Annotated in this window: 53 protein-coding genes and 2 rRNA genes; 39 read left to right on the forward strand and 16 right to left on the reverse strand. The window is 58.4% G+C overall.

The genetic code is table 11. The annotated features are described in order from the left end of the window. The 5 genes from WMO17_RS03385 to WMO17_RS03405 all read left to right on the forward strand — a co-directional run. A 23S ribosomal RNA gene (locus tag WMO17_RS03385) occupies positions 1–123 on the forward strand; the annotation flags it as partial. Between the two features lie 127 nt (positions 124–250). Further along, a 5S ribosomal RNA gene (gene rrf, locus WMO17_RS03390) occupies positions 251–367 on the forward strand. Between the two features lie 140 nt (positions 368–507). Further along, positions 508–1,371, forward strand: a complete 864-nt coding sequence (locus tag WMO17_RS03395) for a TraX family protein (protein ID WP_154260788.1) — start codon at positions 508–510, stop codon at positions 1,369–1,371. Positions 1,372–1,375: 4 nt separating this feature from the next. Then, positions 1,376–2,056: a response regulator transcription factor gene (locus WMO17_RS03400; RefSeq protein ID WP_298637844.1), complete on the forward strand. Its 681-nt coding sequence runs from the start codon at positions 1,376–1,378 to the stop codon at positions 2,054–2,056. Continuing rightward, positions 2,038–2,979 (forward strand): histidine kinase dimerization/phospho-acceptor domain-containing protein, encoded by a 942-nt coding sequence (locus WMO17_RS03405; RefSeq protein WP_154260786.1) that lies wholly within the window; start codon positions 2,038–2,040, stop codon positions 2,977–2,979. Before WMO17_RS03400 ends, WMO17_RS03405 begins: the two co-directional genes overlap by 19 nt. Positions 2,980–3,035: 56 nt before the next feature. On the opposite strand, the gene murC is transcribed toward WMO17_RS03405, so the two are convergent. Further along, on the reverse strand, positions 3,036–4,418 hold the full coding sequence (gene murC, locus WMO17_RS03410; protein WP_349137480.1) for a UDP-N-acetylmuramate--L-alanine ligase: 1,383 nt from the start codon (positions 4,416–4,418) through the stop codon (positions 3,036–3,038). Between the two features lie 329 nt (positions 4,419–4,747). Between murC and WMO17_RS03415 the strand changes: the two genes are divergently transcribed. Next, the gene (locus WMO17_RS03415; protein ID WP_120080509.1) at positions 4,748–5,596 is read left to right on the forward strand and encodes a DegV family protein; all 849 of its coding nucleotides are present in this window, start codon (positions 4,748–4,750) and stop codon (positions 5,594–5,596) included. Between the two features lie 36 nt (positions 5,597–5,632). Here WMO17_RS03415 and coaBC read toward each other — a convergent pair whose 3' ends face one another. After that, entirely contained in the window at positions 5,633–6,829 is a 1,197-nt protein-coding gene (gene coaBC / locus WMO17_RS03420; RefSeq protein WP_349137481.1) for a bifunctional phosphopantothenoylcysteine decarboxylase/phosphopantothenate--cysteine ligase CoaBC, read from the reverse strand. 228 nt (positions 6,830–7,057) lie between these two features. On the opposite strand from coaBC, the gene WMO17_RS03425 reads away from it, so the two are divergent. The 11 genes from WMO17_RS03425 to WMO17_RS03475 all read left to right on the forward strand — a co-directional run bounded on the left by WMO17_RS03425 (position 7,058) and on the right by WMO17_RS03475 (position 17,287). Further along, complete coding sequence (locus WMO17_RS03425) at positions 7,058–7,954, forward strand: type III pantothenate kinase (RefSeq protein WP_349137482.1); 897 nt, start codon at positions 7,058–7,060, stop codon at positions 7,952–7,954. Between the two features lie 28 nt (positions 7,955–7,982). Continuing rightward, the gene (locus tag WMO17_RS03430; RefSeq protein WP_005943855.1) at positions 7,983–8,963 is read left to right on the forward strand and encodes a Gfo/Idh/MocA family protein; all 981 of its coding nucleotides are present in this window, start codon (positions 7,983–7,985) and stop codon (positions 8,961–8,963) included. 142 nt (positions 8,964–9,105) lie between these two features. After that, positions 9,106–9,699: an ECF transporter S component gene (locus WMO17_RS03435; RefSeq protein ID WP_005943857.1), complete on the forward strand. Its 594-nt coding sequence runs from the start codon at positions 9,106–9,108 to the stop codon at positions 9,697–9,699. Between the two features lie 137 nt (positions 9,700–9,836). Beyond that, positions 9,837–10,631, forward strand: a complete 795-nt coding sequence (locus WMO17_RS03440; RefSeq protein WP_349137483.1) for an NAD(P)-dependent oxidoreductase — start codon at positions 9,837–9,839, stop codon at positions 10,629–10,631. Then, positions 10,628–11,218, forward strand: coding sequence for a dipicolinate synthase subunit B (locus WMO17_RS03445; RefSeq protein WP_349137484.1), 591 nt, complete (start codon positions 10,628–10,630; stop codon positions 11,216–11,218). Before WMO17_RS03440 ends, WMO17_RS03445 begins: the two co-directional genes overlap by 4 nt. Before the next feature lie 97 nt (positions 11,219–11,315). Continuing rightward, the gene (locus WMO17_RS03450; protein WP_349137485.1) at positions 11,316–12,656 is read left to right on the forward strand and encodes a D-alanyl-D-alanine carboxypeptidase family protein; all 1,341 of its coding nucleotides are present in this window, start codon (positions 11,316–11,318) and stop codon (positions 12,654–12,656) included. Between the two features lie 72 nt (positions 12,657–12,728). Continuing rightward, positions 12,729–13,295, forward strand: a complete 567-nt coding sequence (rfbC, locus tag WMO17_RS03455) for a dTDP-4-dehydrorhamnose 3,5-epimerase (protein WP_044953950.1) — start codon at positions 12,729–12,731, stop codon at positions 13,293–13,295. 6 nt (positions 13,296–13,301) lie between these two features. Beyond that, entirely contained in the window at positions 13,302–14,111 is an 810-nt protein-coding gene (locus tag WMO17_RS03460) for an ABC transporter permease (RefSeq protein WP_223388262.1), read from the forward strand. 12 nt (positions 14,112–14,123) lie between these two features. Beyond that, positions 14,124–14,867 (forward strand): ABC transporter ATP-binding protein, encoded by a 744-nt coding sequence (locus WMO17_RS03465; protein WP_349137486.1) that lies wholly within the window; start codon positions 14,124–14,126, stop codon positions 14,865–14,867. A 1-nt stretch (position 14,868) separates the two neighbouring features. Continuing rightward, positions 14,869–16,746 (forward strand): glycosyltransferase family 2 protein, encoded by a 1,878-nt coding sequence (locus WMO17_RS03470; protein ID WP_349137487.1) that lies wholly within the window; start codon positions 14,869–14,871, stop codon positions 16,744–16,746. Positions 16,747–16,750: 4 nt separating this feature from the next. Further along, a complete protein-coding gene (locus WMO17_RS03475) occupies positions 16,751–17,287 on the forward strand; it encodes a DUF5662 family protein (protein ID WP_349137488.1) in 537 nt (178 codons plus the stop codon). Between the two features lie 133 nt (positions 17,288–17,420). Here WMO17_RS03475 and WMO17_RS03480 read toward each other — a convergent pair whose 3' ends face one another. Continuing rightward, complete coding sequence (locus WMO17_RS03480; protein ID WP_005943878.1) at positions 17,421–17,546, reverse strand: hypothetical protein; 126 nt, start codon at positions 17,544–17,546, stop codon at positions 17,421–17,423. A gap of 311 nt (positions 17,547–17,857) precedes the next feature. On the opposite strand from WMO17_RS03480, the gene rsxC reads away from it, so the two are divergent. From rsxC to WMO17_RS03515, 7 genes are all read left to right on the forward strand, one after another. Then, a complete protein-coding gene (rsxC, locus tag WMO17_RS03485) occupies positions 17,858–19,174 on the forward strand; it encodes an electron transport complex subunit RsxC (protein WP_242959231.1) in 1,317 nt (438 codons plus the stop codon). Continuing rightward, positions 19,174–20,133, forward strand: a complete 960-nt coding sequence (locus tag WMO17_RS03490; protein ID WP_005943882.1) for an RnfABCDGE type electron transport complex subunit D — start codon at positions 19,174–19,176, stop codon at positions 20,131–20,133. Before rsxC ends, WMO17_RS03490 begins: the two co-directional genes overlap by 1 nt. Beyond that, positions 20,130–20,678 (forward strand): RnfABCDGE type electron transport complex subunit G, encoded by a 549-nt coding sequence (locus WMO17_RS03495; protein ID WP_097777392.1) that lies wholly within the window; start codon positions 20,130–20,132, stop codon positions 20,676–20,678. Before WMO17_RS03490 ends, WMO17_RS03495 begins: the two co-directional genes overlap by 4 nt. Before the next feature lie 16 nt (positions 20,679–20,694). Next, on the forward strand, positions 20,695–21,360 hold the full coding sequence (rsxE, locus tag WMO17_RS03500) for an electron transport complex subunit RsxE (protein WP_005943886.1): 666 nt from the start codon (positions 20,695–20,697) through the stop codon (positions 21,358–21,360). Position 21,361: 1 nt separating this feature from the next. Then, complete coding sequence (locus tag WMO17_RS03505) at positions 21,362–21,994, forward strand: electron transport complex protein RnfA (RefSeq protein ID WP_005943888.1); 633 nt, start codon at positions 21,362–21,364, stop codon at positions 21,992–21,994. Between the two features lie 15 nt (positions 21,995–22,009). Further along, entirely contained in the window at positions 22,010–22,909 is a 900-nt protein-coding gene (locus WMO17_RS03510) for an RnfABCDGE type electron transport complex subunit B (protein ID WP_005943891.1), read from the forward strand. A 132-nt stretch (positions 22,910–23,041) separates the two neighbouring features. Continuing rightward, positions 23,042–24,181: an MFS transporter gene (locus tag WMO17_RS03515; RefSeq protein WP_349137489.1), complete on the forward strand. Its 1,140-nt coding sequence runs from the start codon at positions 23,042–23,044 to the stop codon at positions 24,179–24,181. A 28-nt stretch (positions 24,182–24,209) separates the two neighbouring features. Here the strand turns inward: WMO17_RS03515 and WMO17_RS03520 are convergent, their stop codons facing one another. Next, the gene (locus WMO17_RS03520) at positions 24,210–24,839 is read right to left on the reverse strand and encodes an epoxyqueuosine reductase QueH (RefSeq protein WP_349137490.1); all 630 of its coding nucleotides are present in this window, start codon (positions 24,837–24,839) and stop codon (positions 24,210–24,212) included. Between the two features lie 131 nt (positions 24,840–24,970). Between WMO17_RS03520 and WMO17_RS03525 the strand changes: the two genes are divergently transcribed. From WMO17_RS03525 to WMO17_RS03545, 5 genes are all read left to right on the forward strand, one after another. After that, positions 24,971–25,195 (forward strand): DUF896 domain-containing protein, encoded by a 225-nt coding sequence (locus WMO17_RS03525; protein ID WP_005943900.1) that lies wholly within the window; start codon positions 24,971–24,973, stop codon positions 25,193–25,195. Positions 25,196–25,405: 210 nt separating this feature from the next. After that, complete coding sequence (locus WMO17_RS03530) at positions 25,406–26,698, forward strand: adenylosuccinate synthase (protein ID WP_044953951.1); 1,293 nt, start codon at positions 25,406–25,408, stop codon at positions 26,696–26,698. Between the two features lie 45 nt (positions 26,699–26,743). Beyond that, positions 26,744–27,646: a DegV family protein gene (locus WMO17_RS03535; protein ID WP_005943906.1), complete on the forward strand. Its 903-nt coding sequence runs from the start codon at positions 26,744–26,746 to the stop codon at positions 27,644–27,646. Between the two features lie 322 nt (positions 27,647–27,968). Beyond that, positions 27,969–30,581 carry an ATP-dependent chaperone ClpB gene (gene clpB, locus WMO17_RS03540; protein ID WP_097777395.1) on the forward strand — a complete coding sequence of 871 codons (2,613 nt, stop codon included), beginning with the start codon at positions 27,969–27,971 and terminating at the stop codon, positions 30,579–30,581. Positions 30,582–30,914: 333 nt separating this feature from the next. Continuing rightward, positions 30,915–32,219 carry an HlyC/CorC family transporter gene (locus WMO17_RS03545; RefSeq protein WP_291017590.1) on the forward strand — a complete coding sequence of 435 codons (1,305 nt, stop codon included), beginning with the start codon at positions 30,915–30,917 and terminating at the stop codon, positions 32,217–32,219. 135 nt (positions 32,220–32,354) lie between these two features. Here the strand turns inward: WMO17_RS03545 and WMO17_RS03550 are convergent, their stop codons facing one another. The 10 genes from WMO17_RS03550 to WMO17_RS03595 all read right to left on the reverse strand — a co-directional run bounded on the left by WMO17_RS03550 (position 32,355) and on the right by WMO17_RS03595 (position 44,008). Beyond that, positions 32,355–33,275 (reverse strand): ROK family protein, encoded by a 921-nt coding sequence (locus WMO17_RS03550; protein ID WP_349137491.1) that lies wholly within the window; start codon positions 33,273–33,275, stop codon positions 32,355–32,357. Between the two features lie 100 nt (positions 33,276–33,375). After that, positions 33,376–34,773 carry a cysteine--tRNA ligase gene (gene cysS / locus WMO17_RS03555; protein ID WP_097774303.1) on the reverse strand — a complete coding sequence of 466 codons (1,398 nt, stop codon included), beginning with the start codon at positions 34,771–34,773 and terminating at the stop codon, positions 33,376–33,378. Between the two features lie 119 nt (positions 34,774–34,892). Beyond that, positions 34,893–35,648: a pyruvate formate-lyase-activating protein gene (pflA, locus tag WMO17_RS03560; protein WP_291019470.1), complete on the reverse strand. Its 756-nt coding sequence runs from the start codon at positions 35,646–35,648 to the stop codon at positions 34,893–34,895. Next, positions 35,635–37,887, reverse strand: coding sequence for a formate C-acetyltransferase (gene pflB / locus WMO17_RS03565; protein ID WP_349137492.1), 2,253 nt, complete (start codon positions 37,885–37,887; stop codon positions 35,635–35,637). Before pflB ends, pflA begins: the two co-directional genes overlap by 14 nt. A 546-nt stretch (positions 37,888–38,433) precedes the next feature. Further along, a complete protein-coding gene (locus WMO17_RS03570; RefSeq protein WP_294648485.1) occupies positions 38,434–38,628 on the reverse strand; it encodes a hypothetical protein in 195 nt (64 codons plus the stop codon). A gap of 125 nt (positions 38,629–38,753) precedes the next feature. After that, positions 38,754–39,212, reverse strand: a complete 459-nt coding sequence (locus WMO17_RS03575; protein ID WP_154255533.1) for a hypothetical protein — start codon at positions 39,210–39,212, stop codon at positions 38,754–38,756. 5 nt (positions 39,213–39,217) lie between these two features. Then, positions 39,218–40,261: a lysylphosphatidylglycerol synthase transmembrane domain-containing protein gene (locus WMO17_RS03580; RefSeq protein WP_349137493.1), complete on the reverse strand. Its 1,044-nt coding sequence runs from the start codon at positions 40,259–40,261 to the stop codon at positions 39,218–39,220. A gap of 160 nt (positions 40,262–40,421) precedes the next feature. Then, positions 40,422–42,017, reverse strand: coding sequence for a glycosyltransferase family 4 protein (locus tag WMO17_RS03585; RefSeq protein ID WP_154255531.1), 1,596 nt, complete (start codon positions 42,015–42,017; stop codon positions 40,422–40,424). A gap of 26 nt (positions 42,018–42,043) precedes the next feature. Next, on the reverse strand, positions 42,044–42,835 hold the full coding sequence (locus WMO17_RS03590; protein ID WP_223388243.1) for a hypothetical protein: 792 nt from the start codon (positions 42,833–42,835) through the stop codon (positions 42,044–42,046). Between the two features lie 57 nt (positions 42,836–42,892). Continuing rightward, complete coding sequence (locus tag WMO17_RS03595; RefSeq protein ID WP_298637443.1) at positions 42,893–44,008, reverse strand: acyltransferase family protein; 1,116 nt, start codon at positions 44,006–44,008, stop codon at positions 42,893–42,895. Between the two features lie 400 nt (positions 44,009–44,408). Between WMO17_RS03595 and WMO17_RS03600 the strand changes: the two genes are divergently transcribed. From WMO17_RS03600 to WMO17_RS03615, 4 genes are all read left to right on the forward strand, one after another. Next, positions 44,409–45,857 (forward strand): class I adenylate-forming enzyme family protein, encoded by a 1,449-nt coding sequence (locus tag WMO17_RS03600; RefSeq protein WP_294648488.1) that lies wholly within the window; start codon positions 44,409–44,411, stop codon positions 45,855–45,857. Positions 45,858–45,877: 20 nt separating this feature from the next. Further along, entirely contained in the window at positions 45,878–47,350 is a 1,473-nt protein-coding gene (locus tag WMO17_RS03605) for a class I adenylate-forming enzyme family protein (protein ID WP_349137494.1), read from the forward strand. A 187-nt stretch (positions 47,351–47,537) separates the two neighbouring features. Next, complete coding sequence (locus tag WMO17_RS03610; protein ID WP_044953961.1) at positions 47,538–47,780, forward strand: acyl carrier protein; 243 nt, start codon at positions 47,538–47,540, stop codon at positions 47,778–47,780. Between the two features lie 6 nt (positions 47,781–47,786). Further along, the gene (locus tag WMO17_RS03615; protein ID WP_349137495.1) at positions 47,787–48,998 is read left to right on the forward strand and encodes a hypothetical protein; all 1,212 of its coding nucleotides are present in this window, start codon (positions 47,787–47,789) and stop codon (positions 48,996–48,998) included. A gap of 54 nt (positions 48,999–49,052) precedes the next feature. Here the strand turns inward: WMO17_RS03615 and WMO17_RS03620 are convergent, their stop codons facing one another. Continuing rightward, positions 49,053–50,015, reverse strand: a complete 963-nt coding sequence (locus tag WMO17_RS03620; protein ID WP_349137496.1) for a biotin--[acetyl-CoA-carboxylase] ligase — start codon at positions 50,013–50,015, stop codon at positions 49,053–49,055. A 161-nt stretch (positions 50,016–50,176) separates the two neighbouring features. On the opposite strand from WMO17_RS03620, the gene WMO17_RS03625 reads away from it, so the two are divergent. The 4 genes from WMO17_RS03625 to WMO17_RS03640 are packed head-to-tail and all read left to right on the forward strand — an operon-like array spanning position 50,177 to position 52,799. Then, positions 50,177–50,716: an RNA polymerase sigma factor gene (locus tag WMO17_RS03625; RefSeq protein ID WP_349137497.1), complete on the forward strand. Its 540-nt coding sequence runs from the start codon at positions 50,177–50,179 to the stop codon at positions 50,714–50,716. Then, entirely contained in the window at positions 50,703–51,269 is a 567-nt protein-coding gene (locus tag WMO17_RS03630) for a hypothetical protein (protein ID WP_097781335.1), read from the forward strand. Before WMO17_RS03625 ends, WMO17_RS03630 begins: the two co-directional genes overlap by 14 nt. An 11-nt stretch (positions 51,270–51,280) precedes the next feature. Next, positions 51,281–51,970, forward strand: coding sequence for a hypothetical protein (locus WMO17_RS03635; RefSeq protein WP_207698946.1), 690 nt, complete (start codon positions 51,281–51,283; stop codon positions 51,968–51,970). Further along, positions 51,951–52,799: a hypothetical protein gene (locus WMO17_RS03640; RefSeq protein ID WP_349137498.1), complete on the forward strand. Its 849-nt coding sequence runs from the start codon at positions 51,951–51,953 to the stop codon at positions 52,797–52,799. Before WMO17_RS03635 ends, WMO17_RS03640 begins: the two co-directional genes overlap by 20 nt. Before the next feature lie 60 nt (positions 52,800–52,859). On the opposite strand, the gene WMO17_RS03645 is transcribed toward WMO17_RS03640, so the two are convergent. After that, the gene (locus tag WMO17_RS03645; RefSeq protein ID WP_154260734.1) at positions 52,860–53,729 is read right to left on the reverse strand and encodes a phosphoribosylaminoimidazolesuccinocarboxamide synthase; all 870 of its coding nucleotides are present in this window, start codon (positions 53,727–53,729) and stop codon (positions 52,860–52,862) included. Between the two features lie 288 nt (positions 53,730–54,017). Between WMO17_RS03645 and WMO17_RS03650 the strand changes: the two genes are divergently transcribed. Together WMO17_RS03650 and WMO17_RS03655 are read left to right on the forward strand one after the other, a co-directional pair. Then, positions 54,018–55,457, forward strand: a complete 1,440-nt coding sequence (locus tag WMO17_RS03650) for a 6-phospho-beta-glucosidase (protein WP_097777410.1) — start codon at positions 54,018–54,020, stop codon at positions 55,455–55,457. A 41-nt stretch (positions 55,458–55,498) separates the two neighbouring features. Continuing rightward, positions 55,499–56,473: a glycerophosphodiester phosphodiesterase gene (locus WMO17_RS03655; RefSeq protein ID WP_005943990.1), complete on the forward strand. Its 975-nt coding sequence runs from the start codon at positions 55,499–55,501 to the stop codon at positions 56,471–56,473. Positions 56,474–56,507: the final 34 nt, after the last annotated feature.

Genomic DNA, 56,507 nt, shown 5'->3' on the forward strand with positions numbered 1-56,507 from the left:
ATAAGATATCCCATTGTTTCAAACAAGTAAGACCCCTTGAAGACTACAAGGTTGATAGGCACGATGTGTAAGTGGAGCGATCCATTCAGCAAGCGTGTACTAATAGGTCGAGGGCTTGACCACAATTCGCTTGAGACTCTAAGAGTCAACGAAAAAATGTAAGCAGTGATTATTCAGTTTTGAAGGCACGTCCTTCTAAGAAATACTGGACAAAGTACAACAAACATGTTATACTGGTTCAGTCAGATCGGTCGGTGTCGATGACGGTGAGGTTCCACCTGTTCCCATTCCGAACACAGAAGTTAAGCTCACTTGTGCCGAAGATAGTTCGCTGGAAACGGCGCGTGAAAATAGGTAGTCGCCGACTTGAACAGAAAGCTCTGAGATGAAAGTCTTAGGGCTTTTTTGTTTGCGTTTTGGGGCAAAAAATAGTATCATAAAGGCAGAAACTTATACTTTCTACAGATTTTCCTGTTACACTGAATGCACAAGGAAAGGAGAGCCTGTATGGAAAAATTGACGAAAAAAGGGCTGGACGGTACCCAGCTCAAGACCATTGCACTGGTGCTGATGGTACTGGATCACATTCATTATTTCTTCGAGTTCACCGGCTGCATCCCGACGGTGTTCAGTATGCTGGGGCGGCTCAGTGCGCCGCTGTTTCTGTTCTGCACGGTAGAGGGCTTTGCCCATACCCATGACCGCAGGCGGTATTTTATCCGCATCTGGGCTATCGGCGCAGCCATGGCGGCGCTGGAATTTTTTATGATTTACGCCAAGGCCTTCCGGCGCGGGGATGGCTTCTACCCGCAGAATGCTATTTTTCAGGATCTTGTGCTGCTGTGCATCGTCTGGCAGGGCATTGACTGGCTGCGGGAGAAAAAATTCGCAAAGGGCATTGGCGCCATTGCCGCCGTTTTGTGCTGGCCGTATGTGGTGGTAGTATTTCTGCTGCTCTTCCCCGGGGTACAGGAGATGCCCATTGCTTCAACGATCGTGGCCTTTGTCATTACAAGCCCGCTGCCCATGTGGACAACCATCACGGACGGCGGCTGGAGCTTTTTGCTGGGCGGTGTGCTGCTGTATGCCCTGCGGGGGCATCGCCGCGTACAGCTGACGGCATGGGCCGTGCTCATTTTCCTATGTGATTTTGTGCCGACCTTTGGGATGCTTTGCAGACAGGCGGATTTTGTGTGGACGCAGATGTTCACCGACTACTACGAGTGGTTCGGCGTAGCGGCGGTACTGCTGATGCTGCTGTACAATGGGCAGCGTGGCAGCGGACATAAGCGGCTGTTTTACTGGTTCTACCCCGCCCATGTGTACCTGCTGTATGGAGCATCCTGCCTTGTTTATAACGTGTTGAGGTGATCTTGTGGCAAACATTCTGGCAGTGGATGACAATCTGGAGGTCTGCAAGCTGATCTGCACCGCTCTGGAGCGGGACGGTCACCGGGTAGAAACGCGGCAGGCGGGCGGGGCGTTGACCGAACCGCTATGCCGCTGGGCAGACTGCATCCTGCTGGACGTGATGATGCCCAGAGAGGACGGCTTTGCGGTCTGTCGGCGCATCCGCAGCCTGACCGAAGCACCCATTCTGTTTCTGAGCGCCCGCACCGACGAGGCTGCTGTGCTGGAGGGGCTGGGTATCGGGGCAGATGACTTTTTATTGAAGCCCTTCCGGGTGGCAGAGCTGCGGGCGCGGGTGGCGGCACATCTGCGGCGGCAGAGCCGCACCCCGGCGCACCGGATGGTGCGCAGCGGCGTAGCCTTTGACCTGACCGCCCGGAGCGCGGCGGTGGAGGGGAAGGCGCTGCCCTTGACCCGCTCGGAGTATGCCATCTGCGAGTATCTGGCGCTGCACGCCGGGCAGACCTTTACCAAGGAACAAATTTACGAAGCAGTTTTTGGCATTGACGGCACTGCGAACGACACCGCCGTGACCCAGCACATCAAGAATATCCGGGCAAAGCTGCGGGCGGCGGGCGTGCCGGAGCCGGAAAAGCTGCTTAATACCGTATGGGGCGTGGGGTACCGATGGAAAAGCGAAGACTGATTTCTCTGCGCAGCGTGCTGCTGCAATATCTGGTGCGCACGGCGCTGGCCTGCCTGCTGGTCGCGGTGGGGTGGCTGCTGGTGCTGCTGTTGTGGATCCAGAACAGCGGGCTGTTCCTGCCCGCGAATCAGGCCGCGCAGGCCTGCCAGAAGGCCGCACAGGACGTTTTGCCAGGCATGACCGCCGAAACCTTTGACGAAACGCAGCTGGACTCCTTGTGCCGGTACGCCCTGTTTGCCGCGCCGGACAGCAGCGAGGTGCTGGCCACCAACATGGATGCCGGGCACTTGCAGCGGGCAATGGAGAACCAGCAGGGGAAAACCCGCTGGCATTTTGGCTACACACAGTATTATATGACGTCGAAATTGCAGGACGGAACGGTTTGCCTGCTGCAATTTGACTATGCCGTGCCCTACGCCGACCCTGCGCTGCGGGGCGTGCTGCCGGATATGCAGACCGTGCACTGCATTCTGGGCATTCTGCTGCTGATAGGGGCAGTGGTGTGGAGCACCCACAGGACAGGGCGCTTCCTGACCCGGGAGACCGAAAAGCTGACCGCCGCCGCGCAGGCGGTGGCGCGGAAGGATCTGGACAGCGCCGTGTTTTCCGGTGCGAAGGTGCGGGAGTACGAGAGCGCTTTGCAGGCATTGCAGACCATGGGCGATGAATTGACCGGCAGCCTGCAGAAGCAGTGGGACATGGAGCAGCGGCAGCGGGAGCAGATCATTCAGCTGTCCCACAAGCTGAAAACGCCGCTGACCATCATCGAGGGCAACGCGGAGCTGCTGGCGGAGGATGACCTGACTGAGGAACAGCGGGCGCAGGTGGAAGCGATTCTGCAGGGTGCAGAGCAGACCCGCACCTATCTGGGAAAGATCCGTGCCGAGGTGCAGACCCCTTTGAAGTATCGACAGAGAAAATGAAAACAGCCCGGTGCGAAACCCTTTCGCACCGGGCTGTCTGCTGTGATAAGCGAAAATTACGGCTGCTCAGCCACCATCATCTTGCTGGCCTTGTAGATGTCGCCGCAGCCGAGGGTGATGACCAGATCGCCCTCCCGGGCGTTCTGCTTGACCCACTCGGCGGCCTCCTCCAGACTGTTCACCAGAACAGAGCCGGGGATCTGAGCGGCCAGTTTTGCACTGGTAATGGTGGGATCGTTGGGCTCACGGCTGCCCATGATGGGAGTGAGCACCGTGATGTCGGGGATCTTGAGCACATCCACAAAGTCGTTGAACAGCATCTTGGTGCGGCTGTATGTAAACGGCTGGTGGACGGCGATCAGACGCTTGTAGCCCATCTCCTTGGCAGTGTTCAGGGTAGCGCGCAGCTCGGTGGGATGATGTGCATAATCGTCCACGACCAAAGCGCCGTTACACTCGCCGTAGACCTCAAAGCGGCGGCCGGCACCCTTGAAATTCAGGGCTGCATCGGCGCACTGCTCCACGGTCAGACCGACGAAGCGGCAGACGGCGCACATGGCAAGCGCATTGTAAATGTTATGGTAGCCGGGCACAGCCAGACGGATATGGCCGGTGACCTTGTTCCACTCCTTCAGGTCGAACTCAAAGAAGCCGGGCTTGTATTCGTTCACGTTCAATGCCTGATAATCGCCGTCGTTCTGGATGCCAAAGGTGCGCACGCGGCGGTCCAGCGTGTACATGACATCCATGGTGTTCTTGTCGTCCGCATTGGCAAAGATCATGAACTTGGTCATCAGGGCAAAGCGCTTGAAGGCAAACTTCAGTTCGCCCATGCTGCCGTAGTAATCCAGATGGTCGTTGTCGATGTTCAGCACAACGGACAGGTACGGGGTCAGTTTCAGGAAGGTCTCGGCAAATTCACAGGACTCAATTACGATGTCGTCGCCCTTGCCGGCCTTGCCGTAGCCATTGATCAGCGGAAGCTTGCCGCCGATGACGGCAGACGGGTCGCGGCCTGCCAACTCCAGCGCAGTGGTGATCATGGAAGTGGTGGTGGTTTTTCCGTGAGTGCCGGAGACGCAGATGCTCTGTTTGTACAGGCGGCTCACGTAACCCAGCAGAACGCTGCGCTCGATGGTGGGGATGCCGTAGGAGGCAGCGGCATTCAGCTCCACGTTATCTTTGGAAATGGCGGCAGAGTAGACCACCATGTCGGTGCCGATCACATTATCGGCGCTGTGACCCAGGCTGACCTTGACACCCATCTCACGCTCGTAGCGGATGATACTGCCATCCAGCACATCGCTGCCGGAGATCTCGTAGCCTTTTGCAGCAAGGATCTGGATGAGCGGATACATGCCGCTGCCGCCGCAGCCGATGAAGTGGATCTTTTTTACATTGTCCAGCAGGTGCTGGTTGTAATCGGTGTACATGAACATATAAGGCAACCTCCAAATAAATAACGGCCGCAGAGCAGACCGATTCAATCCATTCTATTAGGATACATCTTATTATATAATTTTTGGCGGACAAAATAAACAGGTAAACCCGAATTTTCGGAAAGAACCATAAATCCAATTCGGAATTTGTGATAAGTGTACAAGAAAACCGAAACCGGGAACTTCTTCATAAAAGATTTACATTTGCCTTTACAAAATACTTAACAACTTTGAATCATCTGTGGTAAAATAGAAAAGGACAATTTTTTAAGGGATCGTCGGTGCAGCCGACAGAGGATGCAGAACGGTTTTATAAAAGGAGAAATAATGTGAGAATCAAGATCACAGCGGACAGCACCTGCGACCTGTCCGAAGAGCTTTTGGCACAGTGGGACATTGCCCTGATGCCCATGCACATTCTGATGGGCGAGGATAGCTATCTGGACGGCGTAACGATCCACCCGGCAGATGTGTTTGCCTATGTGAATGCGGGCGGCAAAATGCCCAAATCCGCCGCCGCAAATCTGGTGGAATATACCGAATTTTTTGAGCCGTTTGCCAAAGAGTGCGATGCGGTGATCCATATTTCGGTCAGCAGCAAGCTTTCGTCCTGCTTCCAGAATGCGAAGCTGGCGGCAGGCGAATTCGAGAATGTCTATGTGGTGGACAGCCAGAATATCTGTACCGGGCAGGGCTATCTGGTGCTGAAAGCGGCCAAGTGGGCTGCAGATGGCCTGCCCCCTCGCAACATTACGATGCGGCTGCAGAGCCTTGCCAAACGGGTAGAGCTGAGCTTTGTACTGGACCGGCTGGACTTTATGGCCAAGAGCGGCCGCTGCTCCGGTGTGCTGGCCTTCGGGGCAAACCTGCTGGGCATCAAGCCCGCACTGGAAGTGATCGACGGCGAGCTGAAGGTAGTCAAAAAATACCGCGGCAGTCTGCCCATCTGCGTGGGCAAGTACATCACCGACCGTCTGGTGGAACGCGACGACATCGAGGACAGCCTTGTGTTCATCTCCTCCTGCCAGCCGAAGCCCGGCTGCATGGACGCAGTGAAGGCGGGGCTGAAGAAATACGGCAGCTTCAAGGAATGCCACGAGACAGACATCGGCACCACCATCGGCGGCTATTCCGGCCCGGGTACCATTGGCATCGTGTTTGCACGGAAGGAAAAATAAAAAAGTGGCTGTTGCACATGCGACAGCCACTTTTTCTCACTGGGAGCGGCGTTTTAAAATTTCATTCAGAATGGCATCGGCCACATCGGCCTTGCTCATCAGCGGCAGCTCACGGGTGCCGTCCGGGGTAATGAGGGTGACTACATTGGTGTCCACACCAAAACCGGCACCGGCCACTTTCAGGTTGTTGGCAACCACCATGTCCAGATTCTTTTTGGTCAGCTTTGCAGAGGAGTTTTCCACAAGATCGCGGGTCTCCATGGAAAAACCGCACAGGAACTGGTGGGTCTTTTTGGGGCCGATGGTGCCCAGAATATCCGGCGTGCGTTCCAGAGGGATGGACATGTCGCCGTCCTTTTTTTTGATCTTGTCGTTTGCCACGGCAGCGGGGCGGTAGTCGGCCACGGCAGCGGCCATAATGAGCACATCCGTAGCATCAAAGCGGCTGGTGACGGCTTCGTACATCTGCTGAGCAGTGGTCACGGGCACATCGGTGGTAAACTTGACCGGCTGCAGGGCAGTCTCGCCGTGGATGAGGGTGACATCCGCGCCGCGCATGGCGGCGGCACGGGCAAGGGCATAGCCCATCTTGCCGGTGGAATGGTTGGTGAGGTAGCGCACCGGGTCCAGCGGCTCCTGCGTGGGGCCGGCGGTGACGGCAATGCGCAGACCGGCAAGATCTTTGGGCCGGGCAATGGCATGCAGGATATACTCGATCAGCACATCTTCCTTAGGCAGACGGCCGCTGCCAACATCCTTGCAGGCCAGCACGCCGCTCTCGGAGGGGATCACCGTGAAGCCGTAGCGTTCCAGCGTGGCGATATTATCCTGCGTGATGGGGTTTTCCAGCATTCCGGTATTCATGGCCGGAGAAACGAGCTTGGGGCACTTTGCAGCCAGCACTGTGGTGGTGAGCATATCATCGGCGATGCCGTGGGCCATCTTGGCGATGACGTTGGCAGTGGCCGGGGCGACAAGGATCACATCGGCTTTTTTTGCCAGCGAGATGTGGGTGACTTCAAACTTGAAATCCCGGTCAAAGGTATCCACCATGCACTTGTGGCCGGTAAGCGTTTCAAATGTAACAGGGGTGATGAACTGGGTCGCATTTTTGGTCATGATGACCTCCACATCGGCTCCCAGCTTGCGCAGTGCGCTGGCCACGTTGGCCATTTTATAGGCGGCAATGCCGCCGCTTACGCCCAGAAGGACGCATTTTCCGTTCAGATCCATTGGTAAAACCTCCTGCAAAAACGTACTGTTTCCACATATCTTCCTTTAGTATAATGCAAAAGTTCCGCCAGCACAACAAAATCTTTGTACAGGCTTGTAACTGGGAACAAAATGCGGTAAAATACAGCTTGACAAAGAATAGACAGACTGCGGTGAGGGGCAGGCCATCGGGGAGCTTTCTCCGCCGTCCTGCCGGATACTGCCGCGTTATAAAGGGAAAACAGAATTATGATCTTAGCCATTGATATAGGCAACACCACCGTCGCCCTTGGGGGCATTCGGGACGGACGTGTATGCTTTGTGGCGCGCATGGACACGGTGCGCACCCGCACGGCTGCAGAATATCGTGTCGAAATGGATAAAATTTTTGCGCACCGCCGCCATCCTGAGCGCCCCATGCGCTTTGAGGGCGCTGTGCTCACCAGCGTGGTGCCCCAGATCACCGGGGCACTGGCTGAGTGCGCCCGCCATTATACGGGCAGGAAGCCGGTCATCGTCTCGCCGGAGATCCGAACCGGACTGACCATGGGCGTGGATGAACCCCACGCCGTGGGCAAGGATCGCCTTGTGGATGCGGCTTATGCGGCGGCAAATTTTCCGCTGCCGGTGGTCACGGTGGACCTTGGCACTGCCACGACCTTTAATGTGGTGGACGAGAACCGCATGTTCCGGGGCGGCGTCATCTGCCCGGGGCTTTCCACCGGGCTGCGGGCACTGGGCGACCGCTGTGCCCAGCTGCCGCAGGTGCATCTTGGCTCGCCCAAAAGCGCCATTGGCACCAACACCGAAAAATGCATGCTGTCCGGCTCCGTGATGGGCACGGCTGTGCTCATTGACGGCATGGTGCAGCGCATTGAGGAAGAGCTTGGCCGTCCGGTCACTCTGGTGGTAACAGGAGGGCTGGCAAAGTATGTGACACCGCTGTGCCGCCACCCGCTGACCTACGACCCGGAGCTGCTGATGAAGGGACTTGCCCTTTTGTACCAGCTCAATGCGTCCCAGCCGCAGCACCACAGTGCGGGCGGCGGCAGGCACTATGGCCGGCAGAACCAGCACGGCCATGCAAAACAGCGCACCTACCCCAAAAAGCGCACCCGCCGCGAGCCGGAAGCGCTGGTAGGCTGACCAACGACAGGATGGGGAGAAAAATCAGATGAAATTAGGCATTCTTGGCACGGGCAAGATCGTGCGGGAATTTTTGCCATGGCTTGCAGAGCACACGCCTTTTACGGTGCAGGCCATCTGCAGCACCGAGCGCAGCGCCGAGCTGGCTCAGAGCCTTTGCGGCCAGTACGGCGTGCCGCAGCACACCACCAATTTTCTGGAACTGCTGCAGTGGGTGGATGTGGTGTACATTGCAGTGCCGAACCTGCAGCATGTGCGCTATGCCCGCGTGGCGCTGGAAGCAGGCAAACATGTTATTGTGGAAAAGCCGCTGGCACCCACGGCGGCCCAGACTGAAGAACTGGTAAATCTGGCACGGCACAAAAAGGTGTTCCTGTTTGAAGCCATCACCACCCAGTACCTTGAAAACTACGCAAAGATCCGGGAGCTGTTGCCCCGCATTGGCACCGTGAAGCTGGTACAGTGCAATTTCAGCCAGTATTCCAGCCGGTACGATGCCTTCTGTGCAGGCGATGTACAGCCTGCCTTTGACCCGGCCTGTGCCGGCGGTGCCCTGATGGATCTTGGCGTATATAATGTAAGCTACATCGTGGGCCTGTTCGGGGAGCCGAATCAGGCCAAATATACCGCCAACATGGAGCGCGGCATCGACACCAGCGGCATCCTGACCATGGATTACAGCGGCTTCAAGGCCGTGAGCATCGCCGCCAAGGACTGCGCGGCCCCGGCCCGGTACATCATTCAGGGCACGAAGGGCTATATCCTGCAGAAGTCCACCGCCAACTGCTGCGGCGGCATCACCTTCCACCCTAACGAGGGCAAGGAAGAGCACTATAACCTGAATGGCGGCAGGCCCCGGCAGGCGGCAGAGTTTGAAGCCTTTGCCCGTGCGCTGGAGAGCGGAGATCAGGAGCTGTGCGGCCGGATGCAGGATACCACCATCGCGGTGAGCCGTGTGCTCACGGTGGCCCGCCGCAATGCGGGCATCCGCTTCCCGTGCGACCACTGAAAAAGCTTTTCCCATTGGAACACGCCCTGACAAAAACGCGCTCCAAATTGTTTGAATATTTACTTTAAAACCCGCATAGAGCGGGCAGGTTTGCGCCGTATCCGACGTATAGGGCGGAACGGCAGCAGGAGGAAAACTGAATATGAAAAATACGAAAACTCTTACCCGTGTGGCGCTGCTGGTTGCCATTGAGCTGGTCATGAAGATGGTGGGTCTGGGCAGTGTGCCTGTGGGCCCGCTGTACATGAGCTTCCTGACCCTTCCCATTGCAGTGGGTGCCATCACCATGGGCCCGGCGGTGGGCGCACTGCTGGGCGGTGTGTTCGGCGCAGTGAGCTTCTATGACGCTATCACTGGTGCTTCCGCCATGACCGGCGCACTGTTTCAGGTGAGCCCCGTCAACACCTTTATCCTGTGTGTGGGCATGCGTGTGCTGATGGGCCTGTGCTGCGGCCTGATCTTCAGCGGCCTGAAGCGCTTTGATAAGCCCGGCACTTGGAGCTACATCCTCAGTGCCATGAGCGCCCCGTTCCTGAACACGGTGTTCTTCATGGGCTGGATCGTGCTGGCCTTCTACGGCTGTGACTACGTGCAGAACCTCGTGTCCGTCAAGGGTGCTGCGAACCCCTTCATGTTCGTGGTGCTGCTGGTCGGCGTGCAGGGCGTGGCCGAGTTCCTTGTCTCCGGCATTCTGGGCGGCATCGTAGCCCGTGCTGTGGCAAAGTTCGTAAAATAAAAGATGTGCCGGATGTCAGGGCGGCGCATTCTATAATCGTGATAAAAAACTCCTCCGGCGAAAGCTGGAGGAGTTTTTTCACAACAAATATTTCTCCTGCATAGGATGGCCCACGAGCAGGCAAAGGGGGATGCGGCATGGAAGCGAAAAAGCTGTTTGCGGTGGTGGGCACCGATGCCCGGCAGGCGGCGGCAGGCCGGGTGCTGGAACGGGCAGGTTATGCGGTGGGCGGAGCCGAACAGGTTGCACTGGCAGATTATATCCTGCTGCCTCTGCCGCTGGATGCGGCCCGCACCCCGCTGGCAGAGCTGCTGCGGGCCGCAAAACCCGGCGCGGTGGCACTGGGCGGCAGGCTCTCAGTTCAGGCAAAGACCATTGCACAGGAAGCTGGCGTGGAGCTGGTGGATTACTTTGCCCGACCGGAGCTGACGGTGTACAATGCCATCCCTACGGCGGAGGGCTGCATTGGCATCCTGCTGGCCGAGCGCACCCGCACCCTGTGGGGCACAAACCTTCTGCTGCTGGGCTTTGGCCCGGTGGGGCAGGCGCTGGGGGCGCGGCTGGCGGCACTGGGGGCAAATGTGACTGTCTGTGCCCGGCGCGCCGAACAGCGTGCGCTGGCCGAGAGCCTTGGTCTGCGGGGTGCAGAGCTTGCCCGGCTGGCCGCGCTGGCTCCGGCCTTTGATACGGTGGTGAACACCATCCCGGCCCCGGTGCTGACCGAGCCGGTGCTGGCGGCTCTGCGGCCCGGCAGCCTGATCGTAGATCTGGCATCAAAGCCCGGCGGCACCGACTTTGCTGCGGCGCAGCGGCTGGGCTGCAAGGCCATCCATGCGCTCAGCCTGCCCGCCGCCTGTGCGCCGGACACGGCTGGGGAAGCGGTGGCACGCACCGTGCTGACCATTTTGCGGGAGCGGGAGGAACACACATGAGCACGCAGAAAAAAGGACGCATTGCATTTGCGGTGTGCGGCAGCTTCTGCACACTGGAAGCGGCGCTTGCGGCAGCGCAGCAGCTGACAGAACAGGGCTGGGAGCTGCTGCCCATCATGAGCTTTGCCGCAAAGCAGGATACCCGCTTTGGCACCGGGCAGTTCTGGCAGGAACGGCTGGAAGCCCTTACCAGCCATGCAGTGTTGGACACGTTGCAGGCCGTGGAGCCGCTTGGCCCTAAAAAGCTGGCCAGTGCACTGGCGATCGCGCCCTGCACCGGGGCCACGCTGGCAAGGCTGGCGGCGGGGCTTTCCGATACGCCGGTAACGCTGGCGGCAAAAAGCCTTTTGCGGGTGGGATGCCCGGTGGTGGTGGGCGTTTCCACAAACGACGGGCTGGGCGCATCGTGGGAGAACATGGCCCGGCTCTACCAGCGCAAGCACTACTATTTTGTGCCCTACGGGCAGGATGACCCCACCCACAAGCCCAACAGCCTGAAGGCGGACTTTGCCCGTCTGCCCGCTGCACTGGACGCTGCGCTGGCCGGGCGGCAGCTGCAGCCCGTTCTGCTGCAAAACAACGTCTGAATGGCTTTTCAGCCGGGGTAAAGTGTGGTATACTATTATCTGATGCTTTGCCGGTGCAGTACGACGGGCAGAAAAACGCTCAATGGAGAAAAACCAGATGAAAAAACTGACAGCGGCGCTGTGCGTTGTGCTGCTTATGATCTGCGTGTTCGTGCCGGGGGCAGCGGCGGCTGGCCCTGCCCTTGGTGCCACCCGCGCTTACTGCATCATCGATGCAGACACCGGCCTTGTGCTGGCACAGCAGAATATGAACGAAGAGCTGCACCCGGCATCCATCACCAAGGTGATGACGCTGGGCCTTGCCTGCGAAAAGGCGCAGGGAAACTGGGATGATATAAAGCTCACCGTGACCCACGAGGATGTTTACTCGCTGGCGGGCACCGATTCCAGTCACATTGCCCTGCGCGAGGGCGAAGAAGTCCCCCTGACGGATGCGCTGTATGCCACCCAGATGGCCAGTGCCAACGACGGCGCGAACCTGTTGGCCGAATACGTGGGAGAAGGCACCATCGCGGACGGCGTGGCAAAGATGAATGCACGGGTAGAAGAGCTGGGCCTTGCGCACACCCACTTTGCAAACCCTCACGGCATCAGTGACGACGACCACTACACCAGCTGCTACGATATGGCGCAGATCCTGCGCTGGGCACTGGAGCAGCCGGGCTTTGAGCAGGTGTTCACCCGCAATGAGATGTACACCATGGACCCCACCAACATCCAGCCCGTGACCCGCTACTTTTCCCAGCAGGACAAGATGCGCATTGGCTCCAGCCGGTACTACATCTCGTCCATTCTGGGTTCCAAGCTCGGTTATACCAACACGGCCCGCTACAGCTACGCCTGTCTGGCGGAGCAGAACGGCGTCCGGCTCATCTGCGTGACCATGCAGAGCGAGCTGAGCACTGATAAATACAACGATATGCGCACCCTGCTGGATTATGCGTTCAGCACCTTTACCGGCTACACCGACCTGCCCGCGCAGGGCATCACAGCACCGCTGAGCGTGGTGGGCGGCGGCGGGAGCCTTGGCACCGTGACCGTCTCCGACCCCGGCGTGCGGCTGCTGCTGGCCAACGGCCTGACTGCCGACGATGTGGAGGTGACGCTGGAACTGCCGGAAAGCTATGTCCTTGGCTCCGACCCGGAGGTGTACGCTGTGTACACCGTCCACGGCGGCGAAAAGCAGGAGAGCACCAGCGTGCGTGTGGATGCGGAAATTTCCGGCCTGCCTGAACTGCTGGAGAACAGCACCGGTCAGGAGCTGGAAGCGGCCAAGGCGGTAAAGCCCCAAAGCCATGCATTCTGGCTGTTGGGCATCTCGCTGGGGTCCACCGCAGCGGCAGCGCTGGTGACTTTTCTGGTGGTGCGGTTCATCACTTGGCGGAAGAAACGCCGCAGAACGCGCACGGAACAGGGACAGACCCGCCGCGGCAAATAAGCGCAAAAGCCTGCGTCGAACAGACTTTTCCAGATAAAACAAACATGCTTCACAAAAAGAGAGGTACAAAATATGGGCAAGTTTACGTTTACTCAGACCGAGATCCCCGGTGTTGTGGTCATTGAGCCGCAGGTGTTCGGCGACGACCGCGGTTATTTTATGGAGACCTATCAGAAGGATCAGTTTGCCGAAGCCGGCATCGATAAGGAATTCGTGCAGGACAACCAGAGCCGCTCCACCCGCGGCGTGCTGCGCGGCCTGCACTTCCAGAAGAACCACACGCAGGGCAAGCTGGTGCGCGTGACCAAGGGCGAGGTGTTTGATGTGGCCGTGGACTGCCGCCCGCATAGCGCCACCTTCGGTAAGTGGGTGGGCGTGACCCTTTCCGAGGAGAACAAGAAGATGTTCTACATCCCGGAGGGCTTTGCACACGGTTTTCTGGTGCTGAGCGATGTGGCAGAGTTCTGCTACAAGTGCACCGATGTGTACGATCCCACCAGCGAGGGCGGCATCCCTTACGATGACCCCACCGTGAACGTGCAGTGGCCGGACTGCGGCTGCGAGCACAAGACCAGCGCAAAGGACAAGCTGCACGAGCCCTTTGCCGCACAGAAGTTTGAATATTTTGAAAAGTGGTGATCGCCTGTGGCAAAATTCAAAGCAATGTGGAACGGCTTCTGGTGCTACCGCTACCTGCTGTGGAATCTGGTCAGCCGTGACTTCAAGCTCAAATACCGCCGCAGCGTGCTGGGCGTGGTGTGGAGCGTTCTGAACCCGCTGCTCATGTGCCTTGTGTACTGGGCCGTGTTCAGCAGTCTGATGGACATGCGCGGCAGCGGCATCGACAACTTTGCCGTGTTCCTGATGTGCGGCCAGCTGCTGTTCAACTTCTTCAACGAGGCCACCTCCACCGGCATGAGCAGTGTGCTGGGCGCTGCGCCCCTGCTCAAAAAGGTGTATATCCCCAAGTATATCTTCCCGCTGGAAAAGTGCTGCTTTGCCATGGTGAACTGCGTGTTCAGCTTTGTGGCGCTGCTGCTGGTCATGATCTTTACCGGTGCACCCTTCCACCTGACCCTCATCGAGGCGGTCTACCCGCTGGTGACGCTGTTCTTCTTCAGTCTGGGCGTGGGCCTGCTTCTGGCAGCGGCTACCGTGTTCTTCCGGGATATCATGCACATCTGGAGCGTGTTCATCACCGCATTGCTGTATTTTTCCGCCATCTTCTACGACCCCACCCAGATGACCTTTTCCATTGGCGGGTTCAACATGCAGCAGATCATCAAGCTGAACCCCATGTACTGGTACATCACAGGCTTCCGCCGTACCGTGATGTGGGGCATCCCGCTGGATTTCAACATGTTCGCGGTGTGCGGCTGCTGCGCCGTGCTCTCCATGCTGGTGGGCGTGTGGGTGTTCCGCAAAACGCAGGACCGCTTTGTGCTGCATATTTAAGGAGGAAGAACAATGGAACCGATCATCAAAGTGGACAATGTTTCCATGTGCTTCAACCTCTCCAAGGAAAAGCATGAGAGCCTGAAAGAGTATTTTCTGGCCATGGTGCAGGGCCGCCTGCAGTACGATGAATTCTACGCCCTGAAGGACGTGAGTCTGGACATCATGCCCGGCGATTTCTACGGCCTTGTGGGCCTGAACGGCTCGGGCAAGTCCACCCTGCTCAAGACCATTGCGGGCGTGTACAAGCCCAGCAAGGGCAAGGTGACGGTCCGCGGCTCCATCGCCCCGCTCATCGAGCTGGGCGCGGGCTTTGATATGGACCTGACTGCCCGCGAGAACATCTATCTGAACGGCACGGTGCTGGGCTTCTCGCCCAAGTATCTGGACGAAAAGTTTGATGAGATCGTGGAGTTCAGCGAGCTGCAGAACTTTCTGGATGTGCCGCTCAAGAACTACTCCTCCGGCATGGTGGCCCGCATCGGCTTTGCCATTGCCACCATCACCAAGCCCGATATCCTCATTGCGGACGAGGTGCTTTCGGTGGGCGATTTCCTGTTCCAGCAGAAGTGCGAAAAGCGGATGCAGGAGCTGATGGCGGGCGGCACCACGGTCATTCTGGTGTCTCACTCCATTGAGCAGATCGAGCGCATGTGCAGCAAGGTGGCATGGCTGAGCCACGGCCACCTGAAAATGAACGGCGATACGGCAACGGTTTGCGCGGCCTACAAGGCAACGCAGCGCGACGAGGCCTGATATGAATGTACGACTGAAACGTGCCAGAGAACTGGCAGGCTATGCGGTGCAGCTGACGAAGGACGAGGGCCTGCCCACCATGCTCAAACGGGGCGCGGGCTTTGTCAAGCGCCGCTGCTTTGGCAAGCGTGCCCGCTATCTGCCCGCCAAAAAGGTGCTGGAAGCCCAGCGGGCTGAAATGGCCGACAAAACGGCGGCAGACTGCGGCCTGCCCACCATCAGCATCCTGACCCCGCTGTATAATACACCGGAAAAATACCTGCGGGAATTTCTGGATTCCTTTGTGAACCAGACGGCCCCCAACGGTCAGCTCTGCCTTGCGGATGCTTCCGATGCAGAACATGCCGATGTGAAGCGCATCGTGGAGGAATATCAGACAAAGAATCAACGCATCGTATACAAAAAGATCGAAAACAAAGGCATTGCGGCCAACACCAATGCTGCGGCAGAGCTTGCCACAGGGGAATATCTGGCCCTTGCCGACCACGATGATATCCTTGCGCCCCACGCCATGTACACCATGGGCAAAGCCATTCTGCAGCTGCGGGCGCAGGGCGAGCCGGACGGCTTCCTCTACAGCGATGAAGCACTCTTTTCCAAGAGCATCCGGCGGCCCATGGTGGCCCACTTCAAGCCGGATTACGCCCCGGACTACCTGCTGTGCTGCAACTACATCTGCCACTTGGCGGTGTTCCAAAAGGCGCTGTGGGATGAGATCGGCGGGGAGCGGCCGGAGTGCGACGGCAGTCAGGACCACGACCTGTTCCTGCGCCTTGTGGAAAAGACCGGCGGCGCGGCCCATGTGCCGCAGGTGCTGTACTACTGGCGGGTGCACGCAGGCTCCACCTCCGGCGGCACCGATGCCAAGCCCTATGTGGCGGCAGCAGCCAAAAAGGCGCTGGCCGACCATCTGGCCCGCACCGGACGCACCGGCACCGTGGAGGATGGCCTGTTCCCCAGTACCTACCGGGTGAAGTGGGATATCGTGGGCGACCCGAAGGTAAGCATCCTCATCCCGAACAAGGACCACACCGACGATCTGGAAAAGTGCCTGCACAGCATCTGGACCAAAACCAGCTGGGAGAACTTTGAGGTTATCGTCATCGAGAACAACTCCACCGACCCGGCCACCTTTACCTATTATAAGGAAGCCCGGCAGCGCTACGACGGCCTGCAGGTGGTCAGCTACCCGCAGAAGGGCTTCAACTTTTCCGGCATCAACAACTTTGGCCGGCAGTACGCCAGCGGGGATTACCTGCTGCTGCTGAACAACGACGTGGAGGTGCGCAATGCGGATTGGCTCACGGAGCTTTTGCGGCAGTGCGCCCACCCCGGCGGCACGGCCATCTGCGGCGCAGAGCTGCTCTACCCGGACGAGACGTTGCAGCATGCGGGCGTCGTGACCGGCCTTGGCGGCTACGCGGGTCACAGCCACAAATACCGCAAGGCGGGCGGCAGCGGCTACATGTTCCGCGCTGCAACGGTGCAGGACTTTTCCGCCGTCACCGGTGCCTGCCTGCTGGTAAAGACCAGCGTGTGGGACGAAGTGGGCGGTCTGGACGAAGCCTTTGCGGTGGCCTTCAACGATGTGGATTTCTGCCTGCGGGTGCGGGATGCAGGGTACCGCATTGCGTGGACACCCTATGCTCAGCTGACCCATTACGAGAGCAAGAGCCGCGGCGGCGACGAAAAAGACCCGGTGAAAGCCCGGCGCTTTGCCGCCGAGCAGCAGCGGCTGTATGCTGTGCACGGCAAGGCGAACATCCTGCACGACCCCTACTACAACCCCAACCTGACCATGGACCGGGAGGATTTTTCCGAAGGCAATGATCTGCGCGGGCTGAAAGAGGGACGTATCACGGTGCAGTGGAGGAAATAACAGCATGAACATCAAGGGCCATTTTGAGACCATCACCCGGCACAAGCTGCTGGTGATGAAATACTGCTTTGCATGCGGGCTCTATGAGCAGGGCCTTGCCCACGACCTGAGCAAGTACAGCCCTACCGAGTTCATTCCGGGCTGCATCTATTATCAGGGTGACCACAGCCCCAACGAAGCGGAACGTCTGGCGCGGGGCTATTCCTCCGCGTGGCTGCACCACAAGGGCCGCAACAAGCACCATCTGGAATACTGGATCGATTACAGCACCCGGAAGGTGGGCCTTGCCGGCATGAAGATGCCCCTGCGCTATGTGTGCGAAATGGTGTGCGACCGCGTGGCCGCAAGCCAGATCTATCTGGGCGACAAGTACACCGATGCTTCCCCGTGGGAATACTACGAGCGCAGCAAGACCCACTACCTGCTCCACCCGGACACCCGCGCTTTGCTGGAAGAGCTGCTGAAAATGGTGCGCGACCTCGGGCAGGAGCGCACCTTTGAGCACATGAAATACCTGCTGGGCTGCGAAAAAGATTACTAAAAGGAATATTTTGCTTAAAAACACCGCTGAGGGAGACACGGCGGTGTTTTTTGTATGCCATAAAACAACACATCCCCCAGCCCGTGCGGCGCTGCCGTTCAGGCTGGGGGATGCTTTTTGTGCAAGACGGGTGTTACTGCTCGTTCTCGTAGATCTGGATATAACGGGGTGCGTTCTTATCCTGAATGAACAGCAGCGCGGCGGTCAGGGCCACCGCCAGAGCAGTGAGGACGGCGAGCAGTGCTTTGAGAACCTTCATCGTTTCAAGCCTCCTTGGTAAGTCTGGCGCGGAGCGGGGGACGTTCCGCAGTTTTGCTTGCCCTTAGTATAGCATAATCCGCATGCAAAGGCAAACACCGGATGCAGGAAGAAAAATACGGTGGTTAGTTGTATATAACCACGAAAAAATGAAAAGAAAGTTCAGGAAAACACATCATTTTTGTGCCATTGTCGTTGACTTCCCACGCCAAAATGATACAATAAACATGTTAAGCAGCTGCTGTCCCTGTACCAGTGCGCCTGCATGGGCGTGGGGGCGGCAATTCAAGCAGAATGGGGGATTTGAATTCCATGTTGAACAAGCTGAAACGTGCGGCGCTTGGCGCGCATACGCCGCATGACAAGGCAACTGCTGCAAGTAAACCGATCCCGATGCCTCTGCCCGCGCAGGTACGCATCCTCATGAGCCAGCATATCGGCGCTCCCGCCAAAGCTCTGGTCAAAAAGGGCGACGAGGTGTTCGTTGGCACAAAGATCGGCGAGGCTGGCGGCTTCGTCTCTGCAAACATCCACTCCAGTGTCTCCGGCACGGTTGCCGCAGTGGAGCCCTTCCGTCTGTCCAATGGCCGCATGTGCGACTCTGTCGTCATCAAGACCGATGGCAAACAGACCGTGGACCCGGCTGTCAAGGCACCGGAAGTGACCGATAAGGCCAGCTTTCTCAAGGCTGTGCGTGAGTGCGGTCTGGTCGGTCTGGGCGGCGCAGGCTTCCCGACCGACGTAAAGCTGCAGCCCAAGCAGCAGGTGGATACCCTGCTGATCAACGCTTCCGAGTGCGAAGTGTGGCTGACCAGCGATACGCAGGAGATGCTGAACTGCAGCGATGATATCATCCGCGGCATCAAGGCCGTGCTGCAGTACACCGGCATCCCGAAGTGCGTCATTGGCATTGAGAACAACAAGCCTGAGTGCATCGACCTGCTGTGCAAAAAGACCAATGGCGACAGCACCATCGAGGTCAAGCCCCTGCCCAGTGTCTACGGCACCGGCGCAGAGCTGATCCTTATTGAAAAGTGTCTGGGCCGCGAAGTGCCCCACGGCGGTCTGCCCGCAGATGCCGGCGCGATCGTCATGAACGTGACCAGCGTTTCCACCCTTGGCAAGTATCTGGCTACCGGTATGCCGGTGGTCGAGCGCACCATCACCGTGGACGGTGATGCCTGTGCAAAGCCCCAGAACATCGTTGTCCCCGTGGGCACTGCCTATCAGGACATCATTGATTTTGCGGGTGTCAAGGGCGAGCTGGGCAAAGTGGTTGCCGGCGGTGCCATGATGGGCCCCGCTGTGGAGAACCTGAGCTACCCCACCACCAAGACCACCTCCGGCCTGATCTTCCTGAGCAAGGCCGCTGCAGAGCCTGCACCGGTGAATCCCTGCATCCGCTGCGGCCGCTGCGTGGAGTACTGCCCCATGGGTCTGGAGCCTGTGGAGGTCAATCAGGCATACGCTGCACGCGATGTGCAGGAGCTGGGCAAGCTGCATGCAGACTACTGCTTCAACTGCGGCAGCTGCTCTTTCGTCTGCCCGGCAAAGCGCCCTGTTACCCAGATGATGAGTCTGGCAAAGGCGTTCTACCTTGGTGAAATCAAAAAAGGAGGCAATAAGTAATGGATACGAAGCTTATTGTTTCGGCTTCCCCGCATGTGCGCAGCGAAGAGACCACCCAGAGCCTGATGGCCAACGTGATCGTCGCCCTGTGCCCCTGCGTGGTGGCCTCTGCCATCATTTTTGGTATGCGCGCACTGCTGGTAACAGCCGTGTCCGTGGTGGCCTGCGTGGCCTTTGAGTGGCTGTACTGCAAGCTGCTCAAGAAGACCAACCCCATCAGCGACCTGTCCGCCGTCGTCACCGGCATCATTCTGGCCATGAACGTGCCCGTGGGCATGCCCATCGGCCAGCTCATCATCGGTGATCTGGTGGCCATCGTCATCGTCAAGCAGCTGTTCGGCGGCATCGGCATGAACTTTGCAAACCCCGCTCTGGTGGGCCGTATCGTGCTGTTCATCAGCTTTGCCGGTTCCATGAACAAGTGGGTGTTCCCGGATGCAGCGGTGGACCAGCTGTCCAGCGCTACCCCGCTGGCTGTGGCCGATAAGTCCAAGCTGAGCCTGCTGGATCTGTTCATGGGCATCCACGGCGGTGTGCTGGGCGAGACCTGCGCACTGGCCATCGTGCTGGGCCTGATTTATCTGGTGGCCACCAAGACCATCAGCATCGCCATCCCGGCTTCTTACGTCGGCAGCATGTTCGTGTTCTACCTCATTGCTACCCACAGTGTGCACGAGGCTCTGGTTGCCGTGCTGAGCGGCGGCCTGCTGTTCGGTGCCGTGTTCATGGCTACCGACTACGTTACCAGCCCCTTCACCCTGAAGGGCAAGCTGGTGTACGGCGTGGCACTGGGCATCGTCACCTTTGCCATCCGTTACTGGGGCAGCTACACCGAGGGCGTGTCCTTCGCACTGCTGTTCATGAACCTGTGGGTCCCCTACATCAATGATCTGACCCGTCAGACCCCGTATGGCTACATCAAGCCTGCAAAGAAAGCAAAGGAGGGTGCTGGCAAATGAGTAAGTCTTCCAACTGGGAGAGCACCATCAAGCCCATTGTTGTGCTGAGCGTTATCTCCCTGATCGCCAGCCTGCTGCTGGCACTGGTGAACGGTATGACCGCCCCGGTCATTGCCGAGAACACCAAGCGCACCACTCTGGCCGCTTATGTCGGCGTGCTGCCCTCCGTTTCGGATGCCAGCGAGCTGGAAGAAGTGACCGATTACACCACCGCCGGCATCACCGGCGTGGTCAAGGCTCCGGACGGCAGCACTGCCATCAAGGCCGAGGAAAAGGGCTTTGACGGCGGCATCCTGACCGTCATCATGGGCTTTGATGCCAATGGCGCCGAGACCGGCATCTGGGTGGACGCTTCCACCCAGACCAAGGGCATCGGCTCCAACGTGAGCAGTGACGACTTCCTGGCGCAGTTCGACGGCATGGACGGCACCCAGAACATTGTGATGAATCAGGATTACGATGCCTACAGCGGCGCAACCATTTCGTCCACCGCTCTGTTTGCTGCCATCAATGACTGTGTCAACTGCTACAACGAGCTGGCGTAAAGGAGGTTGGTAAGAAATGGCACAAGAAAATAAGTCCAAGGTAAGCATCCTTACCAACGGCATTATCAAAGAAAACCCCGTTCTGCGTCTGGTTCTGGGTACCTGCTCCATTCTGGCAGTTACCACTGCAGTTTCCAGCGCTCTGGGCATGGGTGCCGCCTTCACCTTCGTGCTGGTGTGCTCCAATATCATGATCTCCCTGCTGCGCAAGGTGATCCCCGGCAAGGTGCATCTGCCCTGCTACATCGTCATTATCGCAAGCTTCGTGACCATCGTTCAGATGTTCATGCAGGCTTACATGGAAAGCCTGTACAACGCTCTGGGCGTGTTCCTGCCCCTGATCGTTGTCAACTGTATCATTCTGGGCCGTGCCGAGATGTTCGCCTGCAAGAACAGCATCGTGGACTCCGCACTGGACGGCGTGGGCATGGGCGTTGGCTACACCCTCACCGCTACCCTGATGGCATCCATCCGTGAGATCCTGGGCAGCGGCACATGGCTGGGCTTCCAGGTGATCCCGGAAAGCGTTGCCAAGGTCTCCATCATGACGCAGGCTCCCGGCGCATTCTTCTGCTTTGGCCTGTTGATGGCCGGCTGTGTGTGGCTGGAAGGCAAGCTGGATGCCCGCATCGAGCGCAAGAGCTGCTGCGACCTTGATAACCTGAAGAAGGAGGCAGAATAAGATGTTAGTAAAACTCGCTGCGATCTTCTTCAGCATGATCCTGGTCAACAACTACGTGCTGGTGAAGTTCTACGGTATCTGCCCGTTCCTGGGCGTTTCCAAAAAGCTGGATTCTGCGGTTGGTATGTCCGGCGCCGTCATCTTCGTCATGTTCATGGCAACGGCCGTTACCTTCCCCATCCAGATCTTCATTCTGGACCCGGCTGGTCTGAGCTACCTGCAGACCATCGTGTTCATTCTGGTCATTGCTGTTCTGGTGCAGTTCATCGAGATCTTCCTCAAGAAGTACGTGGTTGCACTGTATAACTCTCTGGGCGTTTATCTGCCCCTGATCACCACCAACTGCTGTGTTCTGGCTGTCACCATTCTGGTCGTGGGCGACTACGGCGCAGATGTGGCTGCTATGGGCTTCGGTGTTGCTTACATTGAGGCTCTGGTCTGTGCCATCGGCGCAGGCTGCGGCTTCATGCTGGCCATGGTCATGTTCAGCGGCGTGCGCAAGCGCGTGGAAGCCTGCGATCCCCCGGCACCCTTCAAGGGCCTGCCCATCACCCTGATCGCAGCAGCAATCACCAGCCTGTCCTTCATGGGCTTCGGCGGCATCGTCGAAAACCTGTTCAATGTCACGCTGTAAGGGAGGAACAGGATTATGAATATTGTATCTGCTGTTATCCTGTGTACCATCGTGGGCGCAGTCGGCGCGATCGTTCTGGTCGCAGCGTCCAAGTTCATGGCGGTGGAGGAAGACCCCCGCATTGAAGAAGTTACCAACTGCCTTGCCGGTGCAAACTGCGGCGGCTGCGGCTACGCAGGCTGTGCGGACTACGCAAAGGCTGTGGTCATGGACGGCGTGCCCTGCGACAAGTGCGCACCCGGCGGCCCCAAGGCTGCCGCTGCCATTGCCAAGATCATGGGCGGCACGGCCAGCGCTGTGGAAAAGAAGGCGGTTGTCCAGTGTCAGGGCAATTCCGAGCACTGCAAGCCTGCTTATGATTACAAGGGCATCCAGACCTGTGCAGCCGCTGCTGCACTGTACGGCGGCCCCAAGACCTGCTCCTTTGCCTGTGTTGGTCTGGGCGACTGCACCAAGGTGTGTAAGTTCGATGCCATCCACATTGTGGACGGTGTTGCCAAGGTGGACAAGGACAAGTGCACCGGCTGCGGTGCCTGCGCAAACATCTGCCCCAAGCAGGTCATCATGATCGACGTGGGCGGCCCGCGCAAGCCGGTGGTCATGTGCTCCAACAAGGACAAGGGTCCTGTGGCCATGAAGGCCTGCACCACCTCCTGCATTGCCTGCGGTATGTGCGAGCGCACCTGTAAGTTCGATGCTATCCACGTGGTGGACGGCGTGGCCCGCATCGACTATGACAAGTGCAAGGGCTGCGGCATGTGTGCCCAGAAGTGCCCCAAGCACATCATCCTCTTCCCGCTGAAGGATGACCCCAATCCCCCGAAGCCCGTGGTGAAGCCCGCCGCTCCCGCTGCTGCCCCCGCAGCAAAGCCGGAAGCCAAGGCTGAGGCAAAGCCCGAGACCAAGGCAGAGTAAACTGTAAACCAAAGCCCGCCGTGCAGCGATGCCCGGCGGGCTTTTTGCAACTTTTTGTAAGAAAATCCGGTTGCAATGATGCGGAATTATGGTTAAATAGAGGGAGGATATTTTCACAGAAAGAGGACGATTATGGAACAACAGTCTGCACGCCTGCGGAATACAGGCTTTCTTACTTTCTTCTTCAGTGGCATCTGTGCCATCAGTGCGGGCGTGGTGGTCAGCCTGCTGCAGGAGCGCTACGGTTTTGCCTACGGCATGACCGGCACCCTGCTCTCACTTATGAGTGTGGGCAATCTGCTGGCAGGCCTGCTCATTGGTATGCTGCCCAGTGTACTGGGCATGAAGCCCAGTGTGCTGCTGCTCACCATCGGCTATGCGGTGGGCTACGGCATCATGGGCCTGACCGGTGTAGAGATCCTGCTGGCAGTGGCTTTCTTTGTGGTGGGCATTGCCAAGGGCAGTGTTATCAACACCTGCACCATTCTGGTCAGCGATCACTCTGCCGACCGCACCCGCGGCATGAACCTGATGCACAGCTGCTACGCCTGCGGTGCGCTGCTGTGCCCCTTCCTCATTGCGGCAGCGGCGAAGGTGAGCACTGAGCTGGCGGTGTTCCTGCTGGCGGCACTGGGACTTGTGCTGTGGCTGGTATATGCCTTTACCCCGCTGGGCGGCGGCAGGGCCAAGAATGCCAAGGAAAAGCAGGCCATTGACTGGAGCTTTCTGCGTTCGGCACGGTTCTGGATGCTGACAGGCCTTTTGTTCTTCCAGAACGCTGCAGAGCAGAGCGTTAACGGCTGGATGGTCACTTACTTCAAGGGCAGCGGCATCATTGTGGGCACACTGGCGGCTTACACCGTCACGGTCATGTGGGGTGCCACGCTGGTGGCCCGTCTGCTGATCGCATTCGTGTTCCCGTTCAAGAACCCGCGCAAGGCCATGGTGGGCATGAGCGTGCTGTGTACGATCTTTTATGTGCTGCTGGTCATGGCCCACACGCAGGGCATGGCCATCGTGCTGCTGTTTGCGTTTGCGTTCTCCATGGCGGGCCTGAACCCCACCGCTGTGGCCAGCGCGGGCCGCATGACCAGCGTGACCAGCATGGGCATCATGCTGCCGGTGGCATCCAGCGGTGCCATCCTCATGCCGTGGATCATTGGCATCGTAGCCGAAAAGGCTGGCCTTGCCGCCGGTATGGCCTCCAACATCGTGCCCTGCGTGGGGCTGATTATTTTCACCCTGCTGGTGGCAAAGCTGCCGGAAGAGTAAGCAAAAAAGCGGCCTGCCCGATAACGGCTTACTTTTCGATCCCTCTTGCTTTTGCGCTGAACTCGCACCCGCAGTAATCCTGCCGGTACAGGCCGTATTCCTCCGAAAGCTGCAGGCTGCGCAGATAGCCGTTGTGCTTTTTGAAGTCCGAAGGCAGATGCTTTACGCCGAACTCGGCTTCCAGCTCCTGCCCGATGGCATTGATGCGCTTGGCATCTTTATGCGGGCTGATGGACAGTGTGGTGGTGAACCAGTCGAAGCCGTTCTCACTGGCGTATTGCGCCGCCCGGCGCATCCGCAGCCGGTAGCAGATCGTACACCGGCTGCCCCGCTCCGGCTCGTTTTCAAGGCCGGTGACAGCAGAGTAGAACTCCTGCGGGTCGTAGTGGCCCTCCACCACGGTCACGCCCAGAGGATGGGCTGCTGCCACGAACTTCTTCAGTTCCTCGCCGCGGCGGTAGTATTCCTCTGCAGGCCATGTGTTGGGGTTATAGTAAAGCACTGTGATCTCAAAATACTGGCACAGCTGTTCCAGCACTGCACTGGAGCAGGGGCCGCAGCAGGCGTGGAGCAAAAGGCGCGGCCGGGTGCCGTCCAGCGTTTTGAGCACGGCATCCATCTGCTGTGCAAAATTCAATTGAGTTGCCATTTTTATCATCCTTTGCTATACTGATTGAGAAAATTCCTTAAAAAGCTCGCCCTTTCGGGGGAGCTGGCATTGCACAGCAATGACTGAGAGGGTTTGCTTTCTTATTATAACATATTCCGCTTGAAAATACAGGAGGCACCATGACACAGGAAAAGATCGCCCGCATCAACGAGCTGGCAAAAAAGAGCAAGACCACTGGCCTGACCGAGGCCGAAAAGGCAGAGCAGCAGGCCCTGCGCCGCGAATACATCGACGACATGAAGGCCAGCCTGCGCGCGCAGCTGGCCAACACCTCCATTCAGGAGCCGGACGGCACCATCCACAAGGTGACCCGCCGTGCCGACCTTGAGAACCCCCGCAGCTGAACGCACAATTTTGCGCACACTTTTTTGGAGGAAAACGCAGCCAAAAGCTGTGTTTTCCTCTTTTTTTGCACGGCGATCTGTGCTATACTATACTTGCATTGGTATGTGCTTTGTGTATGCCTGCTGATGTGTTTTCCCAAGGTGGCGTATCCCGGGCAAGGTGCACGGAAAAGGCTGTCTTTTGAAAAAATGATAAAGAGGTCATTTATTATGCTTACTGCAATTACGGGTATCAACTGGGGCGATGAAGGCAAGGGCCGCATGGTCGACCTCATCAGCCAGGAGTATGACATCGTTGCACGTTATCAGGGCGGCAACAACGCCGGTCACACGGTCAAGAACGAGCGCGGCAAGTTCGTGCTGAATTTGCTGCCCTCCGGCATCCTGCGTCCGAACGTGGTCTGCGTTATGGGCAACGGCATGGTCATCGACCCGCATCATCTGGACGGCGAGATCAACAAGCTGCGGGAGCAGGGCGTTGAGATCAGCCCGGCAAACCTGAAAATCTCCGACCGTGCAACCATCACCATGCCCTACCATGTGGAGCAGGACGGTCTGGAAGAAGCACGTCTGTCCAAGACCGGCGCACAGTTCGGCTCCACCAAGCGCGGCATTGCCTACGCTTACGGCGACAAGTACATGAAGAAGACCCTGCGCATGGGCGACCTGCTGCATCTGGACGACGCTGTGAAGAAGCGCCTCGTCACCATGGTAGATTCCAAGAATCTGGTCATGGAGGGCAGCTACAACGCCGCTCCCATCAGCGTGGATGAGATGTGGGCATGGCTCGAAAAGTATGCCGCCATCTTCAAGGATTACATCTGCGATGTGGGCCAGTATCTGGCCGATGCAGACGCTGCAGGCAAGAAGGTCCTGTTCGAGGCTCAGCTGGGCGCTCTGCGCGACATCGATTTCGGCATTTACCCCTATACCACCTCTTCCAACGTCATCGGTGCTTACGCTCCCATCGGCGCAGGCATCCCGGGCCACAAGCTGCACAACTCCATCGGCGTGATGAAGGCTTACTCCTCCTGCGTGGGTGACGGCCCCTTCACTGCCGAGCTGGCTATGACCGAAGAGGAAAAGCACGACCTGCGTGAGGCTGGCCACGAGTACGGTGCAGCCACCGGCCGTCCCCGCCGCGTTGGCCCCATCGATCTGGTGGCAAGCCGCTACGGCGTGTTCTGTCAGGGCTGCGATGAAGTTGCTCTGACCCTGCTGGACGTGCTGGACTACATGGAAAAGATCCCCATGGTCACTGCCTACAAGCTGACCGATGGCAGCACCACCACCCGCTTCCCCATGGGCGAAGCTCTGGACACCGCACAGCCCGTGGTGGAGTACCTGCCCGGCTGGCACTGTGATATCACCGCAGCCCGCAAGTGGGAAGACCTGCCCAAGGAAGCACGCGATTACGTGGAATATCTGGAAAAGGCTGTCGGCTGCAAGATCACCTACATCTCTGTGGGTGCCGAGCGCGAGGCTTATATCCACCACGTATGATCCCCTGCAAAGCTCCTGAATGATTCAGAAAAGGAAGCGTCACAGATGTTTGATATCATTACCGACAGCGCATGCGACCTGACGCTGGACACTGCCAAACAGCTCCAAATCGAGGTCGTGCCCTTCTATGTCTCGCTGGACGGCGAGCACTACCGCAAAGAAGGCAAGGAGATCGCCGTGCGGGACTTCTACCAGTTCATGGTGGACAACCCTTCGGCCTACCCCAAAACCAGCCTTGCTTCCATTGAGGACTTTGAGCAGGCATTCCGTGCCCATGCTGCTGCTGGCCGGGATGTGCTGTGTCTGGTGTTCACCAGCAAGATGAGCGGCTGTGTGGGCAGCGCCCGCAATGCCCGGGATCTGGTGCTGGAAGATTTCCCCGATGCCCGCATTGAGGTCATTGACAGCGCGGCGGCTACCGTTACCGAGTCCACCATGGTGGAAAACGCCGTGGCCATGCGGGACGCAGGCTGCACGCTGGACGAGACTGTGACATGGCTGGAAGCAGAGAAAGCTACCAACCAGATCTTCTTCACGGTAGGCAATCTGGACTATCTCATTAAGGGCGGCCGCATTGGCAAGGTGACGGGCCGTGCAGCCAACATGCTGGGCATCAAGCCGATGATCCTGTTCAAGGATGGCGAGATCTTCTCCGGCGGTGTGGCACGCGGCCGACAGAAGAGCTTTGAAAAAGCGCTGGAACAGCTGATGAACTATCTGGATGCCCACGGCGGCACCCCGGACGACTACCGCATCACCGTAGGCTACGGCTACGACGAAGAGGAAGGCAAGCGCCTGTGGATGCAGACCCGCGCGGCCCTGCGTGCAAAGTACCCCGGCGCTCAGTGCGAAGTGGGCCTGCTGCAGATCGGCTGCACCATTGCCGTGCACACCGGCCCCTATGCGCTGGGCATGGGCGTGATGCGCCGCTGGAAAAAGCAGGGCTGATATCTTTATATAAAAAGGCAAGACCACCGCACAAACGTTGTGCGGTGGTCTTTTTTTAGCCCCCGCAGGCGCTTTTTTCCTATTTGCAAACTTTTTATGAACCCTATTGACAAAGTGGGAAAACAGGAGTATAGTTTTAGCAGTCGAACAGATAGAGTGCTAAAACAAGTAAAACCAGTTCGGCAGGAGGTGCTTGAAACCGTGAAACAACTGAAGAATAGCCGCTGCTTCCCGTTCGGCAGCATCTCTGCGCTGGGCTTTTAGCAAACGGCTGTCATGTCCGCTAAAATAAACCTTCCGGTATGAATGGAGGCTTGACTTTATGAATACCAATCAATATACGCAGAAAACGCTGGAGGCTCTGCAGGCAGCGCAGCAGCTGGCTGTGGAGTACCAGCACAATCAATTGGAACCTGAACATCTGCTGCACGCCCTCGCTTCGCAGGAGCAGGGCCTGATCCCGCAGCTGCTGCAGAAGCTGAATGTTGACCCCGGCAGCTTTTCTGCCGCCGTGGCCGAAAAGCTTTCGGCTCTGCCCCGGGTCTCCGGCTCCGGCCGTGACCCCGACAAGGTCTATATCTCGCAGGCTGCCGATAAGGTGCTCAGCGCCGCCGCCCGAGAAGCCAAGGCCATGAAGGACGACTATATCAGCGTGGAGCATGTGTTCCTTGGTCTGCTGGACGAGCAGACCCAGAACACCACCGAGTTGTTCCGTGCGTTCAGCATCACTAAAGATAAGTTCCTGCAGCAGCTCACAGCAGTGCGCGGCAACCAGCGCGTCACCAACGACAATCCCGAGGAGACCTACAACGCCCTGCAGAAGTATGGTCAGGATCTGGTAGATCTTGCCCGCAAGCAGAAGCTGGACCCCGTCATCGGCCGTGATCAGGAGATCCGCAACGTGATCCGCATCCTGTCCCGTAAGACCAAGAACAACCCCTGCCTGATCGGTGAGCCCGGCGTTGGCAAAACCGCCATTGCAGAGGGCCTTGCACAGCGGATCGTGCGCGGCGATGTGCCCGAAAACCTGAAGGACCGCATCGTGTTCAGTCTGGACATGGGCGCTCTGGTGGCCGGTGCAAAGTACCGCGGCGAGTTCGAGGAGCGCCTGAAGAGCGTGCTGAACGAGGTGAAGAAGAGCGAGGGCAAGATCATCCTCTTCATCGATGAGCTGCACACCATCGTGGGTGCCGGCAAGACCGATGGTGCCATGGACGCAGGCAACCTGCTCAAGCCCATGCTGGCCCGGGGCGAGCTGCACTGCATCGGTGCCACCACGCTGGACGAGTACCGCCAGTATATCGAGAAAGACCCCGCTCTGGAGCGCCGCTTCCAGCCGGTACAGGTGGATGAGCCCACCGTGGAGGACACGATCTCCATCCTGCGCGGCCTGAAGGAACGCTACGAGGTGTTCCACGGCGTGAAGATCAACGACAGCGCCCTGATCGCCGCTGCCACCCTTTCCGACCGCTATATCACGGATCGTTTCCTGCCGGATAAGGCCATCGACCTTGTGGATGAAGCCTGCGCCATGATCAAGACCGAGATGGACAGCATGCCCAGCGAGATGGACGATCTGGCCCACCGCATCACCCAGCTGCAGATCGAGCAGGTGAGCCTGAAAAAGGAGACCGATGCCCTGAGCCAGAGCCGCCTGAAGGATCTGGAAAAGGAGCTGGCCGAGCTGCAGGACAAGTTCCGCAGCATGAAGGCAAAGTGGGAGAACGAGAAGAACGCCATCGGCAAGGTGCAATCCCTGCGTGAGCAGATCGAGCAGACCAATGCCGACATTGAAAAGGCTCAGCGCGAGTACGACCTGAACAAGGCCGCTGAGCTGAAATATGGCAAGCTGCCCCAGCTGCAGAAACAGCTGGAAGAGGAAGAGAAGATCGCCGCCGCCAAGAAGGAGGACAGCCTGCTGCGTGACCGCGTGACCGATGAGGAGATCGCCCGCATCGTGGCCCGCTGGACCGGCATCCCGGTGGAGAAACTGGTGGAGGGTGAGCGCGAGAAGCTGCTGCATCTGGACGATGTGCTGCACCAGCGGGTCATCGGTCAGGACGAGGCTGTGACCAAGGTGAGCGAGGCCATCCTGCGCAGCCGCGCCGGTATCGCCAACCCCAACCGCCCCATCGGCAGCTTTCTGTTCCTCGGCCCCACCGGCGTTGGCAAGACTGAGCTGGCCAAGGCACTGGCACAGGCCCTGTTTGACGATGAGCGCAACATGGTGCGAATCGATATGACCGAGTATATGGAGAAGTTCAGCGTCAGCCGTCTGATCGGCGCGCCTCCGGGATACGTCGGTTACGAAGAGGGCGGCCAGCTGACCGAGGCTGTGCGCCGCAAGCCCTACAGCGTGGTGCTGTTCGATGAGGTGGAAAAAGCCCACCCCGATGTGTTCAACATCCTGCTGCAGGTGCTGGACGATGGCCGCATCACCGACAGTCAGGGCCGCACCGTGGACTTCAAGAACACGGTCATCATCCTCACCTCCAATCTGGGCAGCGACATCATCCTGAACGATCTGGAGCAGCGCCGTGCCAACGGCTCCAACGAGCTGAGCGAGGAAGCAAAGCACCAGATCGACCAGCTGCTGAAGAGCAAGTTCCGCCCCGAATTTCTGAACCGTCTGGATGAGATCGTCTACTACAAGAGCCTGACCAAGGACGAGATGCGCAAGATTGTGGATCTGCAGCTGCAGGATCTGCGCAAGCGCATGGACGAGGGCAAGCACCTCAAGCTGGAGGTCACCACCGCTGCCAAGGACTTCATCATCGATTCTGCTTACGACAGCGTCTATGGCGCACGTCCCATCAAGCGGTTCATCCAGAGCCGCGTGGAGACCCTGATCGCCAAGGCCATCATTCAGGGCAGCTATACCGAGGGCAACACCCTGACGGTAGACTGCGAGAATGGCGCTTTGACCCTGCGATAATGTAAATTTTACCTGTTCTGTACGGACTTTGCGGCAAGAAAGCTTGCACCACCGTACAGAATATGGTATGATTACAAATAACATTGATGTGCTTTTCATCGCGGAACAGCAACGATGGGGAGCACATTTTTGTATGTAAGAACATTTATCCCAAAACTCTCTCAGGCGCGTTGCGCCAGTGTGCGATATCCCGGGCAGCAGCACCTTCTGCGTGGAAGGGGCTGGCTGCGGGCGCACAGAAAAAAGCTCCCCCCTTCGGGGAAGCTGGCATCGCGCAGCGATGCCTGAGAGGGTTCAAACAAAAACAGAAAGTTGAGTGTGATTTCCCTTTTTATGGACGATGGCAGTATTACGCTTTTGGCGGCGCTGATCATTCTGGTGGCATTTTCCGCCTTTTTCTCCGCCTCTGAGACCGCATTTTCTTCCCTGAACCAGATCCGCCTGAAAAGCCGCGCCGAGGACGGCGATTCGGCAGCAGCCCGCGTGCTGGCTATGTCGGAAAAGTACGACAAGCTGCTCTCCACCATCCTCATCGGCAACAATATCGTCAACATTGCCGCAGCATCCATTGGCACAGTGCTGTTCACCCGCCTGCTGGACCCGGAGCGGGGCGCGACGGTGTCCACCTTCGTGCTGACCATTGTGGTTCTGATCTTTGGCGAGGTGACCCCCAAGAGCCTTGCAAAGGAGATGCCGGAGACGGTTGCCACAGCGGTTTCGCCCTTTTTGAACCTGCTCATGATCCTGTTCACCCCGCTGACCTGGCTGTTCACCCAGTGGAAGCGCCTGTTGGGGCATTTCATCCGCAGCACCGAGGAGGACACCATCACTGAGGGTGAGCTGATGACCATGGTCAGCGAGGCCGAGAACGACGGCGAGCTGACCGACCGGGAAAGCCAGCTCATCCGCAGCGCCATTGAGTTCGACGATGTGGAGGTGGAGGAGATCCTCACGCCCCGCGTGGATGTGATCGCGGTGGAGGACGATCTCTCGCTGGATGAGGTGGCCGATACCTTTGCGGAATCGGGATATTCCCGTCTGCCCGTTTACCACGGCACCATTGATAACATCATCGGTGTGGTACATGAAAAGGACTTTTACCTTGGCCGTCTGCGCAAGGATACCACGCTGGAAGACCTTGTGAAGCCCACCCTTTATACCACTGGCTCCACCCAGATCTCCCAGCTGCTGCGCACCCTGCGTGAGCAGCACCATCACATGGCGGTGGTGGTGGACGAGTACGGCGGTACCGAGGGCATCATCACGCTGGAAGACATTCTGGAAGAGCTGGTGGGCGAGATCTGGGACGAGCACGACGAAGCGACCGAGGACTTCCGCAGGCAGTCGGATGGCAGCTGGATCGTGCTGGGCAGTGCCGGTGTGGACGACCTGTATGAGAGGCTGGGCCTGCCGGAGGATGAGGACATCGATTCCAATACGGTGAACGGTCTGGTGCAGGAAAAAACCTGCCATCTGCCCAAGGTGGGCGACCGGTTCACGCTGGGCGAGTACGACGGTGTCGTTACCCGCACGGCCAAGCGCCGCGTGACCGAGGTGCGCCTGACCCCGGCGGAAAAGCCGGAACCGAAGAAGGAAGAAGACGAAAAGCCGCACTTCAACCGGCTGACCAATAAGTAAATCTAAGGGAGGATGCCGTTTTCCAATACGGCTCTATCCTGTGAAAAAGCAAACTCCGGCAGACCGCAGTCTGCCGGAGTTTGCTTTGTAAAAATAATTGTTCCGCTGAATATGGCTAGAGCGAAGCGGAAGCCATTAAATGGTTTTGCTTTCCGCCTGCAGATAGGTATACAATGCTCCCACCTGATTGGCTTCACTGCTGAAATGGCAGGGCACGATCTCGCAGCGGGGCAGACCGATCATGTAAGGTGATTCCCCACGGGAAGCAAACAGCCCGGCATATACCCGGCGCAGATCGTCCAGCAGCAGCGGCTGCTTGCTGATGCCGCCGCCGATGGCTACCTTTTCCACATCCAGCAATACGGTCAGGTTGTAGATCTGCACGGCCACCATCTTGCAGAACCGTTCCAGCACTTCCAGCGCTTCCGGCTCGGCGGCATTGGCGGCATCAAAAAAGAGTTTACCGTTCATGGGGGCATCGGCGGGCAGGCCCTTGCGGGCGCGATACCACTTGAGCAGGTATTTGGTGCTGCACTGGCAGGCCATGGTTTTTTCGGCATTCTCCCACTCGTCGGCGTTGGTGTTCACAAAGCTGTACTCTCCGGCGGTAAAGTGCACGCCGCGCACCAACTGGCCATTGGCAATGATGCCGCCGCCCACGCCGGTGCCGATGATAAACACTGCCGCATTGCAGCAGCCCTGCAAGGCACCGGCCCGCAGCTCTGCAATGGCTGCAGCCTTGCCGTCGTTTTCCAGCGTGACACGGCAGCCGCATCTTTCGCGCACCAGCTGCCCCACCTGCGTGCCGGTGTTGTACAGAAGTGCCCCGCCGTTGGAGACATAGCCGGTGTTGGCATCCACAAAGCCGGGCAGCGCCATAGCGATACCGTCCACTTCATCCTTATGCGGTGCATACAGAGCGTATATTGTGTCGAGAAAATGCTCCTGCGTATCCTGCGGCGTGGGCACGGAACCGGCATCAAAACGGTTCATTTGCTCGTCCATGACCGAATATTTGATCTTGGTGCCTCCTACGTCAAAAACCATGACCTTCATTGCTGTTCCCTCCGCAAAGCTGATCTTCTTCCTTATTATGGCAAATGTGCGCAAAAAAGTAAAGCCATCCGCAACATGCCGCGAATAGCTTTACTTTAATTTAGAGCTTGCTCAGCTGCGGGCCCTGTGCGGTATCCTTGACCGCCCAGCCCAGTTCAGTCAGCTGTGCACGGATGGCATCGGCAGTGGCCCAGTCCTTGGCCTTCTTGGCGGCGGCACGCTTCTCTACCAGCTCAGTCACCTCGGCGGGCACCTCGTCCTTCTTGCGGTTGTACAGCAGGCCCAGTACGCCGGTGATCTCGTCGAACGCAGCGGCGGCGGTCTGCAGGGCATCCTTGGAGGAAACAGCCGACAGCGTATTGATCTCCTTGACCAGATCGAACACGGCAGCCAGTGCATCCGGGGTGTTCAGGTCATCGTCCATGGCGGTGCAGAACTTGGTGCGGGCCTCGGCAGCCTTTTCCTTCAGGGTCTCGTCGGTGCCAAAGGCATCCTTGGTCAGGGCAAAGTCCAGATTTTCGCGGCAGGTGTACAGGCGCTCGAGACTGTTCTTGCAGCTCTCGATGAGATCCACGGTGTAGTTCAGCGGCATCCGGTAGCCTGCGGTCAGCATGAAATAGCGGATGGGTTCGTAGCCGTAGACATCCGCCACGTCCCGCACGGTGAAGAAGTTGTGCAGGCTCTTGGACATCTTCTGATTGTCCACGTTGATGAAGCCATTGTGCATCCAGTAGCGGGCAAAGGTGCAGCCGTTGGCGCACTCGCTCTGTGCGATCTCATTCTCGTGGTGGGGGAAGATCAGGTCCTGACCGCCGCAGTGCAGATCAATGGTCTTGCCCAGATGGGTGCGGCTCATGGCGCTGCACTCGATATGCCAGCCCGGACGGCCCATGCCGTAGGGGCTTTCCCATGCAGGTTCACCGGGCTTTGCGGCCTTCCACACGGCAAAGTCTGCGGGGTCCTCCTTCAGGTCGTCGTCCATCTGGCTGCGCAGCTCACGGTTGCCGCTCTCCAGATCGTCCAGCTTCAGGTGGCTCAGCTTGCCGTACTCGGGATCGCTCTTCACCCGGAAGTACACATCGCCGTTCTTGGCAACATAAGCGTGGCCGGAGTCGATCAGATCCTTCACGATATCCAGGATCTGCTGGATGTGCTCGGTAGCCCGGGGCTGGACGGTGGGCTTTTTGCAGTTGAGGCCGGCGGCATCCTTGAGGTACTCGGCCTCAAAGCGCTGAGCGACCTCCTTCATGGAGGTGCCCTCTTCCTGTCCCTTCTTAATGAGCTTGTCGTCGATATCGGTGATGTTGGAAACATAGAACACCTTGTTGCCGCGGTACTCAAGGTAGCGGCGCAGGGTATCGAACACGATCAGCGGGCGGGCGTTGCCGATGTGGATATAGTTATAAACGGTAGGACCGCAGACATAGATGCGGTATTCACCGGGCACCTGCGGCACGAATTCTTCTTTCTGGCGGGTCAGCGTATTGAAAATCTGCATGGCTGTTTCTCCTTTTTTACTTTTTTCATTATAACGGTGTACAGAAGGGAAGTCAAGAAAAAACGACCGCTCCCGGCGCATTCTGCACACCGGAAACGGTCGTTTTTCAAATCAGGAGCTTAGCCGGGATACCGGCTCACTTCCAGCAGCTCTTCTGCACGCTTCACCTGCTCCGCGGTGGGCGGCACGGCGTCCGGCAGTGGATAAGGGATGCCCAGCTTCTGCCACTTGAACAGGCCCAGCGTGTGGTAGGGCAGTACCTCCACCCGCTGCACCGTTTTCAGGCTGCGGATAAAGTCTGCGGTCCTGCGCAGGCCCTCCTCGTCGTCGGTCAGGCCGGGTACCAGCACATGCCGGATCCACAGCGGGATGCCGAGGTCAGAAATATGCCGCGCCATCGCAAGGATGTTGGCATTGTCTTTGCCGGTGAGCTGCCGGTGGCGTTCCGGATCGATCTCCTTCAGGTCGAGAATGACCAGACTGGTGGACTTCATCAGCCGGTCGAAACCGGCCAGATAATCCGGGTCATCGGGCCGGAAGGGCTGCCCGGCGGTATCCAGAGCCGTGTGCACGCCTTTGGAGCGGGCCAGCTCGAAGAATGCCGTCAGGAACTCCATCTGGCGCAGCGGTTCACCGCCGCTGACCGTGATGCCGCCCTTTTTGCCCCAGTAGTTGCGGTAGCGGTAGACCCGCTGGAACAGCTTTTCCACCGTCCATTCCTCGCCGCCCTCCGCAGCCCATGTTTCCGGGTTGTGGCAGTATTTGCACCGCAGGGCACACCCCTGCAAAAACACCACAAAGCGCACACCGGGGCCGTCCACAGAGCCGAAGGATTCCAGCGAGTGGACATAGCCGATGGGGTTACAGGGCTGCATGGCAGGTGCGGGAGATAACGTCCATCTGCTGCTCGCGGGTCAGGTCGATGAACTTGACGGCGTAGCCGGAGACGCGGATGGTGAAGTTGGCGTACTCCTCCTTCTCGGGGTGCTCCATGGCATCCAGCAGCTTCTCCTTGCCAAAGACGTTCACATTCAGGTGGTGTGCGCCCTGATCGAAGTAGCCGTCCATGACCTGTACCAGATTCTCCACCCGCTCGCCTTCGCTGTGGCCCAGAGCGTCCGGGTTGATGGTCTGGGTGTTGGAGATGCCGTCCAGTGCCCAGTGGTAGGGCAGCTTTGCCACCGAGTTCAGGGAAGCCAGCAGGCCGTTCTGCTCTGCGCCGTAGCTGGGGTTTGCACCGGGAGCAAACGGGGTGAATGCGGCACGGCCATCGGGCAGAGCGCCGGTGTACTTGCCGTACACCACGTTGGAGGTGATGGTCAGGATAGAAGTGGTAGCCTCAGAGTTGCGGTAGGTGTGGCGCTTCTTGATCATCTCCAGGAAGGTGCGCAGCAGCCACACGCCGATCTCGTCGGCGCGGTCATCATCGTTGCCGTACTTGGGGAAGTCGCCCTCGGTCTCAAAGCCGGTGGCAAGGCCGCTCTCGTCACGCACTACCTTCACCTTGGCGTACTTGATGGCGCTCAGGGAGTCGATGACGTGGGAGAAGCCTGCAATGCCGGTGGCAAAGGTGCGGCGCACGTCGGTGTCGATAAGGGCCATCTCGGCTTCCTCGTAGTAGTATTTGTCGTGCATATACTGGATCAGGTTCAGCACATTGACGTACAGGCCAGCCAGCCAGTCCAGCATCTGGACATACTTGGGCAGCACCTCGTCGTAGTTCAGGTACTCGCTGGTGATGGGGGCATAGTTGGGGCCGCACTGCTCGTGGCTCTTCTCGTCCACACCGCCGTTGATGGCGTACAGCAGGCACTTGGCAAGGTTGGCGCGGGCACCGAAGAACTGCATCTCCTTGCCGGTCTGGGTGGCAGACACGCAGCAGCAGATGGAGTAATCATCGCCCCAGACGGGCTTCATCACGTCGTCGTTCTCGTACTGGACAGAGCTGGTATCGATGGACACCTTGGCGGCATATTTCTTGAAGCTCTCCGGCAGGGCAGAGGAGTACAGAACGGTCAGGTTCGGCTCCGGTGCGGGGCCCATGTTTTCCAGCGTGTGCAGGAAGCGGTAGCAGTTCTTGGTGACCATGCTGCGGCCATCCATGCCGATGCCGCCCACTTCCAGCGTTGCCCACACGGGGTCGCCGGAGAACAGCTGGTTGTAGCTGGGGATGCGGGCAAACTTGACCATGCGGAACTTCATGACCATGTGGTCGATCAGCTCCTGAGCCTGGGTCTCGGTCAGGGTGCCGTTGTCCAGATCGCGCTGGATGTAGATATCCAGGAAGGTGGAGATGCGGCCCACGCTCATGGCAGCGCCGTTCTGGGTCTTGATGGCGGCCAGATACCCGAAATACAGCCACTGGCAGGCCTCCTTGGCGTTCTTTGCAGGCTGAGAGATATCATAGCCGTAGGCCTCGGCCATCTTCTTCATGCCCTTCAGGGCACTGATCTGGCGGGCGATTTCCTCGCGCAGGCGGATCACGTCGTCGGTCATGGTGCCGTCGCCGCAGTTGGCGAAGTCCTCCTGCTTGAACTCGATCAGTGCATCGATGCCGTACAGGGCCACGCGGCGGTAGTCGCCCACGATGCGGCCGCGGCCGTAAGTGTCCGGCAGGCCGGTGATGATGTGGGTATGGCGGGCCGCCTTCATCTCAGGGGTGTAGGCATCAAACACAGCCTGATTGTGGGTGCGGGTATAATCGGTAAAGATCTTGTGCAGCTCGGCGCTGGGCTGGTAGCCGTAAGTGGTGCAGGCCTGCTCTGCCATCTTGATGCCACCGTAGGGCATGAAGGCGCGCTTGAGGGGCTTGTCGGTCTGCAGACCCACGATCTGCTCCAGATCCTTCAGGCTTTCGTCGATATAGCCGGGGCCGTAAGCAGTCAGGCTGCTGACCACTTCGGTCTCCATATCCAGCACGCCGCCCTTGGCGCGCTCGGCCTTCTGCAGCTTCTGCAGAGCACCCCACAGCTTGTCGGTCGCCTCGGTGGGGCCGGCCAGAAAGCTTTCGTCGCCGTCATACGGGGTGTAGTTCTTCTGGATGAAGTCGCGCACATTGACTTCTTCTTTCCAGATACGGCCCTCAAAGCCTTCCCACTGTTCAAAATTGATCATTGGAACCTCCTTGCTCCATTACGCAGTTAGCGTTTTCTAACTAATGAGCCTTTGAAAAACCGCTCTGTATGGCGGCTTTCTGGGGGCAAAACGGTCTTGAACTGCCGATTGCGGCAGCCCCAACTACAAGGTGTAGACAAAAATGAAAACCTGCCCACAAAATCTTGCGTTATTATAATAGCAAGAACCACTTTAAAATGCAATAGAAAACAAGTGGGTTTTCTTCCAAAGCAAGGGGCTTTCTTTGGGCAGAATGTAGAAAAAGTGCCGAAATCCCGGCGGTGCACCTATTTTGCGAAAAAAATCGCAAAATAAGGGTTGACAAGACTAACCGGCTGTGGTATTCTGTTCTCGCAACGAGGTTAGACAAATCTAACCACGTTGCACCAGAAAAGCGGAAGCCTCTGCAAGGGCTTCTGCGAAAACCGGATCCGCCATGGCAGAGCTGCGGAGCTGTGTCAGGTGATCCCCAAGTTTGTCGTGGCGAGGCCACTCCATCTTGCTTACGCAAGACCGCTTTGTGGCTTAAAAGCCCCACTGGGGCTTTCATTGCTGCGCAAACGCCAATTCCTCCATTCCATTCTCTTTTTTCAAGTGAGCTGTGGTTTTAGTTTGCTCCCACGGCTCGATGCGCGGCATTCGGTGTGATTGGTACCGCACCGTGTGCAAAAGAAACAAAAACGGGACATGCAGCTTGACCACCTGCATGCCCCGATTTTTGTTTTTAACTCCTTCAGTCATGGCTGACACCATGCCAGCTCCCTCAAAGAGGGAGCCCTTGGCAGTGCGGAAAACTTTACAGTTTTGCCAAAGCCTCCCTCACTGAGGGAGGTGGATGCGAGTGCAGCGAGCAGACGGAAGGAGTTTTACTTCACGATTTCCGCCAGCTTTTGATACACTTCCTCCGCGCCGCCCTTGGGTTCTTTGATCTTTACGAACTGGCTGTTGACAATGGCGGTGCCATCGGAGTAGACGGTGAACAGGAGGTTATTGTTCTCGGCATCATCGTAGTAGCTCACGGTGACGGAATCCACCGGGTATTCGTGGCTGTAGGAGGAATACTGCTGGTTGAACCGCCTGACACAGGTAAGGCCGGAGAGCACATTTGCGATCTGCTGATAGGCCGGATCGTCGGCAGAGAGCAGCTGAACGTCCATCTCTGCGGAGCGGGCAAAGTTCTGAATGTGCTCCACCCGGACACTGGCCTGTGTGCTGGCCTCAATGCTGGATGCAAGGTCGATCCGGGCAGAGGGAAGGATGAGCACCAGCGCCAGCAGGATGAGCAAAACGATGCTGAACCGGGACAGAATGCCTTTTTCCTTCATAAGAGTCATGCCTCCTTTGGCGGCTCCGCTCCCATTTGGCCCAGATGCCGCTGAGCGATGAAGAAGCCCACGGCGCTGGCGGCGAACACCACATAATAGCTGGCGATGCGGTAGAGCATCATCACGCTCATCACCTCGCCGCGCTCCAGAAAGCTGCCGAACACCAGCAGGAATGCCGTTTCGATGGAGCCCATGCCGGCCACATTAGGCAGGGCGTTGGACAAAAACAGCATCAGGCTGGTGAGCAGCTGCACCTGCAAAAAGCTCAGAGGGGAAAGCCCCATGAACCGGATGCACAGGTAGGGCAGGCAGAACAGCCCGAACAGCTTGACCGCCTGCAATGCCAGAATTTCAGCGCAGCGGGGCTTATCTGCCAGCAGGCGGCGGCTCTCCTCGCCCAGAACATCCAGCTGCTGCTGCCAGTCGGCGCGGCGCTGCTGCCATTTTTCCGTTTTGGGCAGCAGACGCATCAGCCAGCGGGCAAGGTTCTGCACCAGCGGCGATACGCACACCAGCACCAGCACCACAATGATGGCCGCCACTACAGCGTATGCCATGGGCAGATAATTCATCACACCGGTGGTGTTGGCGGCAAGCCATCTGTGCTGAAACAGCAGCATCACCGTGGCATACAGCAGCACGGTGGTTTTGTGGAACACGTACTGCAGGGTCATCAGGCCCACGCCCGGGCCAACCGGCAGGCCGCAGCGGTGCAGATACCAGGTCTGCACCGGCACTGCACCTGCGCCCAGCGTGACCACATTGCCAAAGGTGCCGCACCACGCGGTATCGATGCCCTGCCAGAGCCTGAAGCCCGGGATGCGGCTGCGCACGATGACCCACGCCACGCACCCCTCCAGCAGCGGGTAGCTGAGGCCGATGGCCAGCACCACCAGCACCTGCCATGCGGACAGCTGCGAAAGCGCTGCGGTGATCTCGGCCCAGTTGTCCTTGAACAGCAGCACGATGATGCCGGTAAGTGCGGCGAGCACCAGCAGCGAGATCACTGTCTTTTTGCGGGAAGGTGCGGCAGAGGCAGGTTGGCTCATAGAGAGAACAGGCTCCTTTCAGGCGGAATGATTTGATAAAAGTATAACACACGCGGCCTGTGTCTTTGTGAACGGAACTGGAATTTTCTTGTGCAATTTTGATGGAATGATAAAAAGGCAAGGGCAGATGCACGCATCGACCCTTGCCTTTATCTTGTTTTTAGTCTGTTGATTCGTTCACCAGCCGTGTCAGGGTGGCAACATAGGCTTCGTTGGAATAATATTTCTCGTACATTTTCCGGCAGTCAGCTTTCATGGCGGCCAGCTGTTCCGGATGCAGAATAGCATGTTCCAGCACCTTTGCCAGCTGATCCGGGTCGTCGTCTTTGTACACAAAGCCGTCCACGCCCTCGGTGATCAGCCCGGCGGTGCCGGTGTGCTCCGACACGATGGAGGGCTTGCCGAAGATCAGGCCCTCGGTGACGAAGGTTGGCATGGGATCATCGCGGGAAGCGCATACCACGCAGGCGCACTGATCCATCAGGGATTTAATCTCGGGCCGTTCCAGACGCTTGCGGTAGAAAACGGTGTCCGGGTAGTCCTCCACCAGTGCATCCACGGCGTTCTTCAGGCTCTTGTCCGCCGCCTTGCCCACGAACAGGAAAGCAGCCTTCTGGCGCACCTCGGGCTTTAGCAGGCGGATGGCGTTGCAGAAAATATCCTGACCCTTGCGCGGCTCAAAGGAACCTACGGTCACGAACAGCGGCCTGCCGCCGGCATAGCTGATATCGTAGGGCGGGAAGCTTTCCTGCGCATAGTCCGGCAGACCGTAGATCAGCTGTTCAATGCTGAAGTCCGGCCGCACCGAGTGCATGGCGGCAGTGGCGTGGGAGCCTACGGCGCACACATGCACATTGGAGCCCAGTGTTTTGGGAATCTTGTGCGCAATGAACGGGTAGCCTGCAAAGGCATCGTGCAGCCACCACAGCACCGGCACGAAGGAGCCGTTCAGGGTGCTCACGGCGGCAGCCTCTACCACGGTGTTGGCCAGCACAAAATCGGCACTGGTGGCAAGGCCCCACAGCGACGAGTTCATCACGCAGTCGCTGCGGGTCACTACGGCGGCACCGGCATCCAGAAACAGCGGCAGCGAGCCGTCGTCCGCAGGGCCAAGCACCACCACTTCAAAGCCCATGCTGCGCAGCACCGGCACGGCACTTGTCAGCACGATGGGCGCACCGGTCATGGTCAGCTCGTGGCTCAGGATCAAAGCACGCTTTCCGTCTGCAGAGAACACATCGTCGGCACACAGCTCCCGCCGGAAGTGCAGCAAAGACTGCGGGATGCGGTGGCAGTTTTCCGCCATGGCGGTGGCAAGGCGCAGCAGCTCGGTCACGCTGTCCCTGCCGCGCGCAGCGGCGCGCACCCGGTCCAGAAGCTTCCGCGATACCATGGCGCAGCGGCTGCACGGGATGTGCTGGGTGCTCAGATAAAGGGCGGTGGAGCCATCGAAGCCAAAGGCGGCATCACACACCACAAAATCGGCACCGGTGCGCAGGGCGGCGGCAAAATAGGTCAGGGCGGTGGAGGTGCACTCCAGATCTTCGCTGACCAGCAGCACGCCCTCCACCGAGTCGGTCAGGGCGGGGGCCAGCTCCGTCACCAGCCGGAACTTGCGGTGCAGCTGGTTTTCCAGTGCGTGCTCCAGCGCCTGATGACGGCCCGGTGCATACACCAGCAGATAGGTGCTCTGGGTATCGGTATAAACCTGCTTCGTCAGCTGCTTACGCTGCAGGGTGCTGTAACTGCTGTACATGTTGACAACTCCTTTAGCGATCCGATTCAGCCGCGCAGCAGGCGGCGCAAAGCACGCAGCGGTGCGGTAAGCCGCCAGCTGCTGCTCTCGTACAGGTTTTCCAGCGAATCTTCATAGGCAGCACGGCTGTTCTGCAGTTCCGTCAGCTGATTGTTCAGCCGGGTGTTCTCGGCAAGGGCGGCCTGAAGCTGTTCCAGAACATCGTTCTTTTCGGCCTCAGCCTGCAGCTTGATGGTATTCAACGCGCTGAGCAGGGCCTTGCCGGGCTGCTCGTGCTGGAAGCGGCCCAGCGGATAGTAATGATAGGTTACGGCAAACTTCATCCCGGCCGCAAAGGGCACGGTGCTGCACACGGTCAGGTTGGGGTCCACATCCAAAAACAGCAGGCAGTCTTCCTGCAGCCGGATGCCGTTCATGGCGCGGCATTCCAGCCGCTCGTCCGAGATGCTCAGGTCAGTCACGCAGCAGGCCAGCTCACCGGGGTCCAGCCGCAGCGCACGGGCATCCGTGGGCAGGGTGAACACCGCAGAGACCTCGTGGGTCAGTTCGTCGTAGGCATCCTCGGCAACGGTCAGGCATTCCCGCGGGGAATAGCCGGAGCCGGAATCGTAGAACAGCTGCGGCAGGGTCAGGGCGGCAGGTTCGTTGTCGCTGCCGTGCCTTGCCAGTGCGGCCTGATAGTTCAGCACCTGTTGTTCCAGCTCCAGACACCGCTGTGCCAGCCGGGATACACCTTCGTCAGAGAGCTTGAGCTGCTGTTCCAAGTCAGCAGCGCGGCTGCGGGCCGCAGCAAGGGTCTCGGGGACATCGTTGTTCATAACCGGATTCTCCTCTTACTTTTATGATGGCTGCACCGCAGCAGCCGGAAAAACATGTCAGTGCCGGGAGGTATAGTGCACGGCGGGCGTTCTGCGCTGTGCCGGGAAAAATCGGATGATGAGTGCGCGGCGTACACGCAGCAGCTCACACACCAGCCAGATAGAGCCCAGAGCGATGGCATATTGCAGCCACATGCCCAGCACCGGCTGCGCAGAGAACTTTGCTACCATCAGATACCACGGAATAGCGATGATCTCCACGGTATGTACGCAGAAAATGTTCAGCGAACGGCGGCCCACCGCTTCCAGAAAGTGCACGATGGGGCCATGGCCGCGGCTGAGCCGCATGAACAGCCGGATGAAAAGCAGGCCTGCAGCACCGTCCAGAAAGATGCTCAGCGGCCCCAGTGACCACTCGGCCAGCGAGATGCAGTCGGTGGTGCGGGTAGCAAGAGCGCCTACGGCAATGAGTGCTGTGGCGGCCAGCAGCCCGGCAAAGACTTTGGGCGGCAGGGGCTCGTCCAGCAGATGCTTCTTTTTGGCAAGGAAGCCGATATAGAGGTAGGGCACCACCACGGCACCCTGGATCAGGCAGAAGGGCAGCTCCCACACAAGGCTCGCGCCCCAGCCCAGCAGGACGCAGCCTGCCACAGCCCATGGAACATAGCGCTCCGGGAAGATGTTCAGGATCACATCCAGCAGCACCCAGCCTACCATCAGCGCCAGCAGATACCACATCGGCCCGCAGGAGAAGAACTCCTGCCCGAAATACTTGGCCGTGTGGGGCAGGCCCAGCAGAAAGCCGCCGGTGACCTTGATAGACTCGCCGATGGTGCCGGGTAGGTACTGGAACGTCTTATAATGAATGATAAAGTGCAGCACGCAGGTGAACAGCGCCGTGTAAGCATAGGGTTTGAGCAGGCTTTTGAGCTGCTGGTGGATGCACTTGTGGATAGAGCGCTTGCGGAAGCCGTAGCCGCTGGCAATAAAAAAGGCGGCCATCAGCGCTTCGCGGTAGATGAAGGGGAAAAACGCGGTCAGGGACAGGCCGCTGACCGCCTGCATGGGATAAAGCTCGGCGGTATGCGCAAAAACGATGGTCAGCATACCGGCACCCTTGAGCATGTCGAACATGCCGATGGAGCTGGCGGTGCGGGGCTTGGTTCCTTCCATGGAGGTTCCTTCCTTGCGCGGGACATTCCATCAGAGCCGGACGCCGCACAATGCGTAGATTTTGAATGAAAAAGATAAAATTTTGTATGGATATGAACCCAGTATAATGCTTTTTGCACAGACTGTCAATTTTGAATTGCGGTCCGGCGGGCGGGGACACATTGTAGCCTGCAATAAAAGCATAGCACAGGCAGGGTGGCTTCGCAACGAAAGGCAGAATTTACATCTGGAAACGACATGATATGCAAGATTTTATTGTCAATGTTTGGAATTAAATGTTGCAAAACTCTTGCATTGACACGGGCCTTATTGTATACTGGGCACAGTTGGAAATGACTGGAAGGATCTGTGTTGGCCTACACAGGAGCGCCGGATCGGATGATAAAAATGGAGGCAGAAAATGATTACATCGCTGTATCAGTCACTTTGCAATATGGAAACCAACATTGCAGACCGTGTGGCTCTGCGCTGGTATGATGAAAAAAAGCAGGGCGTGGCCGAGGTGCACTACGCACAGTATGCCCAGGATCTGCGCCGGTTCGTGGCGTTCCTGCGTGCAGAGTATGGCGATGTGCGCGGCAAGCGTGTGGCGATCCTGGCCCGCAACAGCTACCAGTATGTCATCTGCATGTACGGCACGGTCATTGCCGGAGCCGTGGCTGTGCCGCTGAACCTTGGCAAGGACTGGGATGCCATCTCCTATGAGCTGGGCCTCACCGAGCCGGTGTGCATCCTGCAGGATGGCGAGTTCGCGGAGCGGGAGCCTGCCCTCGCTGAGACCTACGGCAGCATCCTGAAGCCCATGGACGTCTTTGCGGCCTATGAGCCTGCCGAGGACGTGACCGAGGTGGAGGACCTCTCTGCTCTGGCCTTTATCATGTTCACCTCCGGCACCACCGGCCGCAGCAAGGGCGTTATGCTGAGCCAGAAGAACCTGTTCAGCGCCATGCCGGCTTTTCTGGACCCCTTTGACGATGTGAAGAAGTACACGGGCTGGAACACCGATGAGTTCTCGTCCCTGTCCGCCCTGCCCATGTTCCACATCTCCGCCATGACCAGCCTTGTTTCGTGGAGCATCACCGGCCACTCCATCAACCTGTGCAACAACCTGAAGTATTTCTACCGTGATCTGGGTGCCATGCACAGCGAGGTGATGGCAGTGGTGCCGGTGCTGCTGAAGAGCATCTACAGCGATGTGATGAAGGGCCGCCGCGACCGCCTGAACGGCCTGTGCGTGCTGACCTGCGGCGCTGCCATGTTCGACCCCAAGATTCTGAGTGATATGATGGAGAAGGGCTTCTTTGTGGCCCAGATGTACGGCCTGACCGAGACCTGCGGCGACGGTGCATGGAACTCCTCGCAGGAGGCAAAGTACCTGACCAGCGTGGGCCATGTGGACCTCAGCTGTGAATACAAGCTGGACGACGGCGAGCTGTGTATGCGGGGCGACCCCATCATGCTGGGCTACTACAAGGACCCGGAAGGCACTGCAGAAGTCATCGATGCAGACGGCTGGTTCCATACCGGCGACATTGCCCGGGTGGAAGAGGACGGCTACATGTACCTGACCGGCCGCAAGAAGAACGTGATCATTCTGGACAGCGGCGAGAACGTGAACCCTGAGGAGCTGGAAAAGCTGCTGGTGCCCTGTGCGGACATTCAGGAGTGCATCGTGAAGGAAAAGGACAAAAAGATCTGTGCCCTCATCTACTGTGACCCTGCAAAGCAGGATGCGGTGAAGGAGTTCGTCACTGGGGTCAACCGCGGCCTGCCGCTGTACAAGCGCATGGTGACGGAGTTCAGCGCACAGCCGCTGCCCCGCAACGCCATGGGAAAACTGCTGCGCTGAACACAGGAGGAAACAGAACAATGCGTAAGATCAGAGTGCTGGATAATGTCTACGACCTTATCACCATCAACATGGAAGACCGCTTCAAGGATAATGTGGCCTTCCGCTTCTACGACACCGCAAACGATGCCGTGACCACCATCCTCTATAAGGATTATGTGCAGGATATCCGCAAGGCGGTGAATTACTTCCAGTCCACCATCCCGGAGATCAAGGGCAAAAAGATCTGCCTGCTCACCAAGAACAGCTACGAGTATGCCGTGAACACCTTTGGCGTGGTGGCGGCCGGTGCGGTGCTGGTGCTGCTGAACCAGCGCAAGAGCTGGGACGAGCTGAGCTACGAGCTGGGCCTTGTGGAGCCGGATGCCATCCTGACCGACGGCGACGACTACGGCTTCAACGACCAGCTCAAGGCTGCCTACGGCGATATCCTCCGCCCCATGGATGGCTTCCGAAGCTATGAGCCTGCGCAGCTGACCCGCTGCATCGACCACGAAGCCCTGATGGTCCTGATGTTCACCTCCGGTACCACGGGCCGCAGCAAGGGCGTGATGCTGAGCGAGAAGAATTTCTTCTCGGTGATGCGTGCCCACACCCAGATCGGTGAGCACATGATGGCGTATAAGCACGAACCGAACCTCGTCATGAGCCAGTACACCGTGCTGCCCATGTTCCATCTGGGCGCGTTCATCTGCCTGTTTTCCTGGGCCCACGCAGGCTGGGCGCTGAACGTCAGCAGCGACATCCGCAACTTCTATAAAGAGGTAAAGCGGATGCCCAGTCAGGCCATGGCGGTGGTGCCGGTCATTATGAACTCGCTCCACCACGATGTGATGCGCGGCCGCAAGGACCGTCTGGGAGAGCTGTGGGTGCCCATCTGCTCCTCTGCCATGTTCGACCCGCAGGTGATGCTGGATATGGCGGAACACGGCATGTTCGTGGTGCAGACCTACGGCAGCACCGAGACCTGCGGCGACGGCATCATCAACTACGCACAGGACGCAAAGCACATCGGCGCTGTGGGTCAGGGCAACGATTATCTGGACTACAAGATCGCCGAGGATGGCGAGCTGTGCATGCGCGGCGACAGCATCATGCTGGGCTACTACAAGGACCCGGAGGCCACCGCCGAGGTCATTGACGCGGACGGCTGGTTCCACACTGGCGATCTGGCCCGCAAGGACGAGGACGGCTACTATTTCCTGACCGGCCGCAAGAAGAACCTCATCATTCTGGACAGCGGCGAGAACATCAGCCCCGAAGAGCTGGAAGGCATCGTGGGCAAGTGCGAAGCCGTGAAGGAATGTGTTGTAAAAGAAATGGGCAAGAAGATCGGCGTGGTGGTCTATTGCGACGAGGACAAACAGCAGCAGGTGCGGGACTTTATCACCGAGGCAAACCGCACCCTGCCGCTGTACAAGCGTATGAGCGCAGTGGAGTTCAGCACCGAGCCGCTGCCGCGCAACGGTGCAGGCAAGCTGCTGCGCCAGTGATACGGATGCGATCGAATGCCCGGATGCATAAATGGGCCGGCAGACCGGCAGACTGAAAACAGGAGTTCCGACAAAAAACAAAGCTTTGTTGCCGGAACCCTTGCGCACAGGAGAGAATCAGGGTATTATTATGGAAAGGCATAGGAGATTGTGCCTATTATCCGTCACGGAAAGGAAGAAAATTTCTATGGAACGAGCAGAGATCATTTCCCAGATCCTGGCCATCCTGGAGGATGTTGCCGAGGTCTCTCCCGAAGATGTGAATGAGAACAGCGTCCTGATGGACGATCTGGATCTGTCCTCAATGGAGATCCTGACCATTGTGGCAGACCTCGAGGAGACCTTCGGCCTGCGCATCCCTGAAAAGGAGCTGCGCAACTTTGTGACCATAGGGGATCTGGTGGATTATCTGGCGGCAAACGCGGGGTAACAGTTCATGAATGAGTCGCAGCGCTCGACGGAGTACATCTTTCAGGGAACGATGTACTTCTTCCGTCGGGAGAAGATCCTGTGTCGGTACCAGTTTGCGCTGCAGGATGCGGTGGAACCCGCTCTTTTGCAGCGCGCACTGGAGGCGGCGCTTTCGGCCGCACCGTACTATCGGGTACAGCTGGTGCAGGAAAAGCGGAGCTTTTTTCTGGAGCCGAACCCGAACCCCTGCCTTGTGTATCAGGACAGCGCACAGCGCGATATCCCGGAGGAAACGAACGGCTATCTTTTCAGCGTGAGCTGTGAGGGGGACACCGTCTATTTTGACTGGTATCATTTCCTCATGGACGGCCACGGGGTGTCGCCCTTCCTCACCCGCATTCTGGAACAGTACTGCAACCTGCGCTATGGCACGGCGTTTGCAAACACGCCCATCGTGTGCAGCCCGGCCTATGACATCGAGGCCATGATGGCAAAATACCCGCCCCCCACAGCCACCGAGAGCACGATGCAGAGGGATGTGGTGCAGACATGGGAGGGCAGGATGCGCCGCACCCGGGTGCGGCTGACCAAGCAGAGCCTTGTGGACCGGGCAGTGGAGAACGGCGTCAAGCCCTTTACAGCGCTGGCCGGTCTGCTGAGCCTTGCGCTGCGCAGCTATCTGGGCAAAGACGAGATCCAGTATTCCTACTCGGCAGATACCCGCAGGGAAGCGGGCGTGCCGGATGCCCTTTACAACTGCGTGTGCTCCTTCCAGAGCGGCGTGAAGCTGAACGATGACACCCGCCTTGCGGACATCGTGCCGGAAATGGATGCCGAGGTGCTCCGCACCCTGCAGCCGGAGGCAAAGCTGCGCCAGATGGTCCAGCAAATGAGCTGGGTGTACAAGGTGGACCAGCAGAAAGCGCCCCTGCGCATCAAGCAGAGGGTGTTCCAGATGGGTGAGTACATCAGCGGTGTCCCGGCGGATTTCTGGCTCAGCTATCTGGGCAATCCGCTGCTGCCGGCTACGCCGGAGCTTGAGCAGTACACCAAAGACTTCAACGTCTGGGTCCCGCCGGATGGCGGCTCCATGGGTGTGGAAGCCTCCAGCCTGAATGGCATCATCACCCTGTGCATCGAGAATAAGGCCGAAATGCCAGGCCTTGCCGGGATGATCCGCACCGCCTTTGAAAAAGAGGACATCACGGTGCTGGAAGCCGTGGATCTGGATACATAAGTGCAGAACATAAAAAGCACTCTTTCCGGGCAGGAAAGGGTGCTTTTTTGCGTCTTATTCGGTCCGTGCAGGCCGTGTGGTCACTTCGCCGCAGCGCAGAGCCTCCTGCCGACCGTTCTCCCGCTGGATGACCAGCCGCCCTTCCTCGTCGATGGCAAGGGCCTTTGCGGCGTAGGTCTCGGTCTCGGCACACACCGTCACCCAGTGGCCGGGCACAAAGCACTGGGCACGGTACTCATCCAGACAGTCAAACGCCGGGCAGAGGGCCAGCAGCTCCCGGGCAATGGCCCCGGCCAGTGCGGCCCGGCTCACCGGGGCAGGCCCGCCGGGGTACAGGCTCCCGGCCTTGCGGGCCAGCTCCTCCGGCCAGTCGGCAGCGGTGGAGGTAAGGTTCAGCCCGATGCCCACCACCAGCCATTCCAGCTGTCCGCTCTCGAGGTCGGTCCCCGCTTCGGTCAGGATGCCGCAGACCTTTCTGCCCTGATAGTACAGGTCGTTGACCCACTTGACGGCAAGCTCCAGCCCGCAGAGCTTTTTCACGGCACGGCAGACCGCCACCGCTGCGCTGATGGTAGCGGTCTGGGCATTGGCGGCGGGCATTTCCGGGCGCAGCAGCACCGAGCAGTAAACGCCCTTGCCTGCCGGGCTTTCAAATCTCCGGCCCAGCCTGCCGCGTCCGGCGCTCTGGTGGGCGGTGAGCACCAGCGTGCCATGGGGTGCACCATCCAGCGCCAGCAGCTTTGCCGTGCGGTTGGAGCTTTCCAGCGTGTCATATAAATAGATGGGTGCAGGGTAGTCCCCGATGGCTTCGGCGCAGAACGGGTCGCCGCCTGCCAGCCGGTAGCCCCGGCGGGGCGCAGCTTCCAGCGCGTACCCTTGGGCCGTGAGGGCCGCAGCGGCCTTGTGCACGGCAGCGCGGCTCACGCCGAGGGTCTCGGCCAGCTGCTGGCCGGAAACGTAGCTGCCCCCGGCAGCGGAAAGTGCCTGCAAAAGTGCCTGACGGGTACTGACAGCCATGGCCGAATGCCTCCTTTTGTGCTATACTACTTCTATTGTATCATAAAAATAAAAGTTTTTGCAGGATTTTGAACGGCTGTTTCGTATGAATGTGCAGAAGGGCAGCGCAGGGGCTGCACTTCATCGGGCCGGGACGAAACTGAAAGGAGGTGGGCAGGCCGTTGACGACCTTGGAATTCAGCGCGATGGTGCAGAAATACCAGTCGCTCGTGTATACGGTCTGCCACCAGCTGGTGCCGGATGCCGGCGATGCGCAGGACCTGACGCAGGAGACCTTTCTGGCGGCATGGCGGGCCATTGACCGCTGTCCGTCCGGGTTTGAAAAACAGTGGCTGGCACGCATCGCTGCCAACAAGGCAAAGGACTATCTGCGCAGCGCATGGGTGCGCAGGGTGAACATTCCCGGCGACGATATTCTGGCGCTGGAAGGTGCGCCGCCCGGCACCCAGCCGGAACAGCAGGTGCTGGATGCTCTGGGCGAGGAAGAGCTCACCGCCATGATCCTGGACCTGCGGGAGCCCTACAGAACGCCTTGCCGTCTGGTGCTGCTGGAACAGCACACCATGGCCGAGGCGGCACAGCTGTGCGGCCGCCCGCCCAAGACGGTGGAAGCACAGATCTACCGGGCAAAAAAGATGCTGGCACAGCAGATACTACAGCGTGAAAACGATGGAAAGGAGTGCGTACATGGAACTGTTTGACAAAAACGGCTGCCTGACCGACGAAGGCCTGCAGGCCCTGCAGGCAGGCGGGCTGGATGAGCTGGGCCGGCTGGAAACCGCCGAGCATTTATCCTACTGCGATAAATGCATGGACCGCTACACCGCTCTGCTGACGGCAGATGCGCTGGAAACGCCGCCGCACTCCGCGCACAAGGCGGTGATGGCCGCCATCTGGGTGCGGCTGATGCAGAACACATGGGGCCGTGCCGCAGTGGCCGGTGTGGCGGCGGTGCTGGCCTTTACCATGTGGCGCTCCGGCACCATAGACCAGCTGCTGAATTTCCGGCAGGAGCTGCACACATGGACACCGGAGACCAGCCAGAGCCAGACCGAAGAAGCCTTGCAGCTGGGCAAGCCGGTGGAAGATGGCCGACCGTCCGCCCAGCCGGAAATACTGGGAAAGCCAATGGACGACGACAAGCCGAAGCAGCAGGCTTCGCTGGCAAAAGCACTCAATGACCTGCTGTTCGGAGCCGGCGGCCCTGCAGCAGAAAAATACAAAAATTCGCCACTTGCAGATCAAACAAAATAAGGAGATCGATTATGATGAAAAACGGAATCCTGACCTTCCTCTTCGCCTTTTGCCCGGGCGCAGGCCAGATGTATCAGGGCTACATGAAGCGCGGCCTTTCGCTCATTACGATGTTCTGCGTGGCCTTTGGTGCGGGAACTCTGCTGGGAGTTTTGTATGTAGCCATGCCCATTGTGTGGATGTACAGCTTCTTTGACACCTTCAATCTCCGGGCGCAGATCGGCGCAGGCACCGCCCCGCAGGACGATTATCTGGTGCACATCAACTGGCACGACCAGCGCATGGAACAGTTCATGCTGGACAGCCACAAGCTGCTGGGCTGGGGTCTGATCGCGCTGGGCGCGCTGGTGGCCTACCAGAACATCCTTATGAACACGCTGGGGGATATCGTGTGGCGCTGGGGCCAGAGCAGCCCTTTCTTCCGCGCACTTTACCTGATGATGGATCAGCTGCCGGAGGTGGTGGTGTGCGTGGCCCTGATCATCTGCGGTGCATGGCTGGTGCGCGGCCCCAAGGGCAGAAAGCAGAAGCCGCAGAACGATGCCGAAGATGAAGATTTTACCGAGTATACTGCACAGGATGCGCAGGCGGAGCCGAAAGCAAAGGGCTTTGCCATGCCCAAGCTCTCGGCTCTGCTGGGCAAGCCCGTGACCCCGGACGATGAGACGGAGGATGCCGACGATGGACGAGACGAGAAATGATGCGCCGCTGACCGGTGAAGCACCGCAGACTGCAAAACCGCAGCCGCTGCGCCGGGTGGGCAGCTTTACGCTGGGCGTATGCCTGATCGCAGCGGGCATCTTCTTTCTGCTTGCCTATTTTGTGCCGGGCTTTGACTGGAAGCTGACGCTCAAGATCGCCCCAGCGGCAGGGCTGATCCTGCTGGGCGGCGAGGTGCTCTTTTTTGCCGCCCGCCCGGGCCGCTGGAAATACGATTTCTGGTCGGTGCTGATCTGCCTTGTGCTCATGGGCGGATGCTTTGGCCTTTCGCTGCTGCCGGTAGTGTGGGATGAACTCGGCCCGGAGCGGAATCAGGCAAGCATGAAGTTGGGGCAGGAATATACGACAGAAGCCTATGACAAGATCAAACAAACAGCCCCGGATATCCGTGTGAAGAATATCAGCGGAAACGCCTACCTGTACAGCAGTGAGGCGAAAACGCTGCGGGATGTGAATGCCGGAAACGGCTATCTGAGCCTGACTGTGGAGCTGTTTGGCGGCTATGACAGCGTACAGGCCTTTGCGCAGGACTGCCGCAGCGTGACCGATGCCGTGCAGCAGTGCAGCGCACAGCCGGATGAGCTGCGCATTACATGGTCGCCGGAGAACGACCCGGGCCAGAGTCTTGCCTCCGGCAGCCTGCAGAATGTGGAGCAGTACACGCTGGAACTGGAAGGCATCGCACAGCTGGACTGGACAGCAGAGCAGATGGCAAAGCAGACCGAGGTGCAGTATCTGCTGGACGAAGAAAACGAAGAAACGGCAGAGTCCGAAGCTTTTTCCGAGGAAAGCGCGGAGCTGAGTGAGTGAAACAAAAAATGCTTCCGTGCGACGCACGGAAGCATTTTTTGTACGTTTATACGGTCGATCTTACAGCTTTTTGCCAGTGAGCAGCTCGTAAGCTTCCAGATACTTGGCAATGGTCTTGTCAATCACGTCCTGCGGCAGGTCGTAGTTGCTGTCGGGGTTGGCCTTGAGCCAGTCGCGCACGAACTGCTTATCGAAGGAAGGCTGGCTGTGGCCCGGCTCGTAGCCTTCCAGCGGCCAGAAGCGGGAGGAATCCGGGGTGAGCATTTCGTCGCCCAGCACCACGTTGCCGTTCTCATCCAGACCAAACTCAAACTTGGTGTCGGCAATGATGATGCCGCGGGAGAGCGCATATTCAGCACACTTCTTATACAGGGCAATGGTGTAGTCGCGCAGCTTGGTGGCGTACTCCTCGCCGTGGCCGGGGAACTGCTTTTCCAGCACCTCGATGCTCTTTTCGTAGGAGATGTTCTCGTCGTGGTCGCCGATCTCGGCCTTGGTGGAGGGAGTGTAGATAGGCTCGGGCAGCTTGTCGGACTCCTTCAAGCCCTCGGGCAGCTGGATGCCGCACACCTTGCCGGTCTTCTGGTAGCTGGCCCAGCCGCTGCCGGTGATGTAGCCGCGCACGATGCACTCAATGGGCAGCATGGTCAGCTTACGGCACATCATGCTGTTGCCGTCGAACTGGGGCTGCTGGAAGAACTCCGGCATATCCTTCACGTCCACGCTCAGCATATGGTTGGGCAGCAGATCGCGGGTGTAATCGAACCAGAACTTGCTCATCTGGGTCAGAACGGTGCCCTTTTTGGTGACCTTGTTTTTCAGGATGACATCAAACGCGGAAATGCGGTCGGTAGCAACCATGATGAGGCTGTTACCGTTATCATAGATCTCACGAACCTTGCCTTCTTTAATGGGCTTGAACTCAGTCATAATCAAACACTCCATTTTCCAATGCCGAAAAAGCGGCGGTGTATCTTACCTGATTATTGTACCATGTCTGCGGACAGTTTGAAAGAAACAGAATGAAAGGAAAATCAGGCCGTTTTTGCATTTTTCTCGTGAAAAATGTACGAAAAATAGAATCAAAATTCGGCGATTTGACGATAAAAGTCGTACTTTCACAACAATGAAGCACCTTTTTGTAAAATGTAGGCATGGACATTCCGGCGATTGTGCGGTATCTTATAATCAACAAATTAGAATAGGGAGGGTTTACATATGGGCAGTTTTCCCAAAGATTTTCTGTGGGGCGGTGCCACCGCTGCCAACCAGTGCGAGGGCGCATGGCAGGCAGGCGGCAAGGGCCTTGCCACCGTGGATGTGACCCCGTTTGGCCCGGACCGCTTCCCGGTGGCGCTGGGTCGGCTGGAAATGCTGGAGTGCGACGACAAGCACTATTATCCCAGCCATGAAGCCATTGACCTGTATCACCATTATAAAGAGGACATCGCCCTCTTTGCCGAGATGGGTTTCAAGTGCTTCCGGCTGTCCATCGCATGGACCCGCATCCTGCCGAACGGCGACGATGCCCGGCCCAATGAAGAGGGCTTGAAGTTCTATGAGGATGTGTTTGATGAGTGCCACAAATACGGCATTGAACCGCTTGTGACCATCTGCCACTTCGATACCCCCATTGCCCTCATAAAAAAGTATGGCGGCTGGAAAGACCGCCGCATGGTGGATGCCTATGTGCACTACTGTGAAGTACTGTTTGACCGCTACAAGGGGAAGGTGAAATACTGGCTCACCTTCAACGAGATCAACATGCTGCTGCATCTGCCCTTTACCGGCGCGGGGCTAGTGTTCTATCCGGGCGAGAATGTGCAGCAGGTGGAGTATCAGGCGGCACATCATGAGCTGGTGGCCAGCGCAAAGGCGGTCAAGCTGGCCCATGAAAAGATGCCCGGTGCCATGGTGGGCTGTATGCTGGCGGCAGGCCAGTATTACCCGCGCACCTGTGCACCGGAGGATATCCGTGCCGCGCAGGAAGCGGACCGCGACAACTACTTCTTTACCGATGTGCAGGCCCGGGGAGCCTACCCGGTGTGGGCAAAAAAGCGGATGGAGAAGGCCGGCATCACCCTACACACCGAGCCGGGCGATGAGCAGGTTCTGAAAGAAGGCACCGTGGATTTTGTCTCCTTCAGCTACTATTCCAGCCGCTGCATCACCACGGATCAGGAAATCCTGGCAGAAGAAAAGGCCGACGGCAATGCGGTGCTGGAAGCTGTGAAGAACCCGTACCTCAAGGCCAGCGAGTGGGGCTGGGCCATCGACCCGGTGGGCCTGCGCGTGACGTTGAACACCATCTACGACCGGTACGAAAAGCCTATGTTCATTGTGGAGAACGGCCTTGGCGCGGTGGATACCGTGGAAGCGGACGGCTCCATCCACGACAGCTACCGCATCGATTATCTGCGCGCCCACATCGAGCAGATGGAAAAGGCCGTTAACGAGGACGGCCTGCCGCTGATGGGCTACACCACATGGGGTCCTATCGACCTTGTGAGCGCATCCACCGGTGAGATGAAAAAGCGCTACGGCTTTATCTATGTGGATAAGGACAACGACGGCAACGGCACACTGGCCCGCAGCCGCAAGGACAGCTTCTACTGGTACAAAAAGGTCATTGCTTCAAACGGCACCGACCTTGCCTGAAATTTGCGAAAAAATAAATTTGTGAGAAAGAATTGGAATTTATGACACCTGAGATCATTGCACACCGCGGCGCGTCCTATCTTGCGCCGGAAAATACCCTTTCTGCGTTCCGCAAGGCGATGGAGATCGGCGCGGACGGCGTGGAAATGGACGTACAGCAGACCAGCGATAAAAAGCTGGTGATCCACCACGATTTTGTCATTGACTGGCACACCGATATGCGTGGCCAGATCTACGACATGACCGAGGGCGAGCTGAAGGCGCTGGACTTTGGCAGCTGGAAGGATGTGAACTATCGGAACGAGAGGATCGCTACCCTGCAGGAGGCACTGGCTCTGTGCAGGGAAATGGAAGGTACCATCGTTCAGCTGGAAATGAAGGCCACCATCGATGACGACCCGGATTTTGTCCCCCGCGTGATCGAGGAGGTGCGTGCAGCAAACATTACCGACCGGCTGGTGGTGATCTCGTTCAACCACGACCTGCTGCGGCAGGCAAAGCAGCTGATGCCGGAGCTGAAGGTGGGCGTGCTGGTCTACGGTGCGTTGGAGACCATGGCGCTGCCCACTAGCACATGGGAAATGCTTGGCCTGCAGAACGGGCTGGAAGAGGATGATTTTCCACAGCTGCCGCCGCTGTCGGTGGAAAATGTGGATGACGAAAACTGCAGCTGGGCCCTGCGCTGGATGGGCAACCAGATCAGTATGCTGCAGGCGAACTTTCCGGGCAAGAGTCTGGTAGAGGTAGCCCAGCGCCTGCTGGAACAGCGGGACCCGGTAAAGTATGTGCAGACGCTGGACTTCAAGCCGGACTGGGTGAGCTGCGAATATCACACCGCTTACCAGCAGCCCAGCATGGTGCAGAAGCTGCATGATCTGGGCATCAAGGCGGCATACTGGACGGTGGACGGGGAACAGGCCGTGAAAGACCTTTGGCCCCTGCAGCCGGATGCCATCGTCACAAACCGCCCGGACCGCGTGCGGGAATGGATCTCTGAACTGGAAATGACAGAATAAAGGGCAGAAGCTGCATCCCTTCGGTGCGGCCTGA

The organism is Faecalibacterium faecis, assembly GCF_040096475.1.
Lineage (GTDB): Bacteria > Bacillota > Clostridia > Oscillospirales > Ruminococcaceae > Faecalibacterium > Faecalibacterium taiwanense.

What these genes read in the sequence shown, in the direction of transcription:
- rsxE (WP_005943886.1), top strand. Translation starts at nt 20,695, where the DNA reads ATGGCACAAGAAAATAAGTCCAAGGTAAGCATCCTTACCAACGGCATT.
- WMO17_RS03585 (WP_154255531.1), bottom strand. Translation starts at nt 42,017, where the DNA reads ATGTACAGCAGTTACAGCACCCTGCAGCGTAAGCAGCTGACGAAGCAG.
- WMO17_RS03450 (WP_349137485.1), top strand. Translation starts at nt 11,316, where the DNA reads ATGAAAAAACTGACAGCGGCGCTGTGCGTTGTGCTGCTTATGATCTGC.
- WMO17_RS03595 (WP_298637443.1), bottom strand. Translation starts at nt 44,008, where the DNA reads ATGGAAGGAACCAAGCCCCGCACCGCCAGCTCCATCGGCATGTTCGAC.
- WMO17_RS03435 (WP_005943857.1), top strand. Translation starts at nt 9,106, where the DNA reads ATGAAAAATACGAAAACTCTTACCCGTGTGGCGCTGCTGGTTGCCATT.
- WMO17_RS03635 (WP_207698946.1), top strand. Translation starts at nt 51,281, where the DNA reads ATGATGAAAAACGGAATCCTGACCTTCCTCTTCGCCTTTTGCCCGGGC.
- WMO17_RS03530 (WP_044953951.1), top strand. Translation starts at nt 25,406, where the DNA reads ATGCTTACTGCAATTACGGGTATCAACTGGGGCGATGAAGGCAAGGGC.
- WMO17_RS03430 (WP_005943855.1), top strand. Translation starts at nt 7,983, where the DNA reads ATGAAATTAGGCATTCTTGGCACGGGCAAGATCGTGCGGGAATTTTTG.
- WMO17_RS03510 (WP_005943891.1), top strand. Translation starts at nt 22,010, where the DNA reads ATGAATATTGTATCTGCTGTTATCCTGTGTACCATCGTGGGCGCAGTC.
- WMO17_RS03525 (WP_005943900.1), top strand. Translation starts at nt 24,971, where the DNA reads ATGACACAGGAAAAGATCGCCCGCATCAACGAGCTGGCAAAAAAGAGC.
- WMO17_RS03590 (WP_223388243.1), bottom strand. Translation starts at nt 42,835, where the DNA reads ATGAACAACGATGTCCCCGAGACCCTTGCTGCGGCCCGCAGCCGCGCT.
- WMO17_RS03505 (WP_005943888.1), top strand. Translation starts at nt 21,362, where the DNA reads ATGTTAGTAAAACTCGCTGCGATCTTCTTCAGCATGATCCTGGTCAAC.
- cysS (WP_097774303.1), bottom strand. Translation starts at nt 34,773, where the DNA reads ATGCAGATTTTCAATACGCTGACCCGCCAGAAAGAAGAATTCGTGCCG.
- WMO17_RS03630 (WP_097781335.1), top strand. Translation starts at nt 50,703, where the DNA reads ATGGAACTGTTTGACAAAAACGGCTGCCTGACCGACGAAGGCCTGCAG.
- rsxC (WP_242959231.1), top strand. Translation starts at nt 17,858, where the DNA reads ATGTTGAACAAGCTGAAACGTGCGGCGCTTGGCGCGCATACGCCGCAT.
- WMO17_RS03640 (WP_349137498.1), top strand. Translation starts at nt 51,951, where the DNA reads ATGGACGAGACGAGAAATGATGCGCCGCTGACCGGTGAAGCACCGCAG.
- WMO17_RS03520 (WP_349137490.1), bottom strand. Translation starts at nt 24,839, where the DNA reads ATGATAAAAATGGCAACTCAATTGAATTTTGCACAGCAGATGGATGCC.
- WMO17_RS03600 (WP_294648488.1), top strand. Translation starts at nt 44,409, where the DNA reads ATGATTACATCGCTGTATCAGTCACTTTGCAATATGGAAACCAACATT.
- WMO17_RS03535 (WP_005943906.1), top strand. Translation starts at nt 26,744, where the DNA reads ATGTTTGATATCATTACCGACAGCGCATGCGACCTGACGCTGGACACT.
- WMO17_RS03425 (WP_349137482.1), top strand. Translation starts at nt 7,058, where the DNA reads ATGATCTTAGCCATTGATATAGGCAACACCACCGTCGCCCTTGGGGGC.
- WMO17_RS03615 (WP_349137495.1), top strand. Translation starts at nt 47,787, where the DNA reads ATGAATGAGTCGCAGCGCTCGACGGAGTACATCTTTCAGGGAACGATG.
- WMO17_RS03475 (WP_349137488.1), top strand. Translation starts at nt 16,751, where the DNA reads ATGAACATCAAGGGCCATTTTGAGACCATCACCCGGCACAAGCTGCTG.
- WMO17_RS03440 (WP_349137483.1), top strand. Translation starts at nt 9,837, where the DNA reads ATGGAAGCGAAAAAGCTGTTTGCGGTGGTGGGCACCGATGCCCGGCAG.
- clpB (WP_097777395.1), top strand. Translation starts at nt 27,969, where the DNA reads ATGAATACCAATCAATATACGCAGAAAACGCTGGAGGCTCTGCAGGCA.
- WMO17_RS03405 (WP_154260786.1), top strand. Translation starts at nt 2,038, where the DNA reads ATGGAAAAGCGAAGACTGATTTCTCTGCGCAGCGTGCTGCTGCAATAT.
- WMO17_RS03550 (WP_349137491.1), bottom strand. Translation starts at nt 33,275, where the DNA reads ATGAAGGTCATGGTTTTTGACGTAGGAGGCACCAAGATCAAATATTCG.
- WMO17_RS03620 (WP_349137496.1), bottom strand. Translation starts at nt 50,015, where the DNA reads ATGGCTGTCAGTACCCGTCAGGCACTTTTGCAGGCACTTTCCGCTGCC.
- WMO17_RS03655 (WP_005943990.1), top strand. Translation starts at nt 55,499, where the DNA reads ATGACACCTGAGATCATTGCACACCGCGGCGCGTCCTATCTTGCGCCG.
- WMO17_RS03490 (WP_005943882.1), top strand. Translation starts at nt 19,174, where the DNA reads ATGGATACGAAGCTTATTGTTTCGGCTTCCCCGCATGTGCGCAGCGAA.
- rfbC (WP_044953950.1), top strand. Translation starts at nt 12,729, where the DNA reads ATGGGCAAGTTTACGTTTACTCAGACCGAGATCCCCGGTGTTGTGGTC.
- murC (WP_349137480.1), bottom strand. Translation starts at nt 4,418, where the DNA reads ATGTTCATGTACACCGATTACAACCAGCACCTGCTGGACAATGTAAAA.
- WMO17_RS03610 (WP_044953961.1), top strand. Translation starts at nt 47,538, where the DNA reads ATGGAACGAGCAGAGATCATTTCCCAGATCCTGGCCATCCTGGAGGAT.
- WMO17_RS03605 (WP_349137494.1), top strand. Translation starts at nt 45,878, where the DNA reads ATGCGTAAGATCAGAGTGCTGGATAATGTCTACGACCTTATCACCATC.
- WMO17_RS03515 (WP_349137489.1), top strand. Translation starts at nt 23,042, where the DNA reads ATGGAACAACAGTCTGCACGCCTGCGGAATACAGGCTTTCTTACTTTC.
- WMO17_RS03580 (WP_349137493.1), bottom strand. Translation starts at nt 40,261, where the DNA reads ATGAGCCAACCTGCCTCTGCCGCACCTTCCCGCAAAAAGACAGTGATC.
- WMO17_RS03480 (WP_005943878.1), bottom strand. Translation starts at nt 17,546, where the DNA reads ATGAAGGTTCTCAAAGCACTGCTCGCCGTCCTCACTGCTCTGGCGGTG.
- pflB (WP_349137492.1), bottom strand. Translation starts at nt 37,887, where the DNA reads ATGATCAATTTTGAACAGTGGGAAGGCTTTGAGGGCCGTATCTGGAAA.
- WMO17_RS03645 (WP_154260734.1), bottom strand. Translation starts at nt 53,729, where the DNA reads ATGACTGAGTTCAAGCCCATTAAAGAAGGCAAGGTTCGTGAGATCTAT.
- WMO17_RS03445 (WP_349137484.1), top strand. Translation starts at nt 10,628, where the DNA reads ATGAGCACGCAGAAAAAAGGACGCATTGCATTTGCGGTGTGCGGCAGC.
- WMO17_RS03545 (WP_291017590.1), top strand. Translation starts at nt 30,915, where the DNA reads ATGGACGATGGCAGTATTACGCTTTTGGCGGCGCTGATCATTCTGGTG.
- coaBC (WP_349137481.1), bottom strand. Translation starts at nt 6,829, where the DNA reads ATGGATCTGAACGGAAAATGCGTCCTTCTGGGCGTAAGCGGCGGCATT.
- WMO17_RS03570 (WP_294648485.1), bottom strand. Translation starts at nt 38,628, where the DNA reads ATGACTGAAGGAGTTAAAAACAAAAATCGGGGCATGCAGGTGGTCAAG.
- WMO17_RS03650 (WP_097777410.1), top strand. Translation starts at nt 54,018, where the DNA reads ATGGGCAGTTTTCCCAAAGATTTTCTGTGGGGCGGTGCCACCGCTGCC.
- WMO17_RS03470 (WP_349137487.1), top strand. Translation starts at nt 14,869, where the DNA reads ATGAATGTACGACTGAAACGTGCCAGAGAACTGGCAGGCTATGCGGTG.
- WMO17_RS03465 (WP_349137486.1), top strand. Translation starts at nt 14,124, where the DNA reads ATGGAACCGATCATCAAAGTGGACAATGTTTCCATGTGCTTCAACCTC.
- WMO17_RS03495 (WP_097777392.1), top strand. Translation starts at nt 20,130, where the DNA reads ATGAGTAAGTCTTCCAACTGGGAGAGCACCATCAAGCCCATTGTTGTG.
- pflA (WP_291019470.1), bottom strand. Translation starts at nt 35,648, where the DNA reads ATGCAGCCCTGTAACCCCATCGGCTATGTCCACTCGCTGGAATCCTTC.
- WMO17_RS03395 (WP_154260788.1), top strand. Translation starts at nt 508, where the DNA reads ATGGAAAAATTGACGAAAAAAGGGCTGGACGGTACCCAGCTCAAGACC.
- WMO17_RS03575 (WP_154255533.1), bottom strand. Translation starts at nt 39,212, where the DNA reads ATGAAGGAAAAAGGCATTCTGTCCCGGTTCAGCATCGTTTTGCTCATC.